The sequence below is a fragment of the Streptomyces lydicamycinicus genome, assembly GCF_000829715.2.
Taxonomy (GTDB): Bacteria; Actinomycetota; Actinomycetes; order Streptomycetales; family Streptomycetaceae; genus Streptomyces; species Streptomyces lydicamycinicus.
On the sequence record NZ_BBNO01000004.1, the window covers coordinates 282,545 to 337,913 of the forward strand.

General features: G+C 70.4%; 63 protein-coding genes and 1 pseudogene (2 of these 64 cut by a window edge). 15 read left to right on the forward strand and 49 right to left on the reverse strand.

Going from position 1 to position 55,369, the window contains the following annotated elements; genetic code table 11:
• Positions 1 to 152: the 5' portion of an NADP-dependent oxidoreductase gene (locus TU31_RS14490; protein ID WP_042154393.1), read on the reverse strand. It extends 868 nt beyond the left edge of the window; only the first 152 of its 1,020 coding nucleotides appear in the window; the start codon lies at positions 150 to 152; its stop codon lies off the left edge, out of view.
• 88 nt (positions 153 to 240) lie between these two features.
• On the opposite strand from TU31_RS14490, the gene TU31_RS14495 reads away from it, so the two are divergent.
• Positions 241 to 672 carry a MarR family winged helix-turn-helix transcriptional regulator gene (locus TU31_RS14495; protein WP_042155417.1) on the forward strand — a complete coding sequence of 144 codons (432 nt, stop codon included), beginning with the start codon at positions 241 to 243 and terminating at the stop codon, positions 670 to 672.
• 16 nt (positions 673 to 688) lie between these two features.
• Here the strand turns inward: TU31_RS14495 and TU31_RS14500 are convergent, their stop codons facing one another.
• Positions 689 to 2,377, reverse strand: coding sequence for an MFS transporter (locus TU31_RS14500; RefSeq protein WP_042154395.1), 1,689 nt, complete (start codon positions 2,375 to 2,377; stop codon positions 689 to 691).
• 170 nt (positions 2,378 to 2,547) lie between these two features.
• Here TU31_RS14500 and TU31_RS14505 point away from each other — a divergent pair, with 170 nt between their 5' ends.
• On the forward strand, positions 2,548 to 3,504 hold the full coding sequence (locus tag TU31_RS14505; RefSeq protein ID WP_042154397.1) for a TetR/AcrR family transcriptional regulator C-terminal domain-containing protein: 957 nt from the start codon (positions 2,548 to 2,550) through the stop codon (positions 3,502 to 3,504).
• On the opposite strand, the gene TU31_RS14510 is transcribed toward TU31_RS14505, so the two are convergent.
• Positions 3,497 to 4,729, reverse strand: a complete 1,233-nt coding sequence (locus TU31_RS14510) for a PucR family transcriptional regulator (protein WP_042154399.1) — start codon at positions 4,727 to 4,729, stop codon at positions 3,497 to 3,499. The genes TU31_RS14505 and TU31_RS14510 overlap by 8 nt on opposite strands.
• Before the next feature lie 42 nt (positions 4,730 to 4,771).
• Positions 4,772 to 4,918, reverse strand: coding sequence for a hypothetical protein (locus TU31_RS39155; RefSeq protein ID WP_181018604.1), 147 nt, complete (start codon positions 4,916 to 4,918; stop codon positions 4,772 to 4,774).
• 247 nt (positions 4,919 to 5,165) lie between these two features.
• On the opposite strand from TU31_RS39155, the gene pgfA reads away from it, so the two are divergent.
• The 11 genes from pgfA to TU31_RS14565 all read left to right on the forward strand — a co-directional run bounded on the left by pgfA (position 5,166) and on the right by TU31_RS14565 (position 19,615).
• The gene (gene pgfA / locus TU31_RS14515) at positions 5,166 to 6,155 is read left to right on the forward strand and encodes a cell envelope lipid trafficking protein PgfA (protein WP_042154401.1); all 990 of its coding nucleotides are present in this window, start codon (positions 5,166 to 5,168) and stop codon (positions 6,153 to 6,155) included.
• Between the two features lie 343 nt (positions 6,156 to 6,498).
• Positions 6,499 to 7,695: a glycosyltransferase family 4 protein gene (locus TU31_RS14520; protein WP_042154403.1), complete on the forward strand. Its 1,197-nt coding sequence runs from the start codon at positions 6,499 to 6,501 to the stop codon at positions 7,693 to 7,695.
• Positions 7,696 to 7,702: 7 nt separating this feature from the next.
• Entirely contained in the window at positions 7,703 to 8,428 is a 726-nt protein-coding gene (locus tag TU31_RS14525; RefSeq protein WP_042154405.1) for a class I SAM-dependent methyltransferase, read from the forward strand.
• Entirely contained in the window at positions 8,425 to 13,098 is a 4,674-nt protein-coding gene (locus TU31_RS14530; RefSeq protein ID WP_042154407.1) for an alpha-(1->3)-arabinofuranosyltransferase domain-containing protein, read from the forward strand. The genes TU31_RS14525 and TU31_RS14530 overlap by 4 nt, the downstream gene beginning before the upstream one ends.
• Before the next feature lie 602 nt (positions 13,099 to 13,700).
• Positions 13,701 to 15,113: a condensation protein gene (locus TU31_RS36870; protein ID WP_245698576.1), complete on the forward strand. Its 1,413-nt coding sequence runs from the start codon at positions 13,701 to 13,703 to the stop codon at positions 15,111 to 15,113.
• Positions 15,110 to 15,847 (forward strand): class I SAM-dependent methyltransferase, encoded by a 738-nt coding sequence (locus TU31_RS14540; protein WP_042154409.1) that lies wholly within the window; start codon positions 15,110 to 15,112, stop codon positions 15,845 to 15,847. Before TU31_RS36870 ends, TU31_RS14540 begins: the two co-directional genes overlap by 4 nt.
• A complete protein-coding gene (locus tag TU31_RS14545) occupies positions 15,825 to 16,784 on the forward strand; it encodes a DMT family transporter (RefSeq protein ID WP_042154411.1) in 960 nt (319 codons plus the stop codon). The genes TU31_RS14540 and TU31_RS14545 overlap by 23 nt, the downstream gene beginning before the upstream one ends.
• The gene (locus tag TU31_RS14550) at positions 16,771 to 16,995 is read left to right on the forward strand and encodes a Trm112 family protein (protein WP_042154414.1); all 225 of its coding nucleotides are present in this window, start codon (positions 16,771 to 16,773) and stop codon (positions 16,993 to 16,995) included. The genes TU31_RS14545 and TU31_RS14550 overlap by 14 nt, the downstream gene beginning before the upstream one ends.
• Complete coding sequence (locus TU31_RS14555; RefSeq protein ID WP_042154415.1) at positions 16,992 to 17,807, forward strand: FkbM family methyltransferase; 816 nt, start codon at positions 16,992 to 16,994, stop codon at positions 17,805 to 17,807. The genes TU31_RS14550 and TU31_RS14555 overlap by 4 nt, the downstream gene beginning before the upstream one ends.
• A complete protein-coding gene (locus tag TU31_RS14560) occupies positions 17,785 to 18,396 on the forward strand; it encodes a hypothetical protein (protein ID WP_042154416.1) in 612 nt (203 codons plus the stop codon). The genes TU31_RS14555 and TU31_RS14560 overlap by 23 nt, the downstream gene beginning before the upstream one ends.
• A gap of 187 nt (positions 18,397 to 18,583) precedes the next feature.
• Positions 18,584 to 19,615 (forward strand): rod shape-determining protein, encoded by a 1,032-nt coding sequence (locus tag TU31_RS14565; protein ID WP_042154418.1) that lies wholly within the window; start codon positions 18,584 to 18,586, stop codon positions 19,613 to 19,615.
• A gap of 155 nt (positions 19,616 to 19,770) precedes the next feature.
• Here the strand turns inward: TU31_RS14565 and TU31_RS14570 are convergent, their stop codons facing one another.
• The 3 genes from TU31_RS14570 to TU31_RS14580 form a co-directional block, all read right to left on the reverse strand.
• Positions 19,771 to 20,367, reverse strand: coding sequence for a histidine phosphatase family protein (locus TU31_RS14570; protein ID WP_042154420.1), 597 nt, complete (start codon positions 20,365 to 20,367; stop codon positions 19,771 to 19,773).
• Positions 20,364 to 20,771: a thioredoxin gene (gene trxA, locus TU31_RS14575; RefSeq protein WP_042154422.1), complete on the reverse strand. Its 408-nt coding sequence runs from the start codon at positions 20,769 to 20,771 to the stop codon at positions 20,364 to 20,366. The genes TU31_RS14570 and trxA overlap by 4 nt, the downstream gene beginning before the upstream one ends.
• A 288-nt stretch (positions 20,772 to 21,059) precedes the next feature.
• A complete protein-coding gene (locus TU31_RS14580; protein ID WP_042155420.1) occupies positions 21,060 to 21,416 on the reverse strand; it encodes a cupin domain-containing protein in 357 nt (118 codons plus the stop codon).
• 221 nt (positions 21,417 to 21,637) lie between these two features.
• Between TU31_RS14580 and TU31_RS14585 the strand changes: the two genes are divergently transcribed.
• Positions 21,638 to 22,513 (forward strand): glycosyltransferase family 2 protein, encoded by an 876-nt coding sequence (locus TU31_RS14585; RefSeq protein WP_042154424.1) that lies wholly within the window; start codon positions 21,638 to 21,640, stop codon positions 22,511 to 22,513.
• 67 nt (positions 22,514 to 22,580) lie between these two features.
• On the opposite strand, the gene TU31_RS14590 is transcribed toward TU31_RS14585, so the two are convergent.
• Positions 22,581 to 23,516, reverse strand: a complete 936-nt coding sequence (locus TU31_RS14590) for a DUF5996 family protein (protein ID WP_042155422.1) — start codon at positions 23,514 to 23,516, stop codon at positions 22,581 to 22,583.
• A gap of 843 nt (positions 23,517 to 24,359) precedes the next feature.
• Here TU31_RS14590 and TU31_RS14595 point away from each other — a divergent pair.
• Positions 24,360 to 26,408 (forward strand): PLL family lectin, encoded by a 2,049-nt coding sequence (locus TU31_RS14595; protein WP_042154426.1) that lies wholly within the window; start codon positions 24,360 to 24,362, stop codon positions 26,406 to 26,408.
• Between the two features lie 330 nt (positions 26,409 to 26,738).
• Here the strand turns inward: TU31_RS14595 and TU31_RS14600 are convergent, their stop codons facing one another.
• The 41 genes and pseudogenes from TU31_RS14600 to TU31_RS14790 all read right to left on the reverse strand — a co-directional run.
• On the reverse strand, positions 26,739 to 27,506 hold the full coding sequence (locus TU31_RS14600; protein ID WP_042154428.1) for a hypothetical protein: 768 nt from the start codon (positions 27,504 to 27,506) through the stop codon (positions 26,739 to 26,741).
• A 70-nt stretch (positions 27,507 to 27,576) separates the two neighbouring features.
• Positions 27,577 to 27,765: a DUF4314 domain-containing protein gene (locus tag TU31_RS14605; protein ID WP_042154429.1), complete on the reverse strand. Its 189-nt coding sequence runs from the start codon at positions 27,763 to 27,765 to the stop codon at positions 27,577 to 27,579.
• A gap of 89 nt (positions 27,766 to 27,854) precedes the next feature.
• Positions 27,855 to 28,913 carry an N-6 DNA methylase gene (locus TU31_RS14610; protein ID WP_052718939.1) on the reverse strand — a complete coding sequence of 353 codons (1,059 nt, stop codon included), beginning with the start codon at positions 28,911 to 28,913 and terminating at the stop codon, positions 27,855 to 27,857.
• A gap of 75 nt (positions 28,914 to 28,988) precedes the next feature.
• The gene (locus tag TU31_RS14615) at positions 28,989 to 29,600 is read right to left on the reverse strand and encodes a hypothetical protein (RefSeq protein WP_158894459.1); all 612 of its coding nucleotides are present in this window, start codon (positions 29,598 to 29,600) and stop codon (positions 28,989 to 28,991) included.
• A gap of 5 nt (positions 29,601 to 29,605) precedes the next feature.
• Positions 29,606 to 29,890 carry a hypothetical protein gene (locus TU31_RS14620; protein WP_042154433.1) on the reverse strand — a complete coding sequence of 95 codons (285 nt, stop codon included), beginning with the start codon at positions 29,888 to 29,890 and terminating at the stop codon, positions 29,606 to 29,608.
• Positions 29,891 to 29,927: 37 nt separating this feature from the next.
• Entirely contained in the window at positions 29,928 to 30,275 is a 348-nt protein-coding gene (locus TU31_RS14625) for a hypothetical protein (protein WP_042154435.1), read from the reverse strand.
• A gap of 132 nt (positions 30,276 to 30,407) precedes the next feature.
• Positions 30,408 to 30,815: a hypothetical protein gene (locus tag TU31_RS14630; RefSeq protein WP_158894462.1), complete on the reverse strand. Its 408-nt coding sequence runs from the start codon at positions 30,813 to 30,815 to the stop codon at positions 30,408 to 30,410.
• A gap of 75 nt (positions 30,816 to 30,890) precedes the next feature.
• Entirely contained in the window at positions 30,891 to 31,187 is a 297-nt protein-coding gene (locus tag TU31_RS14635; protein WP_042154439.1) for a hypothetical protein, read from the reverse strand.
• Positions 31,188 to 31,296: 109 nt separating this feature from the next.
• Positions 31,297 to 31,980 carry a hypothetical protein gene (locus TU31_RS35940; protein WP_052718940.1) on the reverse strand — a complete coding sequence of 228 codons (684 nt, stop codon included), beginning with the start codon at positions 31,978 to 31,980 and terminating at the stop codon, positions 31,297 to 31,299.
• Positions 31,977 to 32,201, reverse strand: a complete 225-nt coding sequence (locus tag TU31_RS14645; protein WP_158894464.1) for a hypothetical protein — start codon at positions 32,199 to 32,201, stop codon at positions 31,977 to 31,979. Before TU31_RS14645 ends, TU31_RS35940 begins: the two co-directional genes overlap by 4 nt.
• Entirely contained in the window at positions 32,198 to 32,542 is a 345-nt protein-coding gene (locus TU31_RS14650) for a hypothetical protein (RefSeq protein WP_042154443.1), read from the reverse strand. Before TU31_RS14650 ends, TU31_RS14645 begins: the two co-directional genes overlap by 4 nt.
• Positions 32,539 to 32,976, reverse strand: coding sequence for a hypothetical protein (locus tag TU31_RS14655; RefSeq protein WP_042154445.1), 438 nt, complete (start codon positions 32,974 to 32,976; stop codon positions 32,539 to 32,541). The genes TU31_RS14650 and TU31_RS14655 overlap by 4 nt, the downstream gene beginning before the upstream one ends.
• A complete protein-coding gene (locus TU31_RS14660) occupies positions 32,973 to 33,152 on the reverse strand; it encodes a hypothetical protein (RefSeq protein WP_042154447.1) in 180 nt (59 codons plus the stop codon). Before TU31_RS14660 ends, TU31_RS14655 begins: the two co-directional genes overlap by 4 nt.
• 70 nt (positions 33,153 to 33,222) lie before the next feature.
• Positions 33,223 to 33,540: pseudogene (locus TU31_RS14665) on the reverse strand (HU family DNA-binding protein); the annotation flags it as partial.
• A 44-nt stretch (positions 33,541 to 33,584) separates the two neighbouring features.
• Positions 33,585 to 33,971, reverse strand: coding sequence for a hypothetical protein (locus TU31_RS14670; protein ID WP_158894467.1), 387 nt, complete (start codon positions 33,969 to 33,971; stop codon positions 33,585 to 33,587).
• Between the two features lie 22 nt (positions 33,972 to 33,993).
• Entirely contained in the window at positions 33,994 to 34,446 is a 453-nt protein-coding gene (locus TU31_RS14675) for a hypothetical protein (protein ID WP_042154450.1), read from the reverse strand.
• Entirely contained in the window at positions 34,443 to 35,939 is a 1,497-nt protein-coding gene (locus TU31_RS14680; RefSeq protein WP_042154451.1) for a DNA cytosine methyltransferase, read from the reverse strand. The genes TU31_RS14675 and TU31_RS14680 overlap by 4 nt, the downstream gene beginning before the upstream one ends.
• A gap of 71 nt (positions 35,940 to 36,010) precedes the next feature.
• Entirely contained in the window at positions 36,011 to 36,493 is a 483-nt protein-coding gene (locus TU31_RS14685) for a hypothetical protein (protein WP_042154453.1), read from the reverse strand.
• A 60-nt stretch (positions 36,494 to 36,553) separates the two neighbouring features.
• Complete coding sequence (locus tag TU31_RS38585) at positions 36,554 to 36,709, reverse strand: hypothetical protein (RefSeq protein WP_158894470.1); 156 nt, start codon at positions 36,707 to 36,709, stop codon at positions 36,554 to 36,556.
• Positions 36,706 to 36,924 carry a hypothetical protein gene (locus tag TU31_RS14690; protein ID WP_042154455.1) on the reverse strand — a complete coding sequence of 73 codons (219 nt, stop codon included), beginning with the start codon at positions 36,922 to 36,924 and terminating at the stop codon, positions 36,706 to 36,708. The genes TU31_RS38585 and TU31_RS14690 overlap by 4 nt, the downstream gene beginning before the upstream one ends.
• Positions 36,924 to 37,577 (reverse strand): hypothetical protein, encoded by a 654-nt coding sequence (locus tag TU31_RS14695; RefSeq protein WP_042154457.1) that lies wholly within the window; start codon positions 37,575 to 37,577, stop codon positions 36,924 to 36,926. The genes TU31_RS14690 and TU31_RS14695 overlap by 1 nt, the downstream gene beginning before the upstream one ends.
• A gap of 80 nt (positions 37,578 to 37,657) precedes the next feature.
• Positions 37,658 to 38,086: a hypothetical protein gene (locus TU31_RS14700; protein WP_042154459.1), complete on the reverse strand. Its 429-nt coding sequence runs from the start codon at positions 38,084 to 38,086 to the stop codon at positions 37,658 to 37,660.
• A gap of 103 nt (positions 38,087 to 38,189) precedes the next feature.
• Positions 38,190 to 39,170: a helix-turn-helix domain-containing protein gene (locus TU31_RS38590; RefSeq protein ID WP_158894473.1), complete on the reverse strand. Its 981-nt coding sequence runs from the start codon at positions 39,168 to 39,170 to the stop codon at positions 38,190 to 38,192.
• Positions 39,171 to 39,260: 90 nt separating this feature from the next.
• The gene (locus TU31_RS14705) at positions 39,261 to 40,391 is read right to left on the reverse strand and encodes a PD-(D/E)XK nuclease family protein (protein ID WP_042154461.1); all 1,131 of its coding nucleotides are present in this window, start codon (positions 40,389 to 40,391) and stop codon (positions 39,261 to 39,263) included.
• Between the two features lie 31 nt (positions 40,392 to 40,422).
• Positions 40,423 to 41,514 (reverse strand): AAA family ATPase, encoded by a 1,092-nt coding sequence (locus tag TU31_RS14710; RefSeq protein WP_052718942.1) that lies wholly within the window; start codon positions 41,512 to 41,514, stop codon positions 40,423 to 40,425.
• 23 nt (positions 41,515 to 41,537) lie between these two features.
• A complete protein-coding gene (locus TU31_RS38595) occupies positions 41,538 to 41,882 on the reverse strand; it encodes a hypothetical protein (RefSeq protein ID WP_052718943.1) in 345 nt (114 codons plus the stop codon).
• 216 nt (positions 41,883 to 42,098) lie between these two features.
• Complete coding sequence (locus TU31_RS14720; RefSeq protein WP_042154463.1) at positions 42,099 to 42,686, reverse strand: hypothetical protein; 588 nt, start codon at positions 42,684 to 42,686, stop codon at positions 42,099 to 42,101.
• Positions 42,687 to 42,864: 178 nt separating this feature from the next.
• Positions 42,865 to 43,119 carry a hypothetical protein gene (locus TU31_RS14725; protein ID WP_042154464.1) on the reverse strand — a complete coding sequence of 85 codons (255 nt, stop codon included), beginning with the start codon at positions 43,117 to 43,119 and terminating at the stop codon, positions 42,865 to 42,867.
• A gap of 30 nt (positions 43,120 to 43,149) precedes the next feature.
• A complete protein-coding gene (locus TU31_RS14730; protein ID WP_052718944.1) occupies positions 43,150 to 43,992 on the reverse strand; it encodes a peptidoglycan-binding protein in 843 nt (280 codons plus the stop codon).
• A 39-nt stretch (positions 43,993 to 44,031) separates the two neighbouring features.
• Positions 44,032 to 44,352 carry a hypothetical protein gene (locus TU31_RS14735; protein WP_042154467.1) on the reverse strand — a complete coding sequence of 107 codons (321 nt, stop codon included), beginning with the start codon at positions 44,350 to 44,352 and terminating at the stop codon, positions 44,032 to 44,034.
• A gap of 38 nt (positions 44,353 to 44,390) precedes the next feature.
• On the reverse strand, positions 44,391 to 44,615 hold the full coding sequence (locus tag TU31_RS14740; RefSeq protein ID WP_042154469.1) for a hypothetical protein: 225 nt from the start codon (positions 44,613 to 44,615) through the stop codon (positions 44,391 to 44,393).
• Between the two features lie 5 nt (positions 44,616 to 44,620).
• On the reverse strand, positions 44,621 to 45,910 hold the full coding sequence (locus TU31_RS14745) for a hypothetical protein (protein WP_045867316.1): 1,290 nt from the start codon (positions 45,908 to 45,910) through the stop codon (positions 44,621 to 44,623).
• Positions 45,907 to 46,995 carry a hypothetical protein gene (locus tag TU31_RS14750; protein WP_042154473.1) on the reverse strand — a complete coding sequence of 363 codons (1,089 nt, stop codon included), beginning with the start codon at positions 46,993 to 46,995 and terminating at the stop codon, positions 45,907 to 45,909. Before TU31_RS14750 ends, TU31_RS14745 begins: the two co-directional genes overlap by 4 nt.
• On the reverse strand, positions 46,995 to 47,927 hold the full coding sequence (locus TU31_RS14755; RefSeq protein ID WP_042154475.1) for a hypothetical protein: 933 nt from the start codon (positions 47,925 to 47,927) through the stop codon (positions 46,995 to 46,997). Before TU31_RS14755 ends, TU31_RS14750 begins: the two co-directional genes overlap by 1 nt.
• Before the next feature lie 12 nt (positions 47,928 to 47,939).
• Positions 47,940 to 48,839 carry a phage distal tail protein gene (locus TU31_RS14760; protein ID WP_042154477.1) on the reverse strand — a complete coding sequence of 300 codons (900 nt, stop codon included), beginning with the start codon at positions 48,837 to 48,839 and terminating at the stop codon, positions 47,940 to 47,942.
• Positions 48,839 to 53,122, reverse strand: a complete 4,284-nt coding sequence (locus tag TU31_RS35945; RefSeq protein WP_078885788.1) for a phage tail tape measure protein — start codon at positions 53,120 to 53,122, stop codon at positions 48,839 to 48,841. The genes TU31_RS14760 and TU31_RS35945 overlap by 1 nt, the downstream gene beginning before the upstream one ends.
• A gap of 3 nt (positions 53,123 to 53,125) precedes the next feature.
• A complete protein-coding gene (locus TU31_RS14770; protein ID WP_042154478.1) occupies positions 53,126 to 53,431 on the reverse strand; it encodes a hypothetical protein in 306 nt (101 codons plus the stop codon).
• A 26-nt stretch (positions 53,432 to 53,457) separates the two neighbouring features.
• The gene (locus TU31_RS14775; RefSeq protein ID WP_042154480.1) at positions 53,458 to 54,066 is read right to left on the reverse strand and encodes a hypothetical protein; all 609 of its coding nucleotides are present in this window, start codon (positions 54,064 to 54,066) and stop codon (positions 53,458 to 53,460) included.
• Positions 54,067 to 54,079: 13 nt separating this feature from the next.
• A complete protein-coding gene (locus TU31_RS14780) occupies positions 54,080 to 54,574 on the reverse strand; it encodes a phage tail tube protein (protein WP_042154481.1) in 495 nt (164 codons plus the stop codon).
• Between the two features lie 132 nt (positions 54,575 to 54,706).
• Positions 54,707 to 55,141: a hypothetical protein gene (locus TU31_RS14785; RefSeq protein WP_158894476.1), complete on the reverse strand. Its 435-nt coding sequence runs from the start codon at positions 55,139 to 55,141 to the stop codon at positions 54,707 to 54,709.
• Positions 55,141 to 55,369, reverse strand: the 3' portion of a protein-coding gene (locus TU31_RS14790; RefSeq protein ID WP_042154483.1) for an HK97 gp10 family phage protein. The gene runs 203 nt beyond the window's last position; only the last 229 of its 432 coding nucleotides appear in the window; its start codon lies off the right edge, out of view — the gene reads right to left on this strand; its stop codon occupies positions 55,141 to 55,143. Before TU31_RS14790 ends, TU31_RS14785 begins: the two co-directional genes overlap by 1 nt.

Sequence of the window (55,369 nt, forward strand, 5' to 3'; positions counted from 1 at the left end):
TCGACGGAGAAGTGCTGGGTGCGGACCAGGATCTGGCCCTCGCCGACCTCGGGCACCGCGGCCTCGCGCAGCGCGAAGTCCTCCGGGGTGGGCCAGCCGTGGGGGCGGGCGACGAGGTGCCATTCGCGGCTGGTCGTGGGCAGTGCGGACATAAGCGCGATCCTCCTAATGCTTCAGGTACTGAAACAACCATGCTCCTCGATATTTCAGGTTGTCAAGTAAATGGGTATCCTCGTGTGCATGACCCCCCGCGCAGACCCTCTGACCGTCGAGGTCGTCGACCTCATCGGCACCGTCGTGGCCCGCTACTACGAGGAGTACGAGCACGCCGCGACCGAGCATTCGCTGACCGGCGCGCAGGCCCGGGTACTCAGCCTGCTCTCCATCGAGCCGCTGCCCATGCGCAAGGTCGCCCAGCGCCTGAAGTGCGAGCCGTCGAACATCACCGGCATCGTGGACCGGCTGGAATCCCGCGGCCTGGTCGAGCGCCGCCCCGATCCGGCCGACCGCCGCGTCAAGCTCGCCGCCCCGACCGAGGAGGGGGCGCGCCTGGCCCGGGCCCTGCGAACGTCCCTGGACTTCGCGCGCGAACCCCTCGGCCGGCTGACGGTCGCCGAGCGGACGCTGCTGAAGGAGCTGCTTCAGCGGATGCTGGGCGTGGCCCCGGAGTGAGCCGGGTGGGCGGCTGTCAGCAGCCGGCACCGGCCCGCGGCACACCGGCCGCCCCCTGCCCGGCCTCCGGCACACCGGCCACGCCCGCTCCGGCCTCCGGCGCCCCGGCCGCCCCGGCCGCCCCGACGACGACCGCTTCCCCCTCCGCTCCCGCTCTCCCCAGCCCCCGCAGCAGCCTCACGGCCAGCACTGCGGCGCAGGCCATCACCCCCGCGGCGACCAGGACGGCCGACTGGAGGCCGTCGGTGAAGGCGGACCGGGCCGCGGTCAGCAGTGCCTCGCCCGCGCGGCCCGGGAGTTCGGCGGCCACCGCGGCGGCGCCGGCCAGGGTTTCGCGGGCGGCGTCGGCGGCGGCCGCCGGGAGGCCGGCGGGCAGGGCGTCGGTCATGTCCGCGCGGTAGACCGCGCTCCCGATGCTGCCCAGGATGGCCATGCCCAGGGCGCCGCCCAGTTCGGTGCCGGACTCCAGCAGGGCCGAGGCGGAGCCGGCGCGCTCGGGCGGGGCGAGGCCGATGGCCAGTTCGTTGCCGAGGGACATCACCATCACCAGGCCCGAGGCGTAGACCGACGAGGCGACCAGGACGAACCACAGGGCCGAGCCCGGCTCCAGCCAGGACAGCCAGACGAAGCCGCCGGCCGCAATCACGAACCCCAGGGCGATGACATACGCCCGGTCCATCCGCTGGGCGAGCACGGCCGCCGTCGGTGCCATGCCGCCCACCGCGAGGGTCGGCAGCAGGTTCCACAGTGCCGCCTCCATGGGGCTCATGCCCCGTACGGTCTGGAGGTACTGGGTGAAGAAGACCGCGCAGCCGACGACGGCGAACGTCGCCAGCAGGTTCATCAGCACCGAGACGCTGAACCCGCGGTGGCGGAACAGTTCCAGGTCGAGCATCGGGTGGCGGGCGGTGCGCTGGCGGTACACGAAGGCCGCGGCGGCCAGCAGTCCGGCCGCGAGGACGAGGACGGGCCGCAGCGCCAGTCCGTCGCGGGCGATCTCCTTGACGCCGTAGACCGTGGGCAGCATCGCGAGCAGGGACAGCAGCGCGCCGGGCAGATCGAAGCGCCCGGCCGCCGGGTTCTTGAACTCCGGCAGCAGCAGCGGCCCGCAGACCAGCAGCAGCACCATCGCCGGGGCGTTGATCAGGAAGACCGAGCCCCACCAGAAGTGTTCCAGCAGCGCCCCGCTGAGCACCGGGCCGACCGCGATCCCGCCCATCACCGCCGACGACCAGAGCGCGACGGCCCGGCCGCGCTGCTTGGCGTCATGGAAGAGGTTGCGGATCAGCGCGAGAGTGGACGGCATCAGGGTCGCGCCGCCGATGCCGAGCAGCGCCCGTGCGGCGATGAGCGTCTCGGCGCTCTGCGCGTAGGCGGCGACCCCGGAGGCGAGGCCGAAGAGCAGGGCGCCGGACAGGAGCAGCTTGCGGCGGCCGATGCGGTCGCCCAGCGCGCCCATGGTGATCAGCAGGCCGGCCAGGACGAAGCCGTAGACGTCCAGGATCCACAGTTGCTGGACGCTGCTGGGCTCCAGTTCCGCGGTCAGGAACGGAACGGCGAAGTAGAGCACCGAGACGTCCATGGAGACGAGCAGGCACGGCAGCAGGAGGACGGCGAGGGCGGTCCACTCCCGGCGGCCGGCCGAGGGCGGTGACGGGGGTGACGGCTGTGACGGCGACGGGGATGTGTACGAGGTAAACGACATGCGTGACACCGTAAACAGGGCGAGCTTACGGTGCAAACATCAGGCTGCATAAGGGAATTGGAGGTGCGTCACACTAGTGCACCTGCCTCATCCAAGGCCCTGGCGGGACCGGCGCTGCTACCCTCACGGGCAGCGATACCCCCCTAGTGCACTAGTACGGAGGTCACCCCGTGGAGCAGCCGGCGCCGCCCTATCGCCGGATCGTCGACGCGATCCGGTGCCGCATCGACTCCGGCGAGCTCGCGCCGGGCGACCGGGTGCCCTCGACCCGGCGGATCACCCAGGAGTGGGGGGTGGCGATGGCGACCGCCACCAAGGTGCTCACCACGCTGCGCCAGGAGGGCGTGGTCCGCGCCGTGCCGGGCGTGGGCACGGTGGTGGCCGAGCCGCAGCCGCAGCAGGCCGCGCGCCCCGAACCCCCGCGTGAGCGGCGGCCGCGCGAGACGGACCGCGGCCTGAGCCGGGAGAGCGTCGTACGGGCCGGTCTCAAGATCGCCGACGCCGAGGGACTGCGGGCGCTGTCGATGCGCCGGGTCGCCGCCGAGTTCGGGGTGTCCTCGATGGCGCTCTACCGCCATGTGGCCAACAAGGACGAGCTGGTGGTGCTGATGGCGGACGCGGCGTTCCGCGATGTCGAGCTGCCGGACCCGGCACCGGACGGCTGGCGCGCGCGGATGGCGGCGGGCGCACGGCTGCAATGGGAGCTCTACCAGCGGCATCCGTGGCTGGCGCACTATCTGTCGATCACCCGGCCGCAGCCGATGCCGCGGGCGATGGCGCTCATCGAGTGGACCATGGCGCGGGTGACGGGCATGGACCCGGTGACGCTGATCCATATGGCCGTGACGCTGCTCAACTACGTGCGCGCCACCGCCGCCGGCTTCGAGGACGATCTGGAGGCCGAGCAGGAGACCGGGATGGACCGGAACCAGTGGATGGCGTCCATGGAGCCGGTTTTCGAGGGCATCCTCACCTCGGGCTCCTACCCCATGTACGGGGGGATCTCGGGGCACGACGACGGTGTGGTGACACTGACGTCGCTGTTCGAGTTCGGTCTGGCCAGGCTCCTGGACGGGATGGCGGCCCTGGTGGAGGGCCGGGCGGCGGACTCCGGCGGGGTCAGCTGAGGTCCCCGCGCAGCCGCCGGGCCCGTAACACCAGCTCCAGTTCGAAGCGGCGGTCCGGGTCGTCGATCTCCGCGCCCCATAACTCCCGTATCTGGCGCAGCCGGTAGCGCACGGTCTGCGGATGGACGCCGAGCCGGGCGGCGACCTCGGGGGCGCCGCCGCGGGTCTCCAGCCAGGCGAGCAGGGTCTCCGCGAGCCGCCGGCCATGAGCGGGGCCGCAGCTGTCCAGGGGGGCGAGACGGCGGCGGGTGAGGTCCCCGATCAGCTCCTCCGGTGGCAGCAGGACCAGCGCCTCGGTGTGCTCGGTGCACTGAAGCAGCTCGCCCGCGGGCAGCAGTCCGCGCTCCGTCAGATCGACCGCGGCGCCGGCCCAGCGCAGTGATTTGGCGGCGTCCAGCAGCGGTACGGCGGGGCCGATCGCGCCGGACCAGCCGGCCGCCGCACGGGCCAGCAGCTCCCGCCGTCCGGGGGCGTCCGGCTCGGGCACCACCATCCGGGGCCGTTCGCTCTCCATGTCCAGCAGGATGTCCGGGGCGACGGCGGGCGCGACCGCCTCCCGGGCCGGGCGCAGCAACACCGCGACCGCGACCCGCTCGGGCAGCGTCCAGCCGAGCGCGGCGGCGCGCTCGGCGAGGGCCGGCGGCACCCCGTCCGCCGTTCCCGCGCCGCGCCGCCGTCTTGCCGGGCCGGTGAACAGCTGCTCCATCAGGCGCCGTTGCAGCCGCAGCCGTTCACCGGCCTGGCGGGCGGCGGCCTCGGCGTAGCCGCGTACGGATTCGGCGACCAGCCCGTCCAGATACTCGTAGCCGGACTCGGCGAGCTCGTACATCGCGGGCGCCGGAATCGCGACCTGCTGGCCGATCTCGGCGAGCCGCCGCCAGGCCAGCCGGACGCCCAGCCGGTAGACGGCCTGGAGGACGTCCAGGCTGCGGCCCTGGAGGCCCTCGCCGCGGCCGAACTCCTGGAAGACCCGCGGGTGCACATGCGGCCGGTCCGGGCCGGCCGTCAGATGCGCGACGAAGTGCTCCAGGGACTGGCGGATGCCCACCAGCGCGCGGGGCTCCCCGAACTCATCGGGAACCAGCGGGAGTTGGGGGTAGGCATGGCGGATCTCCCGGAGGATGTCCTGGGCGAGGGTGGGCACCTCCTCCAGTGCCCGGGCGGCGAACTGCCGTACCTGGTAGGGCGGCACCTCCCGCCAGGCCGAGCGGACGGCCGTCACCATGACCCGGACCTCCTCAGCACGCCCGCCTCCCCGGCCCGCCCGCTACTCGCCGCTCCGGTCGAAGGTCACCAGCGGCACATTCGGCTGCTCAGGGGTGGCGTCCAGGGCGGCGACGATACCGAGCGCGACGCCGACGGCGAGGGCGGCGGCGGTGAGCGCGGTCAGTGCGGCGGCGAGCGTACGGTGCATGGCGCGGCGAGCCCTTCGTCGATGCCGGAGCCCGTCGGCGGTCTCCGTCGAGGTTGGCGCGGCACCCGGCACGGCGGCCCGGTGTCGCGTCCCACAGCGCGGCACCACCGGAGTCGTGGTGCCTGCCGAGTGTGGAAGGGCATTGACGCCCTGTCAAGAGTTCCCTTACGTTCCCGGCCCATGGCGCCCCGCGGCGCCCGCACGTGCACCAGAGCGTGATTCCCCCACCGCTTCCAGGAGTGCCCGTATGCCCGTATCCGGCAAGCCCGACGCCTCCCCCACCACGGCCACCGCCGCCCCGCCCCTGTCGCTCGCCGTCCTCGGTCTCGGCGTCTTTCTGCTGGTCCTGGCGCCCCTGCTGGCCTGGTACGTCACGCCACGGGCCAAGGTCACGCCGATCGACGTCGACGTCACCACCGTCTTCACCGGCAACGGCAGTTACTTCGACACCGCCGCGCTGAAGACCAGGGACCGCCGGCGGATCACCATCACCCGGCACGTCCTGGGCGATGTCGCGGCGAGCGAGAAGAGCGGGCGGGCCGTCTGGGACGTCTCCACGACGGTCGACACCCCGCAGACGCTGGCCCTGAAGGACCCGCGCCGGGCGTTCCAGTGGACCACCGAGCGCTGGGTCACCGACCGGCACAGCAACGCGCCGGTGCACTGCTGCGCGGAGGCCCCGACCCGTTTCGACGGCGATGCCTACCTCAAGTTCCCGTTCGATGTACGGAAGACGGGCTATCGCTGGTGGGACAACACCCTGGGCGCCGCCGTCCCGCTCCGCTTCGCCGGTACGCGGGCGGTCCAGGGCTTCCGGGGCTACCGCTTCACCGGGACCGTGCCGCCCACCCGGACCGGCAGCCGGCAGGTCCCCGGACGGCTCGTCGGACGGCCGGAGCAGGGTCAGATCCAGGCCGAGGAGTGGTACGCCAACCCCGGTGTCGAGCTGGTCGTCGAGCCGCGCACCGGCCGGATCATGGATGCCGTGATCTCGCCGGTGAAGACGCTGCGCGCACCCGGCGCCCGGCGTACCGCGGTGACGCTGCTGCGCGGCGAGCGGTTGCGGTTCACGCCCGCGACGCAGCGGGCGCAGGTGCGGCTGGCGAAGGCGGACCGCGACAAGCTGGTACTGGTCGGCCGGACGCTGCCGGTCACGACCGCGGCGGCGGGCGCGGTGCTCGTGCCGGCCGGGGTGGTGTGGGTGGTGCGCGGGCGGCGGGCAACCGGCCGGTCCTGAGCGAAGTGATGAACCGTCAGGCCGCATCGGGGCGGTTTTTGTCACCCCGGTGAGTAGCCGCGGGTAACGGGGCGGGCGAAAACTGTCCACCCCACACGCGGACGACCGACCTCCCGGTCGGCGCACCTCCGCCGGCACCGCAGCGCACGCCCGCTTCCCCGCAGCACAGCGCCACTTCCCCGCACTACAGAGCCACTTCACCGCAGCACAGCACCGCGAACCCGAGTGTCCCCCGCCCGCACGGTGCGACCTGGCACCGCATGAGGCAGCACGGCCCGCACGACTCAGTACGCAGTACGTCCCCCACCGCCGGTACCGCACCCTGAGACGAGTTGGATCGCAGATGCCCCCGTACGTACGCCCGTCCCCGCCCCCCGCAGCGCCCGCCCCCTCGGCGTCCGGCCCACCCGGCCCGGGGGCGCCGCCGCTGCCACGCCGGATCGTCTTCCTCGCCCGCCGCGATCTGGGCAACCCCGCCGCGGGCGGCTCCGAGCTGCTGGTGGACCGGATCGCCGAGGGGCTCAGCGCCCACGGGCACCAGGTCACCCTGCTGTGCGGCGGGCCGACACCCCCCGAGCTCCCGGACCCGGTCGATCCGGGCGGTGCCCCCGCCCGCGGCTACCGGGTGGTGTCCGCGGGCGGCGACGCCGGTCATTTCCTGCGCGTACCCCGCCAGTTGGCGCGCCGGGTCGGGCCCTGCGATCTGCTCGTCGAGGTCTGCAACGGCATGCCGTACCTGGCGCCGCTGTGGCACCGCGGTCCCACGCTGTGCCTGGTCAACCATGTCCATACGGACCTGTGGCGGCTGCGCTGCCCGGGGCCCGCCGCCCGGCTCGGCCGCCGCCTGGAGCACTGGGCGCTGGCCGGTGCGCACCGCCGCGATCTGATGGTGGCGGTCTCCGGCTCGACCGCGTCCGCGCTGCGCGGCCTCGGTGTCGACGCGGGGCGGATTCGCCTGGTGTACAACGGCGTGGCGGAGCCCGGCCCGCTGACCCCCAAGGCGCCGGAGCCGCTGTTCCTGGCCATGGGGCGGCTCGTCGAGTACAAGCGCATCGATCTGCTGCTGCGGCTGTGGGAGCGGGTCCGGCCGGTGACCGGCGGCCGGCTGGTGATCGTCGGCGACGGCCCGGAGCGCGCCCGGCTGGCCGCCCTGGCCGGGCCTGGCGTCACCTTCACCGGCCATGTCTCCGAAGAGCGCAAGCATCAACTCCTGTGCTCCGCATGGCTGTTGCTGCATCCCTCGCTCGTCGAGGGCTGGGGGCTCGTGGTGATGGAGGCCGCCGCCCGCCGCACCCCGGCCGTCGGCTTCGACATCCCGGGCCTGCGGGACTCCGTCGAGGACGGCACGACAGGGCTGCTGGCCCGCGGTGAGAGCGCGTTCGCCGCGCACTGGTGCACCCTCGCGCTCAGCGCCCGGCGCCGCGACGCCCTGGGCCGCGCCGCCGAACGCCGCGCCGCCCGCTTCCGGTGGAGCCATACGGTGCAGAGCTTCCGGGCGGTCGCCGCGGAGGCCGCCCTCGACCCGCTCCCCAGGCGGTGACGGCCCGGTGCGCGATCCCTCGCTGCGCAGGTCCGCCGCCCTGTTCCGGGCCTTTCTGCGGGAGCGGACCGACCCCGGGCACTGCTACCGGCTGCTCGCCCGGGACGCCGCCGACCAGATCGAACGGTATGCCCCGCTGCGGGGCGCTGTGGTCGCCGATGTCGGCGGCGGCAGCGGCTACTTCACCGCGGAGTTCCGCCGCCGCGGCGCCCGGAGCTGGCTCTTCGAGCCCGATACGGCGGAGCTGACCGCGCACGGCCCGCCGCCCGAGGGCGCGGTGCTCGCCGACGGCTATCTGCTGCCGCTCGCCGACGGCGCCGTCGACATCTGCTTCTCCTCCAACGTCCTGGAGCACGTCGCCGACCCGCAGACCTTCCTGAGCGAGCTGATCCGGGTCACCCGCCCCGGCGGGCTGATCTACGTCGCCTTCACCAACTGGTTCTCCCCCTGGGGCGGCCATGAGACCGCGCCCTGGCACTACTTGGGCGCCGAGCGGGCCCGCGCCCGCTACCGGCGGCGCACCGGCCGAGCGGCCAAGCACACCCTGGGCGTCAACCTGTTCGCGGTGCACATCGGTCGCACCCTGCGCCAGGTCCGGGCCCGTGACGACATCGCCGTGGTCACCGCCCGCTCCCGCTATGCGCCGTTCCTCGCCGAGGCCCTCCCCCGCCTCCCGGGCGTCCGGGAGGTCGCCACCTGGAACCTCCTCCTCATCCTCCGGCGGTTGCCATGACCCAGACCCTGAGGCCGTTCCCGTCCCCCGGATCGCCCGACGCCGGGGGGCGGCCGACGCCCGCCCCCGCGCCGCCGCCCGGTCAACCACGGCGCAGACGTTGGCTGTTCGCGTTCTGGGCGCTCGCGCTGGCCGGCTTCCTGGCGCCCTCGCCGGGGAAGATGACGTTCGAGACCAAGCTGGGTGTGACGACCGACCCGTGGCGGTTCCTCGCCGACCTCGGGCAGTTATGGCACGACCGGGCGGGCCTCGGCGGTATCGCCGACCAGTACGTCGGCTATGCCTTCCCCACACTCCCCTACTACGGCCTGGCCGATCTCGCGCATGTCCCGGTGTGGCTGGCCGAGCGGCTGTGGATGTCGCTGATCGTCACGGCGGCGTTCTGGGGTGCGCTGCGGCTGGCCGAACGGCTCCGTGTCGGCACCCCGCCGGCCCGGCTCCTGGCCGCCGCCTGTTACGCCCTGTGGCCGACCTTCACCCTCGTCATCGGCTCCACCTCCGCCGCCGCGCTGCCCGGCGCACTGCTCCCCTGGGTGCTGCTGCCGCTGACCAACTCGCGGGTCAGCGCCCGTATCGCGGCCACCCGTTCGGCGCTGCTGATCCCCTTCATGGGCGGGGTCAACGCGGCCTCGACGCTGGCCGCGCTGCTGCCCGCCGGCCTGTATCTGCTCTCCCGTACGGGGCCGCGCCGGCCGAAGCTGCTCGCCTGGTGGCTGCCCGGTGTCGTCCTGGCCACCGCCTGGTGGGTGGTGCCGCTGCTGCTGCTCGGTCTGCACGGCGAGAACTTCATGCCGTACATCGAGCAGGCCGACACCACCACCGGCACCATGTCCGCCACCGAACTGCTGCGCGGCGCCGGAAACTGGGTCGGCTACCTCCACTTCGGCGAACCCTGGCTGCCGGCCGGCTGGACCCTGACGGCCCGGCCCTACGCGGTGCTCGGCTCGGCGCTGGCCGCGGCGCTCGGCCTGGCCGGGCTGGCCCGCCGGGATCTGCCCGAGCGCCGCTGGCTGCTGCTGACCGTGCCGGCCGTGGCGCTGATCGCGCTGGCCGGATACGGCGGTGCGCTGGGCGGGCCGCTGCACGGGCTGTGGCAGGACTGGCTCAACGGCTGGCTGCGCCCGTTCCGCAACATCTACAAATTCACCCCGGGCCTGGCCCTGGCGCTCACCCTGGGCCTGGCACATCTGCTCGCGGTCGCCACCGAACGCCGCGGCACCCGCCGGCTCCCCGCCCGCCGACGCCTCCCGCTGGTGACGGCGCTCCTCGTGCTGCCCGCCCTCGCGCTGCCCTTCCTCACCGGCACCGTCCTCCAGCCCGGCGCCTTCACCGAGCTGCCCGCCTCCTGGGAACGGGCCGCTGCCTGGCTCCACAAGCACTCCCCGCACAGCCGCGCGCTGGTCGTCCCCGCGACCGCGCACGGCATCTACACCTGGGGCTCCCCCATCGACGAGCCGCTCGATGTCCTCGCCACCTCCCCCTGGGCCCAGCGCGACTTCGTCCCGTTCGGCACCCCGGGCGCCCGCCGCACCCTGGACGCCGTCGAACAGGCCCTGCTGACCGGCGCCCAGGTCCCGGGCCTGCGCGACTACTTGGGCCGGGCGGGCCTGCACGACGTGGTCGTACGCAACGATCTCGACCCGGACCAGATCGGCTACGTCCCGCCGCAGACCGTCACACGCACCCTTGAGGCCTCCGGCTACCGCAAGGCCGCCGCCTTCGGTCCGCTGACCACCGGCGGCCGGATCCCCGCCGGGGCACCCCTACAGGTCCAGGGCCTCTATCCGCGGCAGCGCGCCGTCGAGATCTACCGGCCGCAGCACACCCCCCGGCCCGGCCCGGTCACCACCCGGGCCGTCGCGGACACCGCTCAGCTCAGCGGCGGCCCCGAAGCCCTCCTCCAGCTGTCCGCCGACCCCGCCCTGCGCCACCGCGCCACCGTCCTGACCGGCGACCGCCACCCCGGCCTCGGCACCCCGCCGCTCCAGCTGACCGCCGACGGCCTGCGCCGCGCCGACACCCGCTTCGGGCTGGTCAACAGCAACACCTCGTACACCTACACCGCCGACGAGCGGAACCATCCCGACAGCGTCCAGGACCCCGGCCGCCCGCCCCGGCAGATCCTGCCGACCACCGGCCCCGGCCACCAGACCACCGCCGTGCTCCGCGGCGCGGCCTCGGTCACCGCCTCCAGCAGCGGCAACTGGCTCTTCCACCTGCCGCAGTACGACCCGGTCCACGCGTTCGACGGCGACCCGGACACCGCCTGGGCGGAAGGCAGCGCCGGGAACCCCGTAGGCCAGTGGGTACGGATCGCCTTCCCCCGGCCCGTCACCCTCCCGTCCGCGCTGTCCCTGACCCCGCTGCCCGGGGACGGGCTCCGTGCCGCCCCGACCTCCGTAAGGGTGCAGACCGACCGCGGCACCACGGAGGACACCCTGCGCCCCGACGGGACGCCGCAGCGGGTCAAGGCCCCGGCCGGCCGGGCGACCTGGCTGAAGGTGACCATCCTCGGGTCGCAGACCCCACGTGCCGGGCTCTCCGGCGCCGGCTTCCGGGAGATCTCCGTCCCCGGCGTCCAGGTCACCCGGCTGCTGCAACTCCCCACCGACGCCGAGCGTTCCGGCGCGCCCGCCGAGGTCGTCTCGCTGCACCGCGGCAGCGACCCGGGCGGCCTCTCCCCGGTCTCCGCCGAGGCCGGGCTGCACCGCCAGTTCCGCACCGGCCCGGCCGCCGGGTACCGCGTCTCCGGCCAGGCGCTGGCTGTTCCCGGCCCCGAACTCGACCGGCTCCTGGACCGCATCGCACCGGAACAACGGGACCGGATCACCGCCACCGCCGACTCCACCGCCTTCGGCTTCGGCCCGTCGCTCAGCCCCCGCAACCTCGTCGACGGCGATCTGACCACCGCCTGGATCGCCGGTGACCGGCCCACCGTGCATCTGCGCTGGCCCGGCCGGAAGAAGATCGACCGGATCGTGCTGGCCGCGGCCGGCGGTCTCGCCACCCGGCCGGAGCAGATCCTGATCAACTCGCCGGACGGGGCGGCCACCGCGGGCGTCGACGAGAACGGCCAGGCCCGCTTCGACCCGATCACCACCGACCGCCTCGACATCACCATCAGCAAGGTCAAACCGCTGACCCTGCACAACCCGGTCGCCGGCCAGGCGCTCCAGCTCCCGGTCGGCCTCAGCGAGATCCACCTCCCCGCCCTCGACGCCTACCGCACCCCGCGGCCCGCCGCCGACGCCCGCTTCTCGGTCGGCTGCGGCCAGGGCCCGATGCTCGCCGTCGACGGCGTCCTGCACGCCACCGAGGCCACCGGGTACGTCCGCGACCTCACCGAACGCCGCCCCGTCGAGGTGCGGTTGTGCGCCGGCCCGGCCCGTGACGGCCGCCTGGAGCTGCCGTCCGGACGCCACCGGGTGGAGGCGGGCGGCCAGGGGCCGCTGGCGCTGACGGATGTGACGCTGCGGCGGGGCACGACGGGGGATGCGGGCGCCGTGGACGTGGCAGCGGGGCGGGAAGCCGGCGCCTCGGGCGATGGGGCGCGGCGGGATGCCGCCGATGCGGGCGTCGGGGCGGGGCGGGAAGCGGGCGCCGCGGACGACGGGCCGGCGCGGGAATCCGCCGCCCCGGTGCGAAAGGCCGCCGCCGAGGACTGGTCGGGGGACCGCCGCAGCGTCGCGGTCGGCGCCGGCCGGGCCGTCTACCTCCAGATGCACGAGAACGCCAACGACGGGTGGCAGGCCACACTCCACGGCCGACGGCTGGCCCCGCTCCGGGTCGACGGCTGGCAACAGGCCTTCCTCGTCCCGGCCGGCGCCGGCGGCACCGTCGAGCTCTCCTACACCCCGGCGGTCGCCTACGACCTGGGCCTGGCCGGCGGCGCCCTAGGGGTAGCGCTCCTGCTCCTCTCCGCCCTCGTCCGCCGCAGTCCCCGCACCCCGCCGCTTCCGGCACCGCCGCCACCCGCCCCCTCCTGGGTGCTGGGAGTGGTGACGCTGACCGCGGTTCTGGCCCTGGCATCCGGCCCCTACGCCCTGATCGTGCCGGCCCTGGCTCTCCTGGCGTACTTCCGGCCACACCTCCTGGTCCCCCTGGCCCTGGCGGCGATGGTGAGCGCCGGAGCCGTCGCGGCCCTCGGCGCGGGGGAGCCCCACGCCGCCGGCGAGGGCGCGTTCAGCGCCACTGCGCAGGCCCTGGCGCTCTTGGCGTTGGCTGCGGCGGTGGTCACCGTACGGGGGCGGGCGTCGCGGGGGCGGGTCTTGGTGGAGGGGACGGGGGCCGGGGCGGGTGGAACGGACGGGGCGTCGGACGGGCCGTCGGCTGGCCCGCCCGGACCAGCCGGATCGCCTGGACCAGATGAACCCTCCGGGCCATCCGGACTGTCCGGAACGTCCGGGCCATCCGGTCGCGTTGATCCACCCGGTCTGCGAACGCCGCCGCCGCTTCCGCGACGGGTGCGGGATGCGGGCGGGAGCACGGTCGCTGCTGGACGGCCGATCGTGGCGCGGGGGCGGGCGCCAGGCGCCGGGCCGAACTGGGCCGAGCCGCACCGATCCCGGCCGAGCGGTCCCGTACGGCCGGCCGGCAGCGGGCCCGTACCGCCGATCGACAGCGGGTCCGTACCGCCGACCGACCACAGCGGGGAGGACACCACCCGATGACCGCACTGCAACCGGCCCGGCACGAACCAGCCGACGGACGTGGCGAACCAGCAGAGGGACGTGGCGAATCGCCCGACGGCCAGGGCGCGCCAACTGGAGGCCGGGGCACACCGCCCGACAGCCAGCGCGCGCCAACTGGAGGCCGACGCACACCGCCCGACAGCCAGGGCAAAGCCGCCGACGCCCCGGTCGCACCCTCTGTCGGCCCGGGCGTCCCACCCGACGCCCCGGGCGCCCCGCTCAACGGCCCGGTCGCCCCGCTCAACGGCCGGGGCACCTCGCCCAACAGCCCGGGAGCCCCGCCCGACGGCCGGGGCGAGCTCTCCCCCGCCCCCTCCCCCTCTCCCCCTTCGGGGGAGGGGGCGGGGGGTGGGTTCGGGGGTGGGGGGGAGCAGAGCCGCGGCAGCGCCGTAACCCGCCTCCCTCGCGGCAGCGCCATAACCCGCCTCCCGTTCCCCGTCGTTGACGAGATCTCCCGGCACTGTCTGGACGACGGCGAGCCGGAGACCGTACACATCGAGGTGCACCTCCCCGGCCGGGTCGACCCCGTCCGGCTGCGCACCGCGTTCCACCGGGCGCTCGCCCGCCATCCGCGCATCCTGATGCGGCAGGCGCCGGTCCGCTGGTGGCACCGCCGCTACCGCTGGCAGCTCACCGCCACCCCGGACGTGGACCCGGTCGACTTCCCACCGCCCGGCCCCGGTGCGCTGGCCCGCGCCCGGCAGCGCGCGCTCGACCAGTGCCCGCCGCTGGACGCCTCGCCTCCCATACGGCTGGAGGCGATCGAAGGGGCGACGGCAGGCGGCACCGTGCTGCTGCTCACCCTCCACCACACCGCGCTGGACGGGCCGGCCTGTCTGCGGGTGCTGGCCACCGCCGCCGAGCTCTACGGCGGCGCCGACAACTCCCCCGCACCCGCACCCGTACGCGCCCCCGGTCCCCGTCCGGGACCACCGCCCGCCGACCGGCCACCGTCCCCCGGCCCCCGTCTCGCCCGCCCGGCACGGATCGCCCCCGCCCCCGCCCCCGACCCGGCCCCGAGCCCGGCCCCGCCCCCGGCTCCCGGCAGCGCTCCCCAGCCCAGCAGGCCCAACCAACCCAGCCGGCCCGGCCAACCCAGCCAACCCTGGCCACCCAACCAACCCAGCCAGCCCGGCCACCCCGACCAACCCTGGCCACCCAACCAACCCGGCCACCCCGGCCAACCCGACCAACCAGGCCGCCCCATCCGCCCCACCCACCCCGGCAACGGCATGCTCCTGACCGAACTGCCAATCCCGGCCCGCCCCCCACGCGCTCCCGCCCAGCCGGCGCCCTACACCGTCAACGACCAACTCCTGGTCGCCACCTGGCTGATGGTCGCCCGCTGGAACCGGCTGCACGCCCCGGCCCACCCGCACGCCACGGCGGCCCCGGCCGCCGCCCCCATCGTCGTCACCATGCCCGTCGACGACCGGCCGCGCGATGCCGGGATGCCCATCGGCAACGGCACCCGGCTGGTGTCGGTCGGCTTCGGCCCCGAGGAGCGCCGGGACGCCGGGCCGCTCACCGCCGATCCGCCCGACCCGGACGCGGTGGCCCGGCTGCTGCGCCGCACCGCCGCCCGCACCCGCGCCCTCAAGGCCGCCGCACCGGGACCTCAACTCGGTCTCTACGCCACGATGTTGACTGCCCCCGTCCTCCCCGTCGGGCTGCGCGGCGCGGTCACCCGTACGCTGCGCCGCGCCGCCGCGCCGTGGACCTCCACCACCCTCCTGTCCAACATCGGCCGGATCCCCTACCCGCTGGACTTCGGGGACGCCGGCCGGCCGACCGCGGTGTGGTTCTCCGCCCCGGCCCGGATGCCACGCGGGCTCACCGTGACCACCGTCTCCGTGGCCGGCCGGATCCAGCTGGCGCTGCGCTGGTCCCCGGCCCTCCTGGACGACGCGGCCGGCGCCCGGCTCGGCGACCTGTTCCGCTCCTCCCTCGCCGCCACCGCCTGGACCCCGCCCCCGGCCGGAGCGGCCCGATGACCCGGCCCCCCGCCACGCTGCGGGACTTCTACGAGAACCCCGCTGTGCCGGTCGCGTCCGGCGCCGCCCGCAGCCGGCGGCAGGCCCGGCTGCTGGCGCGTGCCCTGGGGCCCGTACGCACCGGGGCGCCGCCCGCCACCATCCTGGACATCGGCTGCGGCGACGGTTCGGCGGCGGCCGTCGCGGCGGAGGTGCTCACCGGTCACCGTCTGGTCGGCGTCGACTGGTCGCAGGACGCCCTGCGCCGCGCCCGGACCCGGATCCCCTGGGCGGTGCGCGGCGAACTCACCGACGGGGGCCTGCCGTTCGCGACCGGTTCCGCCGACGCGGTCCTCTTCAGCGAGGTCATCGAGCATCTCGTCGACCCCGATGCCGCCCTGGACGAGCTGCGCCGGGTGCTGCGCCCCGGCGGTCATCTGATGCTCTCCACCCCGAACCTCGCCGCCTGGTACAACCGCGGGCTGCTGCTCGCCGGGGTCCAGCCCGTCTTCTCGGAGGTGAGCATGCGCGGGATCCACGGCCGGCCCGGCACCCAGGTCGTCGGCCATCTCCGGCTCTGCACGGCCCGTGCCCTGCGCGGCTTCCTCACGGCGTCCGGTTTCGAGGCCGTACGGATCGCCGGTGCGCCGTATCACGATGTGCCGCGGCCACTGCGCCCCCTCGACCGCGCCGCGTGCCGGGTCCCGTCGCTGGCCTCGATCCTGCTCGCCCATGCCCGGCGGGCAGGGGGGTAGCGCGGTGCCGTGGTGGGGCGTGGCGTCCGCGCTGCTCGCCAACGTCCTGTACAGCACCGGTTTCGTGCTGGAGAAGCGCGCCCTGGCCGGGCTGCCCGCGCTGAGCACCCGGCAGCCCGTACGGGTCGTCGGCCGGCTGCTGTCCAGCCCGCTGTGGCTGGCCGGCTCGCTCGCCCTGGCCGCCGGTTTCGCCGCCCAGCTCGCCGTCTACCGCACCCTGCCGCTGGCCGCCGCGCAGGGCCTGTTCGTCTCGGGCCTGGTCCTCTTGCTGCTGCTGTCCTCGGTGGTGCTGGGCGAGCGGACCAGCGGCCGGGAGCGGCAGGGCATCGTGGCGATCCTGGTCGCGCTGGCACTGGTCATCGCCTCCCTCCAGGGCGAGGACGCCCGGGCCGTCGCCCGCACCGCACCGCCCGGCACCCTGCTGCTGATCGCGGTGCCGTCACTGGCCGCCGGGCTGCTGCTGTACCGCTCGGCGGAACGGCGTGCCCGGCGCCGCCACCGGCTGCCGACGGCGGGTGTCCCCTACGGGGTGGCCGTCGGCCTGCTCTACGGGGTCAGCTCGCTGGCCATCAAGGGCGTCTCCGGTCTGCTGGCTCCCCACGACCTCCCGGCCGTCGCGGGCCGGCTGCTCCGCTCGCCCTACCCGTACCTTCTGCTGGTCACCGGAGCCGCCGGTCTGGTGCTGTCCCAGACCGCCCTGCAACGCTGCCGGGCGTCCGTGATCGTCCCCGTCTGCACCACCGTCACCTGTGTGTTCACCGTCGTCTGCGGCACCGTGGCGTTCGGTGAGCCGCTGCCCGCCGATCCGCTGCGGCGCGCGCTGCGGCTGGGCGGCACGGCCGTCGCCGTGGCGGTCCTGCTCGCGCTGCCCCGCCATGACCCGCCCGTCCCCGAACCCGCCACCGGAACCCCGGAGTCGCTCGATGAAGCCCGATGACCCACTGCTGAAGATCCTGGTCTGCCCGCTCGACAAGGGCCCGCTGTCGCTGCTCGCCCCCGGTGACGCCCTCTACAACCCCCGGCTGCGCCGCCGCTATCCGATCCTCGACGGTATCCCGCAGCTCCTGCCCTCCTCCGGCGAACAGCTCAGCGACGCCGAGCACACCCGCGCGCTGCGCCGGCTCGCGGACCGGGAACCGGGGTCGTGACGCTCGCCGCGCGGCTGGCGCCCCGGCTGCCGGGCCGGCTGGTGTCGGCGCTGGTCGCCGGGGTCTATCCGCGGTTCGAACCGGAGCTGCGGCGGCTCGCCGACTTCTGTCCGCCCGGTGGCACGGCCGTGGACGTCGGCGGGTGGTACGGCCCGTGGACCCGGCGGCTGGCCCGGCGCGCCGACCGGGTGGTCACCCTTGAACCGGTCCCTCACCTGGCCCGACTGCTCTCCTCGGTCACTCCCCCGCATGTCGAGGTGGTGTCCGCCGCGGCCACCGACCACACGGGCCGCGCCACCCTCTGGCTGCCCCCGGGCGGCCGCGGCGACCGCGGGGTCTCCTCGCTCGTACGCCGGGAGCTGCACTCCGCCGCCCTCGACGTGCCCTGTCTCCCGCTGGACGCGCTGGGGCTGGCGTCCGTCACCCTCATCAAGATCGACGCGGAGGGCGCGGAGCTGGCGGTGCTGCGCGGCGCCGCGCACACCGTCGAGCGTCAACTTCCGGCACTGTTCGTCGAGTTGGAGACCCGTATCCAGCCGCTCGGGCCCGTACTGGACTGGACGTCCGCCCACGGCTACCGCGGCTGGGTGCTGCCGCACGACCGCTGGCTGCCGCTGGCCGATTTCGATCTGCCCGGCCATCAGTCCCGCATCTGCCAGGTCGCCGAGCACGGGCTGCTGCGCCGCTCCCTCGCCCCGCACCGCCGCTACGTCAACTCCGTGCTCTTCCTCCCCGACGGCGAGCGCCCCGGGCGGCCGGTGGCCCGCGCCGTCCACCACCATGTCCCTCATGGACCCCACCACGGACAATGACCCGCCCGGCGGCTCCGGCGCCCCCTCCGGGCTGCCCGGACCGGTCGCCTTCCAGGTCGTCCTGCTGCGCCGGATGGCCGATCACCACCCCGGCCTGGTCGAGGAGGCGCTGCGCACCCTGGGCGTCTCCCGCGCCGAGATGCGCGAGGCCAACCGCCGCTGGCAGGCGCGGATGCACGCCCCGCGCGCGCCCGGCGGCAGCCGGCCGTATCGTGCGCTGCTCGGCGCCCCCGAGACCGTCACGCCCCGCCGCATCGGCGATCTGCGCTGCGAGGCCCTGACCTGGCCGGTGCCGCTCTGGCCCGATCTGCAGTTCGAGATCCTCATCGGCGCCCGGGACGCCGTCTGGAACGCCTGGCTCGTCCGGGCACCCGGCGCCACCGCCCCTGACCTGCGCAGCACCACGGATCTACGGCCCTGGTCCTGCACCGTCGACGAGGTCGCCCGCGCCTTCGCCCCGGCCCGCCCCATGGAGGGCAGCGCCCCCACCCGCTGGCGGCTGGCGTGCACCGCGCCCGGCCCCGACGGCACCCCGCAGGACATCGTCCCCGAATTCACCTGGGGGCTGTACCAGCGACTGGCGGGCTGAGAGCCCACCGCACCGGCCTCTCCCCGCCCCGTCACCCCTTCGCCGCAACCACCCCGCCCCCGTCCCCCGAGCGGACCTTTCCAGCAGGCGGCGGCCTCGGCACGACCGGAGGATGGCGCACGAGCGGTCCCTGCGAACCGGCCGCGCGACCTCTCGTCCATACCGGCCCATCGGGGAGGAATCACCCATGACCATCAGCCTCGCCCAATTGCGGCGCTGTTCGGCCGCCATCGACATCGGCGCGGCCCGGACCAGGGTGTATGTGAAGAACCAGGGGCTGGTCGTCGACGAACCGACCGTCGCCGCCATCAACACCCGCAGCGGGGCGCTGCTGGCCGTCGGCGCCCAGGCCGAGGTGATGGACGGCCGCACCCCCGACTACATCCGGGTGGTGCGCCCGGTCTCCAACGGCACCATCGTCGATATCGACATGGCCCAGCGGCTGCTGCGGACCCTGGTCGGCGACAAGCTGCGCAAGTCCTGGCGGCGCCGGCCCGCGATGCGGGGCGCGGTCTGTCTTCCGTACGGCAGCGAGCCGCTGGCCCAGCGGGCCGCCGTGGAGACGCTCACCGGGCTGGGGGCGCGGCGGGTGGAGCTGGTCGACACCCTGGTCGCCGCGGCGGTGGGTTGCGGGCTTCCGGTGGAGCAGCCCGAGGCCACCATGATCGTGGTGTGCGGCGCCGGAACGACGCAGGTCGCGGTGCTCTCCCTCGGCTCGATCGTGGCCGCGGAGACCGTGCCGGTGGGCGGCAACGCCATCGACCACGCGGTCGTCCAGCATCTGCGGCTGCACCACGAGCTGATGCTGGCGGGCCAGGCCGTACGCCCGCTTCAGCTGCTCCTCTCCGGTGGCGACGGGGTCACCCCCGGCTCCACCGAGGTGCACGGCCGGGACGTGATCAGCGGGATGGCGCGCTCCGTGCATGTCGACACCGAGCGGGTACGGGACGCCATCACCACCCCGCTGACCTCGATCCTCGACGGCATCGGGGCCGTGCTGCGCCGCTGCCCGCCGGATCTGGTGGCCGACCTCGGCGAGCGCGGCATCGTGCTCGCGGGCGGCAGCGCCCTGATCCCCGGCCTGGAGCCGATGATCCACCAGGCCACGAACATGCCGGTACACACCGCGGACCACCCCGACACCTGTGCCGTCATGGGGCTCGGCGCCATGATCGAGGGCAAGGTGCAGCCGTTGCATCTCGATCCGATGGATCCGTAGCCGGCCGACGGCCGCATCCGCACGGGCTCCGGCTGAGCGACTCCGAGCTCACGGAGCACGGCTGACGGCCCACGCCGCACGGCTCACGGCCCAGGGCCCACGGCCCACGGCCCACAGCAGACTCACCGGCCAAGGGCCCCGCCCCCCGCCCCTGGTTACAGACTCCGGGCGTTCCAGGCGAGAACCGCGGGCCGGTCGTGTTCGGTCCCCAGGACGCCGACCGCCCCGGTCTCGAAGGTGAAGAGGCCCCCGGCGGCGGGCGGCAGCCCGAGCCTGCGGGCGGCCAGCACCCGCAGGAAGTGCGCATGCGCGACCAGCGCCACATCGCCGTCGTCGGCGGCGAGCCGGTGCGCGATCCGTGCCAGCACCCGGTCGGCGCGCGCCCCGACCTGCTCGGGCGACTCGCCCGGATGCTCCGCGGGCCCCTCGGCGACACCGTCGGAGAACAGATACCAGCCGGGCCGGTCGCGGTGGATCTCGGCGGTGGCGATGCCCTCATAGCCGCCGTAGTCCCATTCCCGCAGGTCGGCGTCGATCTGCGGACGGGCGAGGCCCGCCAGCTCGGCGGTGCGCAGCGCCCGCTGCATCGGGCTGGCGTACACCGGCCCGATCTTCCGGTCCGACAGCAGCGGCCGCAGTGCGCGGGCCTGCTCCTCACCGGTGGCGGTCAGCGGCAGATCGGTCCAGCTGGTGTGCCGGCCGTCCCTGCTCCACTCGGTCTCGCCGTGCCGGACCAGAAGAAGGTCGCTCACGAGCTCTGCGCCTGCTGACCCTGTTCGCCCTGCGCCTGCTCGGCCTGCTGGGCCTCGGTGACCGACGCCCGGACCTCGTCCATGTCCAGCGCGCGGGCCTGGCCGATGACGTCCTCCAGGGCCTCCGCGGGCAGCGCGCCGGGCTGGGCGAAGACGGCGATGTTCTCCCGGACGATCATCACGGTCGGGATGGACTGGATCTGGAGGGCCTGCGCCAGCTCGGGCTGCGCCTCCGTGTCGACCTTGGCGAAGACCAGGTCGTCATGCGTCTCGGAGGACTTCTCGAAGACCGGGCCGAACTGCTTGCACGGCCCGCACCACTCGGCCCAGAAGTCGATCAGGACGAAATCGTTGCCGGAGACGATTTCGTCGAAGTTTTCCTTGGTGAGCTCAATGGTGCTCATGCCTGTTTCCCTGCTTCCGGTCTGTCGACGCTTGTCACACGGTCTCCGGCTGCGGCAACGGGATCAACCCGCGACGTATTCCGCACGCCGGACCGTCCCGCACCCCTGCCCACCGAGCGCGTTCCTAGACATCCGGATCCACGTGGCGAACCACACGCCACCCGGCCGGCCGACGCGGCAACCGGCCACCGCGCCCCGGCCTCGCTCCGTACCCGGTCAGACAGCGGCTCCGCCCCGCGCGGTCACTCCCTGCCTCCGCCTGCCCGTCGTCCTAGGGGTAGACACCTCCTAGCCCTTCGCGTAGTCCTTCGCCATCTGGCCCGCGAAGTCGTACACGATGCACTGCTCGTCCCCGACCACCCAGGCGTCGTGTCCGGGCGGGCAGACGAAGACATCGCCGGGTCCCACTTCGGACTCCGCGCCGTCGTTCATCCTGATGCGCATCCGGCCCTGCACCACGAAGCAGTTGTGGTGAACCTCGCAGCTGTCGGTCCCGGCTATCGGGCGTACCGACTCCGACCAGCGCCAGCCGGGCTCGAAGGTGGCCACGGCGAAGTCCAGTCCGGTGAGGTGCAGGGCTTCGAGGTGACCCCGGGGAAAGTCGCGCCGTTCATCCGGCTTGTCGACCGTCTTGACTTCCATCATGAGGGCTTCCTCCATCCGCCCCCCTGGGCAACCGTGCAAACCCCCGGTCCTTCCATGGTGCGCCGGTCCGGCACACCCGGCATCCGCGGGCTCCCGGCCCCCGGCGAGGGCGTTCCCCAGCGTTCAACGGCCGGATGTCGCCGGGGAAGCGCCGTGGCACGCAGTCGCCGTCCCCGGCGGTTAGCATCCCGACAAGACCGCCGAGAACGGAGCAAACTTCTGTGCGTCATCTGCGCGTAGGCGTCGCCATCTTGACCATGGGAAACCGTCCCGCCGAACTGCGGGCGCTGCTGGATTCGGTCGCCAAGCAGGACCTCCGGCCGGCCCACATCGTGGTCATCGGAAACGGCTCCCCGCTCCCCCCGCTGCCGCACGGCGCCGTCGGTGTCGAGCTGAGCGAGAACCTGGGGGTCTCCGGGGGCCGCAATGTCGCCCTGGACGAGCTGCGCAAGCTCGGGGATGTCGACGTGGTGGTCGACCTGGACGACGACGGCCTGCTGATCAGCCCGGACGTCTTCAGCCGGCTGGCGGAACTGCACACGCGTGAACCGGAGTTGGGGATCGTCAGCTTCCGCATCGCCGACGAGCGGGGCCGCACCCAGCGCCGCCACGTCCCCCGCCTGCGGGCCAACGACCCGGCACGCGGCGGTCTGGTCACCACCTTCCTCGGCGGCGGGCACTCCCTGTCCGTACCGATGCTGGACCGGATCGGCGGCTGGCCCGAGGACTTCTTCTACGCCCATGAGGAAACCGACCTGGCCTGGCGGGCCCTGGACGACGGCTGGCGCATCCGCTACGCCCCGGAGCTCGTGCTCCAGCACCCGTACACCTCACCGACCCGGCACGCCGTCTACCACCGCATGGTCGCCAGAAACCGCGTCTGGCTCGCCAAGCGGCACCTCCCCGCGGTCCTGGTGCCCCTCTACCTCGGCGTATGGGCCGCCCTGACGGCCGTCCGCAGCCCCTCGGTGGCGGGCCTGCGCGCCTGGGCCGCCGGTTTCGCCGAGGGAGTGCGCACCCCCTGCGGCCGACGCCGCCCCCTGCGCTGGCGCACCGTATGGCGCATGACCCGCCTGGGCCGCCCGCCGGTGATCTGAGGCCGCTCCTACGACCGGGTACGGACCTGGTCCACAGGCGGCCGGGAACGGCAGCGGCCGTCCGGCCCTACAGCTGCGGATCCGTCACCCCGCCCGCACAGCTGAGCCGTTCGACATCCCACCCGGCCCGCCCGGCCCCGGCACGGTAGGCACTCTCGTAGAAGCCGAGCACGGCCGCACGGGGATCCGCCGCGGCACGGGCGTCGTCGTACCGCAGCACGGCCAGCTGACTCTCCCCCCGGGCGACCCACCGCGCCGCCTCCGGCCGCAGCGGCTCATCGGCCAGGCCCGCGGGCTCCGGAGCGGTATAGGAGTAGAACGCCGGCTCGGGGAAGCTGTCGTCCCCGAACCAGAAGCCGAAGCTGATCACCTCCCTGGAGTACGCCTCCCGGGTCACCGGGTCGGTCTGCCGCGGCTGCTCGACCCGGCGATCGGAGAACCGGGTGTGCGCGATGTCGAAGGTGTGCCAGAAGTGGTGCACCGGGCTGACCTTCCCCTCATAGCCCGCGGCGAATTCCTCCAGCACCGAGGCCACCTGGCTGAGCACCTGCCAGTAGCGCTGGGCGTGCCGTGGCTCGTAGGCCGCGTGCTCGGTGTCCTCGGCGAACGGCCGGTCGGCGTCGGGCAGGTCGAACGGATGGGGGACGGCGAGCCGCACCCGGATCCCCAGCCCGGCCAGCGTGTCCATAAGGGTGTCGTGGAAGGCCGCCACGGACCGGCCGACCAGCGGGAACGAGACCGTCCGGCCGTCCAGCACCGAAACGACCAGCCGGTGTCCCACGAAGTCGAAGTCGATCGTGAAGATCGGATTGCCGTCGAGCTGCCCCATCGGCCGGGTGGTGATGCCCCGCCCGGTGAGATGGAACGGGACGTTCCACCAGTGATTGCGCCGCGCGCTGGCAGCGAGCCGGACCTTCCCGACCACCTGCGCAAAGCGATGGACCGTCTCTTTGGTCTCCCGCCACTCGGCATACGGAACCGGCGGAAACAGCTCCCTCGTCATCGCCTTCCCCTTCCGCACCGCACTCCTGACGGCCGGACGGCCGCGGATGACCATGATGAGCACGGGGGGACGCATACGGCACGTTGGTCCGGAAGGCGCAGAAGGGCCGCCACATGCGCGTGGCGGCCCTGCTGTCTGTCCTCTCCCAGGTAGAAAGGATCTTCGCCCTGGGCGCTGCGGTGGGGCGGGTGGGACTCGAACCCACGGCCGACGGATTATGAGTCCTTTGGGGATCTTGGCGGCCCTTGCCTGTCCATGCTCGTTCAGTACGTTTTTGCTGGTCAGACGGGGTAAGCCATGTCGGCGCCTGCTGATCTTCGTCGGTCTGTTCCTATCCTTGTGTCCCGACTGCGTCCCGAATACGTCCCGGATGGACAAGGTCACAGGGCCTTCCGGCGGGTCGCGCCAGCCGGGAGAGGGGACCCGGACCAGCGACCGACGGATTTCCTTTCCAACGCGTAGAGGCTCCACCCCTGAGCCGGGGCGGAGCCTCTGTGGCCGTTCATGCAGGCCAGACGTCGTCCGGTCACCCTATTCGGCTGACCCCTCCTTAGAACTCCTAACGAGATGATCAGCTGTCTGGATGAGGTCCGGGTCCGTGATTCGCCTGGGAGGTGCGGCACGGGAGCCGGGACTCCTGATTGTGTTGTTTGGCGGTCAGGAGCGCCGTTCACGGGAGGGGCTGCACCGTTCCGGGCTTCGTCCGCTATGGGGGCTCAGGTCGATTATGAGCCGAATTAAGACAGCGATGTCCGGAATGGCACTATCGCGGGGCTCACGGACTCGGCACGCTTGCTCGCGTAGTGTGATCAGTCGGTCACCTTCCGTGGAGGAATTGAATCGATGTCCCAGACAATCCCGCTCGCCTCCCAGTCCGAACGCGTCGAACGGCTGCGAGCCCAGCTCGCAGGTGAGACCGCACCCGCATCTGACGCCACCGCTGACGACGCAACGCTCAGCCCACGGGCCAGGCGCGCGGCCCGTACCGCACGCGGCCTGGCGCTCTCCCCGGCCGCCAACCTGCTCTACGGTATGACGCTTCGCGCCGCTGCCCGCAGCGAGCAGAACGAGAAGCTCACCGACCTGGAGGAGCAGCTCGTCGGGCTGCTGCGGACCACCGGTTCCTCGGATGGGGAGATCGCCGAGTTCGGCCGGGTCTTTCAGAAGCAGGCCACGGCCCGGGGTGCCTCCGCGCTGTTCACCGCGTCGGTCACCGAACGTCCGCTGAGCGAGGGGTACTCCTTCGACGACCTGGCCGCCGAACTGCCGGCCCTCGCTCCGGAGATCACCGCCCAGCCGAACTTCCGCACGGTACGGGTGGACACTCTGACCCCCGGCCAGCCGCTGGACACCCCCGAAGCCGCAGAGGCCCGCGGCGAGTACGGCGGCGGGGTGATCGTTTTCCTCGCCGAGAACAACCTCGCCTCTTCCCGGGCCACCAACCCCACCCCGTTGGACCTGCGCATCGAGTACAACAAGTTCCATTGCCAGAAGCGCACCGGCGACACGGTCGCTGGCCCCTCCGACGAGATCTACTGGGTTTCCGGGTCCGGCTCGGACGTGTCCAAGACGAACTACAAGTCGGGCGAGTTCGGCGACATGGACGACGACGACTGGGGGTACTGGAATCCGGGCACCGCGCACTTCTTCAACGGGAAGATCAAGAACACCCTCACCGGCAACATCCAGTGCTGGGAAGCGGACGACAGCACCGGCGGTTTCCTCGACGAACTGCGCCGGGCGGCGCGTGAGATCTCCGACTGGGCCTTCAACACCTCCGAGAGGCTGGAGGACCAGAACGAGGAGTACAACGGCTCCTCCGCCTTCCTCTCCCTGATCGGCCTGGTCGCGCGGCTGGTCGACGCCCTCCTGGGCTGGTTCCGCAATGACGACGACCTGATCGAGGACATCACCGTGGCGTACAGCGCGGCCGCGCTGTACGCCCTGAGTCATCGGCCCATCGACAACAACGGCATCCTCTTCCGGGGCAGCAATGGCAGGTACGTCCTGTACCTGAAGGTAGTCATGCCCCAGGGACCCGCCTTCAGCCTCCGCCAGCACACCCTGACCGGCTCCACCTGGAGCGGGACCACCACCCCGCCCGGACTGTCCAGCGGGTCCCCGGCCGCGCTGGAAAGCCACGACAGCAGGCTCCACGCCCTCTTCCTGGCCCCCGGCTCCACCGCCATCATGCACGCCACCCTCAGCGGCACCTCCTGGAGCACCCCGCAACCCTTCGGACACGGCGCCGCCAGCTTCCACACTCCCGCTCTGGCCTCGGACGGCACCAAAATCCACGCAGTCCACGTCGGAGGTGACGGCGCACTGCACCACAACTGGTGGAACGGATCGAGCTGGACCTCCCCCACCAAGATCCGTGACTTCAACGCCGGCTACGCCCCAGCACTCGCCCACCACGACGGAAAGCTCTGGCTCATCCACGCAAGCCCCAACGGAAACCTGTACTACAACACCTACGAGAACGGGACGTGGAGCACCGCCACAGCCATGCGCTTCATGGCAAGCAACACCTACCGTCCCGCGCTTGCCAAGTACGCGCCCAGCGCGGCGTCGTACAACGGCGCCCTCCACGTCATCTACCAAACAGCCAGCGGATACCTCACGCCCGGCGTCTACCGGTTCGCCCTCCAAGGCGGAGGATGGACCCACCAGGGCACCGACGCAGCGTGGCGCCTCCGCTCCGCCCCGGCCATCGAAGCCTTCGACAACAAGCTGTACTGCGTCCACCCCGGCCTGGACGGCCAGCTCCGCTCCGCCCATTTCGACGGTTCCCGGTGGAGCAGCCCCACTGTCATCTCCTTCGCGAAGAGCGTCGACGAGCCCGCTCTCGCCACCCACGCGGGCAAGCTCCACCTGATGTACCGCGGCTGACCCACCTACGGCCCGAGCGCCCTCCTACCGGCGCTCGGGCCGCACGCCAAGTCGGACACAGAGCAGGAACTGACGTCCTCGAATACGCCCGATCGCTGAGGCTCTCCCAATACCGCAGGGCACGGCTTCCGAGCCACTCGGCAGAGGACAGTAGGTGACGACGACGGCACGAGCAGGCGGCTCATTGCCTTTGGTTACGGTTCCGAGCGGAGTGATTGCAGGCGTCGCCAGCAGATAAGTGCGCATCCGAGGGCGATGGCTCCGGTGTCGTTGCTCATGGCACTCCGAGAGGGGCGCGGCGCGGCCGCGCCCCTTGTCGAGTCGTACGGGTCAATTGCTGCTGGCCTTGGGACGCCGCTTGGACGTGCGCTTGCGGGGGCGCCGGTTCGGGGCTGCTTCGGGCTGGGTGTCGCCCCCGGCCGGAGCGTCCCCGCGTTGGGATTCGTCGGCGGGGGTGGGTGCGTCGTCCGAGTGGTCTTCACCCGCCGGTTCTTGCGACTGCGGACTTCGTTCTGTCGCGGGGTCGACCTCGGGCTCGGTCTCCGGCTCCGGCTCGGCAACAGCCTCGGGCCCCGGCTCGGGCGCAGGCGCGGGCTCGGCAGTGGCCACGGGCTGAGCTTCGTCGGTGGCGGCCGGCAGGGCGCCGCGCTCGGCGGTGACGGCCGCAAGGGCGTTGTCGAAGAGGTCTATCCACGGCCGGTGACCGACGTAGCGGGGCTTGTATTCGAAGGCCGGGAGGAGGTGGTCTTCGAGGGTGCGCAGGATTATGACGGCGGGGTCTTCCTCGTCGTCGGTGACGAGGGTTGTCGCCTTGTTGTAGCGGTGCCCTTCGGGGAGGCGGGCGGCGATGTGCGCCTCGTGAGCGGCAAGTTCGGCCGGGGTGGCGTCGTCCAGCAGCGTGGGCGCGGCGTTGCCGGTGATCCAGAGTTGGACGGTGGCTCCGCCGAAGATGGGGCGGAAGCTGATGGCCCGGCCGTCGCTGGAGATGAGGTGGGCCGCGCCGTCGGCGGGTGCTTCGGGGTCGAGAATCCAGTCTCCTCCGAGGCTCTGGGCAAGGGTGGCCGCCGTTTCTCGGACTGCGGCGTCGGTGATGAGCATGGGCGTGTCTCCAAGAGGTCTGCTGGTGTGACGTCAGGGCCCGCCCCGGCGCGGGGCGGGCCCGACGGGGCTATGCGGGGCGCACCTCGTCGCCGTCGTCCAGGAGCATCGAGAGGGTGGAGCCGTTGTCCCAGTCGACGGAGAGCTGGGCGAGGTTGGCGTCGTACCGCCGGACGGTCCCCTGGTCTCCTTCGGTGAGGTCGGTGTGTGGGTCGGTGGTGTGGACGAGCGCGATGCGGTCGCCTCGTTTGTAGGTCATCGGGAACCCCTTTCCGTTGGTTCTATTCTATATGCATTCAGGGTAGGGGCAAGATCACCTGCGAGAGATTTGGGTGGCGTCCGTCCTGCTCAGGCGGCTATGTCGCGCACCAGCGCCTCGACCTTCTGTAGCGCCGCGAGGAAGACGGCCTGCGAGTGCAGCTCGTCGCGCCGCTCGAAGGAGTCGCGCGCCTGCTGCGCGGCCTTCGCGGTCAGGTTGCCGTCGTGCAGGGTGTCACCACAGGCAATCAGGACGCTTGGGCCGAGGTCCCAGATGATCGCGTTGACGGCGGCTCCGGCAGCAGCGAGTTCGTCGATGTCGGTCAGCGACCATCCGAAGTCGTGCGGGTCGATGTTCTTCTCCCGCATGACCTGTGCAGCCGCACGGTACATCCCGCCAGTTCCGCCGGCGGGCTCATCGAACTTCATCCCCGGCTTGAGCGGCGCGTCATCGAGCATCATCCGCGCCATGAGCTCTGCGACGTCCGGAGGCGTATGCACTTCCGCGAGGGCATCGTGGGCACCCTTCGAGCGCATGATGGCCAGCAGCGCACCCATCACGTCGGTGGCGGAGCGGTAGTACGCGTCGTCGCTGCTGGTCAAGTGGAGCAGCCCTCTGGTCAGAGCGGCCTCGACCACCGCCCTGATGGCACCGGCACGCTTCGGGCCGGGCTCCTCGTCGTCAACCCACTTGTGCAGTGGGGTGGCTCGGTCGATCAAGTCCGGGCGCATGATCCACCAGCGCGCCCAGCATTCGCGGAACGCCGACAGGAGTTGGCCGTCGTCAAGGCTGAGCCACCAGTCGGCGGCGAGGTAGGCGGCAGGGCCGCGCATGGGCCACAGAGCGAGCGTGGCCACTACGCCCATCGGGACTTCGATGCCAGGCCCGCCCTGGGCGTGGTGCCAGGCGTAGCTGACGGCCTCGGCGATATCGAACGCTGTCTCGTGCGGGCCCCTGTGCGAGGGGCGGTAGTGGCCCAGATTGCGCTTGACTGGGGCGAGCGCGGGACGGGGCTGGGCGGAGATAGTCACGGGGGCGGGCGCCGGCGGCAGGTCGGTCAACAACCTGCGGGGCGGCGGCGCAAGGATGGTTGGGGCGGATGACTCGTCGGACTCGTTGGCGTCGGCGAAGAGGTCGAGTTGGCTCATGTTGCTTCTCCTGCTGGAAGGTCTGGGGGGCACCCCGTGTCGGCCCGCCCGGCGCGGGCCGACACGGAGGTGAGCTCAGCGGGCCGCGCGCTGGATGCGCTGGAGCACGGCGGCGGCGTCGTCGGTGAGACCGGCTGCGCTGAGGGCGGTGTGCCGGAGAAGTTCGGTCAGGTCCTCGGCGGCGATCTGGGCGAGGATGTCGGTGAGGCTGAGGTGCCGTTGGCGGGCTGTGCGATAGGGGTAGCCGGCGGCCAGCGTGAGCACGATGCCGGGTATGAACTGGTCGGTCTGCTCGTCGCTGAGACCGAGCCCCCGGCCGATGCGGTGGACCGCGTCGGGGTTACCGAGGAGGGCGGTCGCCGGTACGGCCTTGTGGGCGAGCCTGGCGGCCGATACCTCTCGCTGCACGTACGCCTCCCAGTTCAGGCGGGCATCGACCTCTCGGCCGTCGGCCATGAGGGCGCTGGATGAGAGGGTGGCCGCGAAGCGTGGGGTCGTGACGGCCACGTCGAGGTATTCGGCCGGCGTGCGTCCGGCGCGGGCGACGGCGGGGTGGTGAGCCTCGGCATGGAAGTGCTCAAGGGTGGCGAGCAGCGCGCTCTCGGCGGCAGCGGGGTGCACGCCGAGGCGGTTGGCCACGTCCCAGCACAGGATCTGCATCGAGTTGAGGTGCACGTAGTTCTCCAAGTGGTCTATTTGATCGGCCGGTTGAGGGTGGCGAGGTGGGCGTCGGCGGCCGCGAGGCGCTGGGGGTCGGAGAGGAACGCCTCGACCCAGGCACGTCCGACGATGTCTCCTGCGGTGTCCGCGTCGGGGGCGGCGATGACGTACGCGCCGAGGCCGTCGGCTTCGAGTTGGGCGCATCGCTCGTCGAAGGCCGCGTCGTCGCCGGGAGGCGGTTCGACGGCGACGATCTCGAACCGGATGACGGTTTCTCGGTAGATGACCCACCACTGCTGCTCGGTTGACGTGCTCACGTGGCTCCTTTGGCCTGGGAGGTGTCGGCGGCGCGGGTCATGCCTGTCGGGTGGGCGGCGGGTAGTGGGCGAGGACGTCATCGACGTGCTGGGCGATGTGGTCCATGAGGGTGCGGATCTGCGTCCTGTCGCCGCCGAGGTACAGGGCCAGGTCGAGGACCTGGGGGGCGGCGGTGTAGTGGAGGAGCTGCAGGTACTGCTCGACGGACAGCGTCACGAGGGCGTCCGGGCGCAGCGCCCAGGAGGCGATGGCGGCGTTGTCGGCGAGGTGAACGGCGGCTTTGAGGGTGGCGTCGTCGGGGGCGCGGGTGAGCAGGACCAGGAGGATGGCGCCGAGGTGGTGCTCGGGGGTGTCGATGACGGGTATCGAGTTGCGGGGTGGCACGGGTGTCTCCATTCGGGGGTGAGATGCTTCTTTTCTATGTGCATTCAGGGCCCGGTGCGGCCCGAATTCGGGCGATAGGGGGCTAGCCCCGAGGGAAGTCCACGACCGGAGCCGTGGCGTTGGTTGTGGTGATCACCGAAGCGGTCCAATCGTGCGCGGGGCGAGTCCCCGGGGGTTGGAAGGCAGCGGGATGGCGATGTCGCGAGGGTCCGGCAGTGGATGGACGTAGAAGTAGCCGGGCCGATGGGTGCGAAGGTTGGCCAGCCGACCAAGGAGGGACACGTCGCCGGTGAGGTTGTCCCACGCGGCACCCGGCTCCTTGAGCAGGTCGAACTGAAGGAGGAGGCGCCCGTCGTCGCCGTGCAGGCGCCACAGGGCGTACTCGCCGGGGGTGTCGGTCTGGGTCGCGATGATCGTTTTGATGCGCGGCTCGATCCCGGCTGCGGTCACGCATAGGCGCCGCAGTACGGCGCGTGCGAGGTCGCGGGTGGCCAGGCATACCTGACGGTCTGCGAGTGGGCAGGGGTCAACGGGGTTCACGGATAGGCTCCTTGGTGTAGCTGCGCCCGGCGACCGGGGGTGGTTACCACTGGCCGCCGGGCGGGCTCATGCGGACTACCAGGCGCGCAGGTCGTCCTGGAGGTGCAGGAGGACGAGGAGAGTTGAGGCGACTTCCAGGCCGTCGCCGCGGCCTCCGGTAAAGAAGGGCAGCAGGCGAATGACCACATCGAGCAGGCCCTCCGGCAACTGGGCGACCCACGCCTCGAAGGCCATGTCGGTGCGGGAGGACTTCCATGCGGCGCGAAAGATGACGTGGATGCGTTCCGACATGTAGACGGTCTCGACGCGGCTCAGATCGGTATCCAGCTCGTGCAGCCGAGCCGCGATGCCCTTTGGGTCGATCAGCTTCATGGACGCTCCTCGGTTCACGGGAGGCCTCCCCCCCTACTCTTGGTTCTATTCTATATGCAATCGGGTGGGGGGCAAGATTTTCACGCACAGAATCTCGCCCCGACGCCACTTATTTCCGCAGGTCAGCGGCCTGCGAATGCGTGAGATCGCGGATGTGGAGGACCAGACGTGACCCACTGACCACGTGCCCAAGCCGCATGTCCGGACCGACGACGCGCGTGTGGTCGTCGTCGTCCAGGACGCCCTGGTCCACGAGCCCGTCGACGCACGCCTTGAAGCTCGGGTACCAGTTGGCCGGGTCTCTCCTTTGCTGGTCGTCGGGGTGCAGAACGCCGATGATGTGTGCCCGCTCCAGATGCGGCACGCCTCGCGAGGCGGCCCAGGCCGCACGCCGCAGCACCTTGGTGATCTCTGCGCGCCGGTGGTGGTGCAACCGCTGGTTGGAATTGAGGAGCAGCATCCGCGGGGGCATGGCCACCCTGAACTGACGCCCTGGCATCCCGTCGAACCAGTCCGCCATCTCGGCCGCGGGCTTCTGGAGCTGTGGTGTCGCCGGCGGCGTGGCCTCGGCCGGTGCCGCCTCGGGCGCATAGCCGCTCTTTCGCCTGCTGCCCGTTCCAGTGAGAGCCGTCGGGTGCAGGCTGGAGGCGAGGATGAGGCGCTGGCGGGCGCCGGTGGCGGCGTCGGCCACCACGGCGCGCATGTCCCCTTCCTTGTACCGCACGATGCGGATGCGCGCCGTGTCCTGCGGGTGGCAGGCCGCGAAGATGCGGCCGATTCGGATGTGGTTCATGGGCGTTCCCGGTTCACCAGTGCGGCCACGGCACGGGCGATGAGGGCGGCTGGCCAGAAAACGATGACAATCGCGAGGTACAGAGCGACTGCGACCGGCTGCAGTTGGGCCGCGAGGCGCAGGAGCGGTTCCTCTTCGAGCAGGGTCGAGATGAAGGCAGTCAAGAAGATGCCTCCGGCGATCCAGCCGAGCAGGAGCAATACAGCGAGCAGTCCAGTCACGGTTTGGTCTCCCGGTCCGGCTGAACGAGCACGGTTTTCAGCACACCGGCTCGGGCGAGGCGGAGCGCGAGCGAGGCCGCGCGCCCTCTCGGGTGGACGGCGAACCCCGCGCAGATGGCCGGGGCTTCGGTGCCGAGCGTGTCGTGGCAGACGATGTGACCTTCGTCGGCGACGGCCTTCTTGACCATGCTCGCGACTCGCCCGGGATCGAGGTTCATGAGGTTGCCCGGCCGGAAGATGCATGTGGCGCAGCGGTCCGCGCAGACCCGCACGCTCCATGTGGCCGGGTCGGCAACGTCGTGGCGCAGCCCGTCAGCTGAGTACGTGGCGGAGGTGTTCACCGGCCGGCTCCCGGCGTGGCCGCGAGCACGGCTTCCCCAGTCGCCGCGAGGAGCGTGTGCATGCACGCGGGCCACAACTCGGGGTCCTTGGAGGTGAAGGCTGCCTGGTAGAGGGCCAGGGCCGTGTCGGTGTCGTTATTGAGAAAGGCGGCGATGAAGCGCGCGGCGAATAGGTGGTGGGGCGGGACGGTGTCCTCCGGGCGGGAACCATCGAGGGTCCGGATGCCCCAGAAGGACGTGTGTGTCTGCTGGCCGTGCATCTTCGTCAGGGCGGCCTTGGCCACCGTGGCGATGCCGCAGGCGACGCCGTACATCATGGAGGGCGTCTGTGTCTGGGCCAGCTCGGCGAGGATCTGCACGGACTCCTCGTGACGGCCCTCCACCCAGTGGCTGACGGCTTCCCAGACCCGGTCCGATATCTCCTCGTGCGTCACTGCGCTGCTCCGTTCTTCGGCTCGGGGTGATCGGTGGTGGCCAGGTGGTGGAGTGCGGCGGCCAAGGCGCCCGGGGACTGCGGCTGGTGGCCGTGGTAACGCAGCGCCGGCGTGATCACGGCGCAGTGAGCGTCGGCCTTCGGGGCCGCATACGGGTATTGGTGCAGGGTGGGCACTGGGCTCTCCGGGATCAGACGCCGCCCCGGCGGTGGCCGGGGCGGCGTCGGCAGGTCAGGTGCGGGGCGTCTTGGGCGCCTTCTTGATGGCGCTGCCGTGTTGCGGGAGCGCCTTGGTGCCGTCGACCAGGGCCTTGAACGACGCTCCGGGCCGGAAGCGGACCGCGCGGGTGGCCTGCACCTGCACTCTTTCGCCGGTCTGCGGGTTGCGAGCGAACCGCGCCGGGCGCTCCACAGGCGCGATGGAGCCGAACCCGGTCACGCGGACGCTCTTGCCGTCGGCGACAGCGCGCACGATGGAGTCGAAGACCGCTTCGACCGCCTCGGCTGCGGCGGCGCGAGAGCCGAGCTTGGTGGCGACGTCCTCTATGAGGAGGTTCTTATTCATGGCTTTCCTTGCTGTGAGTTGGGAGATGGGTCGGTGGCCGGACGTCAGGCCGCGGGTTCCTTGAGGGCGAGCGCCCAGTGGTTGGCGGCCGGAGGCACCTGGGCGACGGCCCGGGGCACGTAGGCGACGGCCTCGACGGGGATGTCCGCGTAGTCGCCGTAGGTGCGGCGGCACAGGTTGCCTTGGGGAGTCGGCGTCGGGTCGGTGTGCGAGTCGGGATCACTGCTGCCGATCAGGTGCGCCCACCGTTCGTAGACACCGTCCTCGGGCTTGTACATGAGCAGCCGAACCCCGGCGCTGTACTCCCCGTTGTCGTGGTGAATGGGGGCGAACTCGATGCGGGGTGCGGGCAGATCGGGGTTGAGCTGGGCAATGAGCGCCACGGCCGCAACAGGGCCGAGGAGTTCGCGCATCGATCGGTCTTCAAGCACGGGGTGTCTCTCCTTCGATGGATCAGGCGACGTTGGGGAGTTCGAGCTGCTGCGCGTCGTCCTCGGCGTCCAGCGGGTTGGGGCCGGGCTGGTAGAAGGGCTCGCACCGGGGGCACTGCTGCTCGACAGCTCGTCGGTGGGCCCGGGACCCGGCGGCGGTGCCGCACGACTTGCGGATCACCGGAGGCGGAAGCTCGGAAGGGTCGGCGTCCGGGAGGGCGTGGACGATCACGCCGTTGAGCCAGATCCGGCCGCCGCACACGCCGTCGAACTCGTTCTTGGCCGGGACGACCTGTTTGATGCAGGCGGCCCGGAACGGGCAGCCGCCGCAGACGTACAGGACGGGTTCGCAGATGGCGACCAGGTCCTTACCTGTCTTCCAGCGGCTGTCGGCTACGGCGAAGTCGGGATCGCCCCAGCACGGGGCGTGGCCGGTGACGTGGGTACCGGGCAGTGCACTGCGAGATCCGGTCACAGGACGGGCTCCAATCGCTGGCCTATCCACCTGGCGACGTTCACGGAAACCGCGTTGCCTGCCTGCATGGTCTGTTCAGCCTGGTTGCCGTAGACCACGTACTTCGCAGGGAACCGCTGCCCTTCGAGCTGTTCGCGAGGCTTGAGCATCCGGAAGTAGCAGTCGTCGATGCTCGGGGCGCTGCGCACGAGGGCGGCCGAGTCGCGGGTGGAAAGGGTGTGGACGGGTTCGGCGGCCGTCTTCACCGCGGCCTTGCGGTACGGCACGACGAGGGTGTTCCGTGCCCGCTCGGGCACTCGGCTGGCGTGGGTGACCAGGCCGTGGTGATTGCCCTGGGCAGTGACTCCGCTGAGCGGGTGGCTCGCGGGGCTGGCCGTGGCGTTGTTGCGGTACTCGACGATGAACGGGTCCACCGTCACTAGGGCTTCACTTTCGCGCGTGGTGCGGGTCCGCAGCGGCACGTCGACGGGGACGGCGTCGGTGTTCCATGAGCCGCCGGTCGGCACCAGGAGCGCGTCACCCTGTTTGGCCGTCCGTGTGGGAAGCGGCCGGTCCTCGACCGCGTAAGCCCTGTCTCCGCCGTCCTTGCCGTGGGTGAGCGTGATCGAGCTGGGGCGGTAGGGAAACTTGAGGAGGCCCGCGCGGATACGGTCCATCGTCGTGTCCACGAGGGGCTTCTTGCGGTCGCCGATCCGGGTCCCGAGGTCGTCCCAGTTGATGATGTCGCTGGCCGGGCGGACGTATGGCTCGACCATGGCGTGTCGGCAGCGGGTGTTGGGGCAGCGGTAGATGTAGTCGCGCCGGTACTTCCCGATGCGTACGCCTTCGACGTTCCAGGTCTGAATGGCGTGCACGTCCTCGCCGCAGTCCACGCACGGCGCGAGCGGCCTGGGCTCCAGGTCTGGCTTGCGCATGACCTTGAGGGTGAAGACCACGTACATCCGGTCGCGCCACTGAGGGGCGCGCAGGTTGACGTCGTCGCCGATGTGCGCGCTGCTGACGCACACGATCTGGTACTGGTAGCCGAGCAGTTCCATGGCTTCGAGCCACTTCGGGAACAAGATCCAGTCGAGGCCGAACTCGACGACGTTCTCGACGACGATCGCCTTGAATCGTTTGGCCTCGGCGGCGCGTACGACGCACCAGCCGGTGACGCGGGTCCGTTCGAAGGCGTCCTTGGTGAGGGCCTCCCACTCCTCGCCCTCCTCGAGCAAGTCGAGCAGGTCGATCTGGTTGGTCTCGCGGCGCCGCCCGCCGGCCGGACTGATCTCGGTGCAGATGACCGATGCCCACAGGACATCGGCGTTGGGCAGGTAGCGCATCGGGAAACCCGAGATGTCGATGCACGCGTGATCGGCATTGCGGTGATTGGCAGCGTGCGTGTCGATAGCGAGCTGCCAGTGGTTGATGCCGAGGATCAGTTCGTGACCGGCTTCGACAAGCCCGGTGCTGCTGCCGCCCGCGCCACACAGCAGGTCGATGACTGTGGCCATGGTGGTGTGCTTCTCCAAGAGGTTTACGGAGCCCGGCCCCGCGTGGTGGCGGGGCCGGGCGGCAGCCGGGATCAGTGGGTGCGCAGGCCGCCGTGTGCTCTGGCGCGGCGCAGGAAGGCGATCCAGCGCCTCCACGTCGGGTCACCAACGGGCATCTCGGCGATCTCCACCTGCGGGTGGGCCTCGTAGGTGGCCAGTGCGGCGCTGATCTCGGCGACGGTGACGAGGAAGCCGTCGCTCCAGGCGAGCTTGTACGCCGGGATCCCGGTGGGATCGGGCTCGGCGGCGTCCGTGACTGCCTGGTACGCGGCCCGGTATTCGGCGATGCGGGTCGCAGTGGCCTGGTCGGGCTTGGCGCCGGGTTGAAAGTCCTCACGCTTCAACCCGTAGGCGGCAAGCGTCGGGTAGGACGGGATGGGAAGGTCCACGAGCATCCCGAAATTGCTCATCGCGTCGAGTGTGCGTGGCATGGCGGTAATCGCGAACCGGAAATAGTTTTCGTCACCTTCGGCGGGCTTGCCGTCAGGGGTCTGGATGTAGATGTCGTATCCCACGGGGTTTCTCCAAGAGGTCTGCGGCTGCCCGGCCCGGCGTCAGGCCGGGCCGGGCAGCGTTCAGCGGTGGGCGGCGTGTCGGTGGTGCTGTTCGCCGCAGGTGGTGCATCGCGGGAGCCGGTTACGGGCCTCCCAGCGCAGTTCGTCGACGACGATCACGGCGAGGCCGGCAGCGGCGCCGAGGGCGAGCGCGAGCAACGCGTACATGGCGGTCATCGCGTCACCGGCTCGTCGCGCGCCGGGCAGGGCTGCATGAGCTGCATGCAGGCGACCAGCACGGCGTGGGCGTCGTTGGTCTTGAGTGCGTTGTCCAGCGCGGCCTGGACCTGGGCTCGCTCGTCGGCGTTCTGCACGTGGGCGATCACGCAGTTGCACGGGCGATTGATGGTCTCCTCGGCCGTACGCGGCTGGCCCGCTTCCGTGCCGGGCATCAGGCGGTGACCTGACCGACGTGGGCGAGGTAGACGGTGGCGACCTCGCAGTTCTTCTCCCAGACCGTGAGCGGCCAGTCAGTTCCGCCCTGCTCGTGAATGCACCGCCAACCGTTCTGCATCAGGTCGTGGGTGGCGTAGCCGTACTCCTTGACCGCCGCGTGGCGGTCATCGAAGGGGCCCTGGATGAGCTTGCTGATGGGCTTGTGCTTCTTCGTCACTCCGTCGATCTGGACGGACATGAGGTCGATGAGCCGGGGAGCGAGGTGCCGCTCGGTGACGAAGGCGGTGATGGCCTGGACGAGGGGGACGACGTTGTTGCCGTGCTGCGAGTGCTCGCCGTCCTCGGTGGAGTTGTAGACCATCTCGTCGATGGTCGGGTTGTCCTCGTGGCCGCGCCTGACGTGCCAGCCCTCGACCTTGTTGGGGTCGAGGGGCAGTTCCTCGACCGAGGAGATCCACAGGTGCGATCCGTCGGTGAGTTGTGCGGTGATGCCGAACATGCCGCCGGAGATTTCGACGTCGGTGACGAGCGGGATGCGACGGAGCGCGGTGATGACCGGCTCGTAGGCGTTCCACAGCTTGCGCCACAGCGGGTCGTCGGTGTTGTCGTGCACGGGCATCGGGGCCATCTGCGCGAGGTCGTTGCTCACGTGGTTCTCTCCAAGAGGTCTTGTGCCGCTCAACAGTACAGAGTTGGGATCTATTTGGAAACGGATTGAAACGACTGCAGCTAGCAGCCGGAGGGCCGCCGGCGCTCCCCCCGGGCCCCTCGGGCAACGGCGGTCAGGACCGCGAGTTCGTCGGCGCGCCCCTTGGCCGCGTCGGCGATGTGCTGCGCCTGGTGGGCGAGGCTGCGCGCCTGCATGAGGGCGTGGTGGCTGTCGCGGGGGTCGAGGTGGATCTCCGCGCCGCCGAGCTCGTCGAGGAGTTCACCGACGATCTCGTCCCGCACATGCTCGGCATGACCGAGACCGTCGAGGGCGCGCTCACGCTCAGCCTGATCCTTGAGGTCGGCGATCTGGATGAGCATGTCCCCGATCCCCTCGGGGTCTTCGCGGTAGAGGTCGGCGAGGGTGCAGATCTGCTCGTGAGCGGCGGCGCTGCCGTCGAGCACGAGCGCGCCCTTGTGTTCGCGGCGAAGGGTGGGCAGGTAGCTCATGTCGTCCTTCCGGTTCGAGGGAGCCCTTCCCCCTCTTTCCGGTTCTATTCTATATGCAATACCAGGGATGTCCAGATTCCTGGCGGAATATTCGTTCGGGCGCCTAAGTTTTTTTCTGCCTGCGGGCCTTGGACTGAAGCACCGCCTCACGCGCAGCCCTGCGGGCGGCCTCCACCGACTCCGGGCGCTCCTCGACCTGTTGGCGGCGACCGGCCGCATCCTCGTGCCACTCATCCCAGAAACGACCGTGCGCCTGGTGCTCCGCCGCCTTGGCTTCATCCCGCTCCCTCTCACGTCCTGCGCGCGGGTTGGTACCGCACCCACGGCAGGAGGCAGCAGGGCGCCCACGATGCCTTGCACAGCCCTTCTGTGGCTCCTCGCGATCCGGCGTCGGGGGGCCTGTCGGAGCGGGCGCGGGCTCCCCTACGGCGTCAGCCGTGGGGGTAGGGGGGAAAGGAAGGACAGAGGAAGAACCAGGAAAGGAAGGGGTTTCACCGCTGGAACCCAGTGGGTTCCCCCCGTGAAACTCATCGGGTTCCACCGGTGGAACCCGACCCTCTGGCCCCTCCGGGTTCCCCCCGTGGAACCCTGCCTCTTCCTCTGGGTTCCCCCCGTGGAACCCTGCTCCCACCTGCGGCTTTGCGGCCTTCTGCCGCCGTTCAGCCTCACGGGCTTCGACGTCCTGATACGTCATCGCGGGCTTGGCCGGAGCCGAACGCACCACCCCGGAGCGGGCTTTGCGGGGGTTCTTGGGGGCGGCCTTGCGCGACTCCGCAGCCGCCTTGAGTTCCGGCGTGGTCGGCGTGGGCGGTACGCCGAGCGGGAAGACCCGGTAGACCGCAGCGCGGCCCGCCTTACCGGTCTCGACACGTTCGACGAGCCCCTTGGCTATCAGCTCCGTGACGATGGTGATGGCGCGCTTGTCGGTCACGCCGACCCAGGCGGCAAGGCGAGTCAGGCCGGGCCGCGCGAGGCGCGTCTCATCGTCGGCGCTGTCCGCGATCTTCATGAGGGCGAGTTTCTGGCTCTGGCTAAGCACGTCGGGCGGCAAATACGCCGCGGCGATCATCAGTTGGATGGACACGGTTCCCCTTGGGCGGTACGAGCACGGCGGCAGGACGGGGCGCCCCGCCCGTCGTTCACGGGCGGGGCTGAGAGGTCATGGGTTCCGGGGTCAGGCCGGCCCGACGTTGATGACCGGAGCCGTCTTCTTGCCGGTCTTCCGCCGTGGGACGGGCAACCCCGCCGCCTTGAGGTTCTTGACCATGCGATCCGCGTCCGGCTTCATCGGCACCGGGATGCCGGCGACCTCGTGGAGGTCGACCATCGCCTCGACGTCGTCCTTCTCCTCGTCGTTCCCGCCGCGCCAGGAAAGCCTGTTGGGTCCGTAGATTCCGGCCGGGGACTGGTCCAGCTTCTTGCGTGCGAACTTCTTAATCCGGTCGCCCTCGCTGGCGAGTTCGTGTCCCTTCACGTAGTCGATGAGCGCCTGCTCGCGGTCGGCGTCGTTGTGAATGAGTGCCGTCTGCTCGGGCACGCCCGGAGCTGTCCCCGGCCAGCACAGGGAACGGAACGGGCAGTAGTCGCAGATGGCGTCCAGGCCCGGCCCGTTGAAGTCGCGCGGCATCTCTTCGGGGTCGCTGGTCTCGCGCACGCGCTCCACCCACCACTGGGCCTCGGCAGCCCGCTGGGGGTCGAAGTCGATCTCCTGGATGTGCTCCGCGCCGCTGTCGCGGTTGATGAAGCGGAAGCGGATGCGGCCGATGTCCAGTGGCCCCAGGCGGGATAGGTATCGCTGGCCGGGTACGTCCTCGAACCCCTCCTCGTGCAGCGCGCCCGCGTAGAGGTGGACCTGCCGCAGCTCGGCGGCCGTGGCGCCGTAGCGGAGGACTCGGTCCCACATGTACGTGGACTTCGTCTTCACGTCCTCCACGGTGAGCACGTCGGCGGGTATCGCCGGTCTGTGCCGGGCAGGCAGGCGAGCGGCTGTCGTCGCGTCGAGCTGGACGACATCGACGTGCCCCCGGATCAGGTCGTCCTGGACACTCCGCTCAACCAGCCATCCGTACTCCGTGCGCGCCGACTCCAGCAGGCCGTAGTGGATGAACGTGCCGAGGATCGCGGCGCGCTTGTCGGCGTGATCGGTCGGAGTCACGCCGTGCAGGATGTACGCGGCGCGTCGGCCGCACACGGTGTCGGATGCCCCGAGCTGGGTCTGAAGAGAGCGGGGGCGGCGGGCGTCGACGTCGTGAGCGGCACCCCAGATGGAGGGCGCGACACCGTCAACGGTGGTGGCTACAGACATGGGAGTTCTCCAAGATGTGAGTGCGGGCCGGTCACTGCTCGGCGTCCGCGTCCTGCTCGGCGGCCTTCCGCTTGGCGGCGGCGCGGAGCTTGTCGGCGTCGGTCAGTGGGCCCTCGCCCATCTCCGAGCGCGGGTTGTCCAGTTCGGCCGCCCTTTGCTCAGCGGCGGCCCGGACAGTGGCGATCTCCTCCCGGCTGAGGCGGTTGGCCGGGTCCGGGACGGAGCGCCACAGCGCGCCGAGAGCTTCCTTGTCCTTCAGCTCGGCGATGCGGGTAAGCCACGGCTGTACCAGGTCGCCGGCGAGCGCGGGCATGATGCGCGGCTGGGATTCGACGGAGCAGCCGAGCTTGTTGAAGACCAGGTCCTCGATGCTGAAGTCCCGCAGGGTCAGCGGCTTCTTCTGCTCCACGCGCATCCGCAGCGACCGGACCTTGATGATCTGCGGGTCAGCGTTGCGCTTCATCCGCACCCAGCAGGTCGAGTCGAAGCCCAGGTCCTTCTGGGCCGCCACCTTCCACTCGCTCTTGTTCTGGATCGGCTGACCGTTGTCGTCCGTCGCGCTGACCTGCTTACCGCGGGCCAGGACAATGGAGATGCCGGGCAGGGTGCGTAGCAGGTAGATGATCCTGTTCCACCGCTCCAGGGCGTCGTTCCACAAGTTCCGGCCGATGTCGTAGGCGGCGTCCGGGTCCTCCTGGAGCAGCGCGCGGTTCTTCCGCGTGCGGCGGCCCCGCTCGTACGTCCAGTTGGTCAGCATCCGCCAGAAGGCCGAGCCGGAGTCGATGGCCAGAACGACCGGAGGTTCCCCGGCTGCCGCAGCGCGCCGGGCTTCGGCGTGCACGGCCTCGACCTGTTCGAGGATGTCCCGGTAGGTTCCGTCGTGCTCGATGATCAGATAGTTCGCGCCTTCGATGGCGGCGTATTCGTCGGCCGATCCCTCGTCGAGGTCGATCCAGTACATCTGGCCGATGCGGTCACTGCTGGAGAACTGGGCGGCCGAGTAAGTCTTGCCAGCGCCTTCCTCGCCCTCGATGAGGAGAAGGGGCCACGGGACGATACCGGTCGGCTTGCGGGTCTTGAGCTTGATGGCAGGCGGCTTTGCGGCGCCCGCTGGTGCGTTCACGATCTGGCTCCAAGAGGTCGTGGTCAGTCCGTGCGCAGAGCGCGGACTTCGAAGAGCGGGGACCACTCCGGGTGTTCGGCCAGCAGAAGCCGGACGTACCGGGAGCGGTAGTCGTTGTTCAGCGCGAACTCGTCGCCTCGGGTCGCCGCGCCGTACTGGTAGCGCAGGAGCTCGAAGAGCATCCCGATGCCGATGCGGCCGAACCCCTTCTCCGCGCAGTCGGCGGTCATCCGGGCCAGCGCCCTGAGAACCCAGGGGTTGAGCGCGTGGAACGCCTCGAACCGCTGCTGGATGGTCAGGTCGCCGACGTCGGCGGGGTGGCGAACGGGCTGGACGGTGCCGAACAACGGCGGCTGTTCGATCAGCAAGGCTCTCCCCTCAGAGATAGCACTCACACTCTGGAGTGTTGGAATCTATCTCCGGATAGGAGGAATGTCGATCGACAACGCCATCGACCCCCGCCGGGCGGCCCCCTGGAAACCTGCATCTCCACCCCCAAGAAGATAGAAGCGCACCCCCTTGGTGCGCTTCTATTCTATATGCAACTAGGGGTGAGATCAAGAACAAGTCGCCCTGATCTGCGGTTACTTGGCGGGTTGGCGCGCGGCCTTGCCGCGCGGCACGATCTTGGCCCCGGGACCGTCGTAGGTGCCGTCGCGCAGCGCAGCCAGGACCTGTTCGTCGACCGCCCAGTCCACCCCGCGCGCTCCGGCCTGAAGCGCGGGCACGTCTTCCGCCACCGGCTCAAGGAGCCAGATCGGCGATCCAGACAGGGTGTAGTCGGCAGGACGGAAGCGGCCCGTGCCGACCGCCTTCCTCAGCAGCGCGCCGGACGGCAACCGAAACAGCGCCACCAGCTCAGCCTGGCCCACCAGCGGCGGAAGCTGGCCGACCTCCCCGACCCAGTACCCCGGGTCCTGCTCCTTGATCAGTCGCGCAAGCTCGACCTCATTGAGGTGCTTCGTGCGCGGGGTGGTCTGACCGAAGCCCTTCACGAACTGAAGAAGCCAGTAGGGCGACCCACTGATGATCTTGGCATACCGATAGTCGAGCGTGTGGTCACGGCTGATCCACTGACTGACCTGGAGCCTCTTCACGTCATACAGCGCGGCGAACTCGGCCCCGCCGGCCAGGTACGGCTTCCTCGCCGCTGGCCTCTGATCCCCTGCCACTCCATCGCCTCCCGCTCACGGCACGTCTGCATATAGATTGTAACCAGCGTGGAAGCGGAACCCGTATCCCCCCGGAGACCCGGTAGTGTGGGTGCTTCCAAGAGGTCGAAGGCCCCCGTCGAGAGACGGGGGCCTTCTTCCTGCTTATCGTGGGCTGCTCGGCGTCACGCCGATCTGGTCAGGTCCTCGGCAGGGGGAGCTGCGAGCCCTCATACTTCGGCGGCCGGGCGTAGCCGAGCAGCCAGCCGAAGCGGGGCGACAGGTGCTCCTCGGCGAAGCGGAAGACCCCGTAGTAGACGAAGATTGCGACGGGGGTGAGGACGCCGGTGACGGCGGTCGTGTCCAGGTCGAGGCCATGCCGCAGGGCCACCGCGACGAGCCAGCCGACCGCGGCCGGCACTCCGGTGCGCAAGAGAGACGCGTACAGGTTCATGATGGTTGGCTCCTTGATGGGGATGGAAGGTCAGCCGAAGAGGCGGGCCCAGGTCTGGGGGCCGGCGAAGCCGTCGGCATCGGAACCGCTCCACCCCTGAGCTCGCTGGAAGTCGGCGACGTTCAGACGGTCGGCCTCGCCCCAGTCCCGGGAAGGGCCAACGCGGTAGTGCTTGCCGAACCCGCGGCGGACGAGCTGCTGGCCAAGCAGCAGGATCGACGCGTTCGACTTGCCTGGCCCGAAGGCGCTGCGACCAGGGAAAGGCGGCGCCGGCTTTGATGCATGCCCCGAGCTGGGCCACTTCGGCATGGGCCCGGGGTCGTTGTGCTCGTTCTCGGGCACCTGACCATGCGCGTAGTGGCCGCCGCGGGCCTCCCAGATGCGCTCGCTGCGGTTCGCACTCCAGGTCGGGCTGCCCATCGGCCAGGCGTCGGGAACGCCCCAGCTCCGAGCCCAGGCAATGATCTTGTCGAGGCCCTTCGCCGGGGTGTCGCGAACGGCCGCGTACGACCGCCCGTTCACCCGGCAGTAGGGGAAGAACAGCGTCTCGACCTGGAGGCAGACTCGGCCCGTGCGGTTGGTCCTGGTACCGCCGGCGGAGTCAACGACCGACTTCGACCGGCTGTTGGCCGGGTAGAACTGGGCAGTCCGCCCAGTGAACGGATCCCACAACAGGTGGGGGGCGCAGCTGCTGCCCCCTCCCGTGAAGTACCGGACGAGCTGATCGAAGGGGACGAGATCAGCGGGCTTCTTCGCCGAGGCGTTCTTGTCCCAGGTGATGTGCCAGATCACGCGGGGTGCGTACTGGGTGTCGGTCGGTGCGGTGTCTCCGAGCGGATGACGCTCGGCACCAGGCAGCCAGAGATCCGGCATGAGGCGCGTCCTGCTTCTCCCCCGCGCCTTTAAGTGAATTTACAGTCCGAGCAAGCTGACGGAGATGGCGACGACCACACCAACAATCACCGGCGCGACGAGAGCGGTGAGCGCCAAACGTCGTGCGCTGCGCGTCGCTTCGCGTTCCGCCTCCCAGGTTCGGCCCATGGTCGCGAGCTCGTCCTGGATGGCCTTGATCCGAAGCTCATCGGTGCGTCGATCGGCTTCGTACTGGATCTTCGTAACCATCTCGGCGAGGCGCGCGCCGAGCTCGGCGAAGTCCGAGCGCAGGTCGTCGCGCAGCTGCTGCATGGCTCGCAGCAGCTCCCACGGAGTGGGGTCCTGGTTCGGCGCGGTCACGTGGCTCCTCCGTCAAGGGCCCCACGCCGTAGTTCAGTCTAGGACGCCCTGGTAGGACCCGAGATCTGCTGGCCGTCGCTGTCGCCGAGCAGGGTCTCGATGGGTTGCCCGCACTGCCCGCACTGGCCGCGGTAGATCGGCGGCTCCGGATTCTCGTAGTAGAGCCCCGTGAAGGGGATGTTCTCCGCCGGGCATCCCGGAGTGCGGCAGATCGCGGTCAGTTCGACTGACGGCCACTCGGCGACGTCGCTGGGGTAGGTCATGCCGTTCAGCTCCCGATGATGAGGTACCACACGTTGGTGCTGACGTTGTTGGTGCGGTTCACCCACACGGTCAGTCCGCTCGCGCTGACGTTGGAGGCGCTGCATTCCGCGACGGTGCCGGGCGCGACGGAGTAGGCGGTCACGAAGGCCCGGTGGACGCTTCCGGCGACGTTCAGCCCGCTGACGGTGATGGAGGTGGGGGTGTTCGGAGTGGGCGTGATCGTCACGATGCCGGTGACGATGTTCGGGGCCTTCAGCACCCCGTCAGTGAAGGTCATCTGCCGTGTGCCGCTGTTGACGGTGATTCCGGAGCCCTTGACGATGATTGAGTGGGCTCCTCCCCCAGCCTTGCTGCCACGAGATCCGTAGAGGGTGATCGCTGAGTCGGCGTTCGGACCGCCGTTCTGCACCGTGGCGTGGGCGTAGCCGTCAGTCTGGTCCGACGGTTCGAGCTTGACCGACCCCTGGCCGTCCATGGCCGGGGACCGGAGCGTGATGTCGGCACGCGATCCGCCGACGAGGGGTGAGTCCACGGTGATCTGTGGCTGAAGCCAGCTGCCCATGTCGAGGACTCCTGATCTGACGCGTCCTGGCGCGATCTCGGCTCTGGACCCGGAGTACATCTCCAACGCGGGCTGGCCATCAGAAGACGCCGGGTTCAGCACAAGCCGCGGCCCAGCCGTCGCCGTCTGCACCACGGCACCCGTAACCGTCTTGCCGTTCACCGCGTCCGCGTCGAGGTGTTCCGCCCGCACCGAGCCGGCCGCGATATCCCCTCCATCCGCCAGCCGGGGAGCGGCTACCGCTGCTGTCGACGCGCCGCCCGGTATCCCTGAGGTGTTGACCGCGAGGAGCCTGACCCAGACAGCGTCGTGCCCGTCTATCCCCACCGTCGCGGATGCCCCGGATCCGGCTTCGATGGTCGCTACAGGGTTGCGGACGTCAGGTGCCGCGGTGGCGCTCGGCAGGATGTGGACCTGTACCCGCGCCAGGTCGAGCGGCGCGAAGGCCGCGTCCGTGAAGCCCCCGTCCCAGGTGACCTTGATAGCTGACAGGCCCGCTTCGACGAGCGGTGCGCTGGGCGTGGGCGGCGGTGGGCCGTTCACCGCGGTGACGCCGGTCGTGCCGTCCGGTTGCACACCCACGATTCCCGTCAGCGCGCCGTCTCGGTCGTGGACCTCGATCGCACCGTCCTCAATGGAGGAGTAGGCGAGCCGCGCAGTGCGGGTGGTCCGGGCGAGCTGCCGTTCGAGTGCGGCCACCCGGGCGGCAAGACGTGCTACCTCATTGCTCATGCTCCGCCTCCGTAGGTGAATCGGTCTGCTCGGCGGAGTTGGATCACGGCCTGCTCGCTTTCTCCGGAGCCGGGGTGGATCTGGTAGGAGACGATTCGGGACCACATGTCGTAGTCGGCCCACTCGTCGTGCACGCGCACTCTGACGTCGTCACCGATCTGCCACGCTCCGATAGGCGCGGTCGGGTGGTCACGGACGACGATCTCGGTCACCTCGCCTGTCACCTGCCGCGCGATGCGTTCGGTGCGTGCCCTGGCGGTGAGCCGGTCCTCGCCCTTCTCGGAGGCCACCTCAAGAACGTGCTCCAGGCGCAGGCGGCCGTTTCGAACGGCGTCGATCGCTCGCCGTCGGTTGCGTCCCTCGCCGGCGCCGAGGCCGATCACCACCTGGGCGGCCTCGTCGGCGTCGTACTCCACTGAAACGGGCTTGATGATGTTGACACCGGATGTGAAGGCGAGGTCCGTACGGCGTGTGCCGAGCCGCGGCCATCCGATTCGGATGCGGTGCTGTGGTTTCTCACCAGACCACGCCAGGGTCTCTGTCCATTCGGGCCCGCCCTCAACCTGCACCATGTCGTCAACGACATCGCCAAGCACCGGCGCCTCCCACCAGTCGACGCTGTACCGGTCGGCGGGAGTTCCGACGGTCACCTTCGACGTGGTGTCGTCCACGACGATCCCCAGGTCGCCGTCCGGCTGTTCTTGCAGATAGCGCCACACGTCCCGGATGACGTTGCAAGGGTCCTCGTTGACATATGGCCCACGCCCACCGAGGTTGCCGTGCAGGTCGTGGCGCCGGGCAGCGTAGGAGCCGGGGCCGGCGGCCTCTACCTGGAGTTGGGAGCCCTCGGGGCTGGCACGCCAGACCAATCCACCCCACATCAGACGCCCGTCACGCTCGACGTACAGCCAGGTGTCTCCGGCGTCGACCTGCTCTCGCACGAGAGTCGCAAGCCGTGGTTCGACGGAGCCGGTGAACGTTCCCGCTGCCGACAGCGAGGGGCCGAATTCAACGTCTGTCATGGGCAGATCCCAGGCCAGCACGTCGCCGGTCAAGGCGCGGGCTGTGATGTACCGGTAGGCCATCAGCGAAGGCCCTCACTGAACTCCACGTCCAGGATGATGGACGTGCCGGTGTCGACACTCAGGTTCCCCGTTTCCTGCTTGTACATGAACGTCTGCAGGTAGAGCTTCTGCGTCGTTCCGCGCTGGCTCGCCGAGATGCTGATGTTGTCGGCGATGACGACCGTCTGCCGCCGGACCGAGGTTCCCTGGTTGTCATCGATGAGGGTGTCCTCACCGAAGTCGCTGCCCAGGACAGTCTGCATCTTGGCCCAGATGCTGTTGTCGTACATGCGCAGCCCGGCGATCGTGACAACAACCTTCGCGGACGTGGCCCACACGGGGATCGACACCTGCCAGGAAGCGGCGGTCGGCCAGGTGTGCCACTTTCCGTCCTGGTACTTCAGCTCAGACAGCGACGATGGAAAGGAGGTGTACAGCTTGCGGTCCCTGCGCGGGTTCGCTATTCGCCTCAGGTCCGTGATCATGCTGTCGGTGATGGTGGCCGTGTTCGCCGGAATGTTGACCCGGGCCAGCGGGATGGCCGAATAGCCTGAGGGCACCACCGTCTGTGTGGAAGACACGCCGGGCACCACTTCGTAGTGACCGATCGCGTCCTTCGCCGGGTCGAGGGTGCCCTCGTATTCGGGGTCCTCCACTCTGAGGATCAGCAGGTCGTTCCGGGCGCTGCTGCCGGTGGCTGCTATCGGGACGGTGCTGTCGCCCACGTTGAACAGGGTGTAAGAACCCTGGGACTTTGAGGTAGCGCCGGTGATGATCGCCGCTCCGTCGCCCACCCGGACTCCAGAGCTCGGCGTGACCAGTTGCCTCACCTTCAGGTCGTCGCCCTCGATGACGCCTTCGGAGGCACGGGCGAGGTTGCGGGCCATCATGCGCATCACCCGCGCCGAATGGGTGGCGCCGTTCACCATCAGGGGCGGCTGGATGAGAGCCATGTCGTGCGTCTCCTAAAGAGCGGTGTAGGCGTCGCGCCAGGCGACGATCAAGCGGGTGGAGTTGGTGTAGTCACTGCCGGTCCACGTGATTTCGCAGCGGCCGGCAGGCAGCCGGAACAGGTCCAGGCGTGAGGAGCGGGTGAGTGCGAACGAAGCGTTCGCACCGTCGTGGAGCACCCACCGCGTCCCAGGGCGCGTCTCGATGCGCAGCGACTCCCCAGCCTTGATCGAGTAATCGAGTGCGATCGTGCGGCCCGTCTGCTCGCAGACGATGCGGGGGTTGCTCACCGGGCCCTGGATCTCCAGTGCCGGCCAGGCCGGTAGGTCACCGTCGTTGAACGCCCATCCGGTGCGCAGCTCGGGGTCCACGACGCCTGTGGTGATCGGTGCGACGAGCGGAGCCTTGAAGCCCATAAGGGTCGTGGAGATCGACAGCGGGAGGGAAAGCGTCTGCTCCGGCTCGCCGTGCCAGCGCGGATCGGTCGCGGCGAACTCCAACGTCACCGGGATCCACCCGAAGTTGACCTTGCTCATGCTGGCCGTCTCCACCCTGCGCACACGCCCGTACAGGCGACGTGCGCTGTCTCGGCCCGGCCAGCGCATCCGCAGCACGGCCAAGTCTCCGGCGTCCTGGCGAATGGACGGGCTGGACGCGGCCCGATGCAGCGCGGCCAGAGCATCTGTGGCGGCGGCCGGGTCTCCAGGGGCGGTGATACCTACTTCGAGCGTCACCACGCGCGGCTGGTAGTAGTCCGCGCCCGGGAACGCGCCGTCATCGCCGGGCAGCTCAACGTCCTGGGTGCGCAGTTCGGGGGTGCCGAGCCCGCTGACCTCCGAGATCCGGTACGGCGTTCCGGGCCCCATGAGGACGCCGGCGAAGTCCACTTGCCAGTCCTTGGCGAGGGAGTCCATCAGATCCGCCCTCCCCGCTGGGCATTGCGGAGTCTGCGGTTGATCTCAGCCGCGACCGTGCGCGCGGAGCCCTCGGTGGCGGTCCCGTTCACAGTGATCGGCATTGAGCCGACCAGCGCCGCGGGCCGTTCGTCTCGCACTACGACCACCTGCACCCCCTGGGCGGGGCGTGCGTCGACCAGGCGGGTGGGCCCGCTCACTCCGCTGGGCGTGAGCCGGTAGCCGAAGCGCCCGGCCACGTCGCGCAGGACGGCAGTCGCCGATCCCCGCTGCGCGGCACCGAGCGGGATGAACGCCTCGCCGCGCGTCTCCGGTTCGGCGAACTTGATCAGTCCGCCGGATGTGGCGTAGAGACCAGGCGTGAGAATGCCGCCGGTCGCGTACGACAGTCCCTTGTTTGCGCGGGTCAAGTCACTGAGGAACTTGGCACCTTTCAAGCCGAGCGCGCTCTTCAGCCGGGAAAGGCCCAGATTTGCGATCTCGATGATGTGGTCCTCATCGAGTCCCGTGGCCTCGGCTACCGCATGCAGCCCGGTCGTCTTGCTCTTGACCGCGCCGATGATGGCCACCAGGTCCGGCAGGCCATCACCGGGCACGGTCTTCATCGCGCCGCGGGCGGCGTCGTTTGCCGCCTTCGCCTTCTTCCTGTCCTTCACCGCCTGGACAGCGAGATCGGCGGCGTCCTGGTCGCCCTGCTCAGCCAGGTGCTTGGCCAGGTCGCCGAAGCCGCCGACTGCCAGCTTCGCGAGGTTCTGCTCGAAGACGCTTTGGTCCTTGACGGCTTGGCGGAGCTGCCCGGTGTACTCACCGAGGCTCGCCTTGGACACGGTCGCCAGATCGCGAAGGTCCTTCGCCATGGACCGCAGGTACTTCGAGCTGCCGGTCGCCATCTTGTGGGTGAGCGAGACACCTTCCTCACCCATCTCCGCCAGGGCAGCTGCGACGTCCTGTCCGGCTCGGCGCGCCACGGTGTCCAGGTCGTGCCGCCACCGCTTGGCCGTCGAGACCGAGGAGTGGAGCTTCTTGGCGAAAAGGGTGAGGCTGAAGCGCCCCTTCTTGTCCTGCGAATCGCCTGCGATCCCGGACAGGGAGTACAACGTCGGCAGCCGGTACGCGAATCCCGACAGGCCGCCGTCGGCGTGGTAGCTGACTTCGCCTCCGAATCGGCGGGCGACCTCTTCGAGGATGCGCTTGGACCTGGCCCGCTTGGCGCCAGCCAGGGGTATATAAGCCTCGCCATGCGTTTCCGGCTCAGCCCATACACGCCACGCTCCCCCTGGCGCTATCTGTGCTGTGTGTTCCTCACGGTGCCGGACCCCTCCCTGGGCGTAGAACTCAAGCAGCCCTCCGTCGGCCTGCCTCTTGGGGGCCTGGATCAAGTCGGGCACACCATTGGCATCTCGGTCCCACGAGCTGCCCTGGATCTTCGCGTAGAAGGGGATGGTGACCGCGGCCGGCTTGTTGACGCTAACCGTGATCGTCTTTGTGCCGGGTATTCGCCCCACGGAGGCGCCGATGCCATCGAGCTGCGATTGCACCGCGGCCATGTCGCCGGACAGCAGGGCGCTCGTGAGCGCGGTCGCCGCTTCCGTTCCCTTCGTCTGCGACACCGCGACGATCAGGCTGAGCATCCCGGACCACTCGCTGTTCGACTGAGCGCCGGCCTTCTTGAACGCGCCAACGACTCCGGCCAGGTCGGGTGCCTTGATCGGCATGTCGGCGCCGTACAGGTAGCTCAGCTGGCTGCGGATCTGCTCGACGTCGCCCTTCAGGAATGACTGCGCCAGCGAAGTCGAGGCTTCCTTGCCGTACCGGGCGGACACATCTGCCAGGAGCTTCATGCCCTGTTCGAGCTGTGCAGAGGCGGCCTTGGGGAGCCGCTTGGCGGCGGCCGACATATCGGCGACGGCCATGTCCCTCATGACCCGTGCGAGCTTGCCGGGGTCGTTCGTGGCCGCAGCATTCGCCCAGGCGCGCGCGACCTTCTTTCCGTACTTCGCCGAGATCGCGGGCAGCTGCTCCAGGCCGGCGCGGAAGGCGGGGGTGGAGCGGGCCGACGACTCGCGGATGATTGATTCGAGCTCGTCGGCGACCTTGCCCTTGCCCTTCTCAAGCTGATTCACAAGCTCGTCGAGGATCGGGGCGGAGTCCGGGCCCAGTTTCACGAAGTGGTCGGCAAGATCCAGTCGTCCTTCGGCCGCCAGCAGGCCCAGGTTCTTCTGGAAGTCGCGCTGCGCCTTGAGCTGTTTGCGCAGCTCTTCGACGTAGTCGGCGAGCGATGCCTTGGAGGCGTCAGCGGAGCGTCCGGCCTTCCGGTTGGCTTCGGCGACTCGGTCCTGGGCGGCCTTCCATGCCTTCGCCGGGTCGACGATCGAGGCGAGGGCCTTGCCCATCGCTTCCATCTCGTCGGTGTACTGGGGCGCCCCGTTCTTGTCTGTCGGCAGGGACTGGGTGATGTCCCAGGCCCCGATGGCGTCACGCCGGTTTGCTTTGATCTTGTTGTTGACGATGGCCATGTTGGCGGCAAGCTCGTTCTCTTTCTTGACCGCGTCTGACCAGATCTTGTGCTGCTTGTCGAGGACCTTCTTGGCCCGGTCGAAGCTGACGTCGTAGGTGTAGACGCCGCCACCCATCTCCCACGAGGCGTCCTTGCCTCGTTGCAGCTCCTCTCGAAGGCTCCGGAGCTTTTCGCCGCCGGAGGTGATGGCGTCGATTGCTGTCGTCACGTCGACGCCGGCGTCCTTGAGTTTCTTGACGTCATCGCTGTTGGTGAGCTGTTCGGTGAGGGTCCGTAGTCCTGCTCCGTGCTCGCCCTCATCTCGCTCCTTGCGGAGCGCGTCGACCAGTTCCTCTGTCGCCGCCTTGGCCTTCTGCTTGCTGGCCGAGTACGCCGCGTAGATGCCGATGCCGACTGCCAGCAGAGCGGTGAGCCCCGCGACGGCGATCCCGGCGCCGCTGAGGACGGCCGGCAGCGCCGCTCCGCCTGCGCGCGCCGCAGCAAGCTCTGTCCGGAACACGGTGAGCTGCGCGCCGAACTTCAAGAACGCGGCCTTCCCCAGCAACGCGGCGGCCGAGACCGCGATCAAGATGCCCATCAGCGACTTCACCGGTCCAGGCAGGTCGTTGATCGCGCCGGCCAGCACGTTCAGGTACTCCCCGACGCCCTGCAGAGCAGGCAGCAGCACCCGCGCCATGTCGATGCCGAGGGCCTGCGCCTGGTTCTGGAACTGCGACCACTGGCCGGCGGTGGTGTCCATTTGGATCGCGTACGCCTTCTGGGTCGCCCCCGCTCGCTCGACCTCTTGGCTGATGCCCTGGTAGGTGGCGGCGTAGTTCTTGCCGTCCGCCGCGGAGAGCGCCAGCGCGGCACGCACTGCGCGAATGTCGGTCAGGAGAGGAACCAGCTTTTCGGCACTGCCGCCAGTAGCAGTACGGATCTTCTGCATGACGACGTACAGGCCGTCCTGCTTGAGGGCAGCTGCCGCCGACTCGTAGCCGAAGCCCTTGATCATCGCTGTCAGGTCTTGGGTGGGCTTCATCATGCGGGTGATCAGCATGTTCAGCGCGGTCACGCTCTCCGCCGCCGGGATGCCCGACAGGGTCACCGCCGCAAGTGCTGCGCTGATGTCCTCGAACTTGATGTCCGCCGCGGCGGCCATCGGCACCACGTCGCCGAGCTGCTGAGCCAGCTCCTCGAAGCTCACGACGCCGTAGTTGACCGTCTGGAACATCGTGTCCATGACGTCGCTGGCCTGCGAAGCGTCCATGCCGTACGCCTTCATGACGCCGAGCAGGGCGCGGGCGGACGTCTCGGTCGTGGTCAGGCCGGCCGCAGCTCCGCGAGCCGCCACACGAAGGATCGTCATTGCGTCCGCGCCGTCGAAACCGGTTGAGACGACCTGGTACAGGCCCTCGGCCAGTTGGTCGGCGGACTGCGGGAGCTGGGTGCTGAGCTCGACGATCTGGTCGGTGAAGCGGCTGACGTTGGTGGAGTTGATCTCCTTCGAGATCGTCATCACGTTCGCCATGTGCTTCTCAAGCTCGATGGCGCTGCGCACGCCCATGACGAATGCTCCGCCAAGGGCGGCGCCCATGACGGTGAACCCGGTAGCCATCGCCCGGCGGGTCCGATCCGACCTTGCAGCGAGCTGGTTGAGATCACCGTCGAGTCGCCGGACCTGTCCGCCGAACGCTGTCACCTGGCCTGCGGCAGTCCGCAGGCCCCCGACCAGACCGGATACACCGGCCTGGACCTGGACGTAGAGGGTGTAGGCCCCAGCCACTGGCTATGCCTTCTTTCTGGGCCGTAGCCCGACCTTCACCCCACGCCCCTCCGGACCCTCCGGGACCTGCTCCTGCTCCATGGCGATCAGCTCGCAGCCGACGCACCGGTGCGTCTCGGTGACGTACGCGAAGCGGTCGCCACCCGCCTGCTCGTCCCACTCCTCCGGCCTGGTCCCGCACGAGTCGCACACCGTTCGCGAGTAGGCGAGGTAGGCAATGGCCTTTGCACGGTCGAGCGCCGACCAACGCCCGTCTCCCGCCCCGGTGAACTGGCTGTGCGGGATCCCGTACGAGGCGCAGACCTCCATCTCTGCGCGGAAGCCTGGGTCGGAGGTCAGCCTTTTCCCAGGTCCGCCCTCAGCGTCTGATTGACCAGCAGGGCGCTGGTGAAAAGGGCTTTCGCCTCAGAGTCCGGCCATGCGTCGAGGAGTTCTTGCGCCTCCTGCTCGCTCATCCCGGGGACCTCTGCCCCTGACTGGTCCCGCTCGATGTGGCACGAAGCGATGAGGGCAGCCGGGTAGGTCTCGACGTTGTACTCCATGCCCTGATCCGCCTGCGCCTCCGTCGGCGGGTGATCACGCAGGAGCTGTTCCCAGGCAGGCCGCGGCAGAGCGCGGAAGGTCAGGACGACCGTCGCGTCTTCCAGGACACGTTCGGCGGCGTCGAGTCGAAGCTGCGCGGCGACCACGTCCGGGCGGGCGAGCATCCACTCCTCGCGGTCGGCCTCGGCGATGCCCTGCTCGACGGACTCAGCGCGGGCGGTGGTGCGGGCTTTCGCCAGCTCCAGGGCGGCGTCGGTGGCGTTCTTCTTCGCCTCGTCGTCGTCGCAAAGCCGCAGGCTGCGCTCTGGCAGCTTGCGTGCCTTGAGCCGGGCCATCTTGGCGGACCAGTGGGCGTCCCGGGCGACTGCGGCGGCGGGCGGTTCGGTGATAACGGTGGTCATGCGGCACCCCCGGTCAGACGGTCTTCGCCGGCACGGCGGCGTCGAGGACCGGTTCGTCGGTGATGCCGAAGGTGACCTTGAACTTGGCGGGCTCGCTGGCCGTGGAGTACGACGGGCTGCGGCTGCCGACGCGGACGGGGAACACGTCCATCGACTTGGACTGCGGCACATCTCCCTTGCGCAGGATGACGATGAAGCCAATGACGCCCTTGGAGAGCAGGGTCTCGATGGTGTCGCTGACCTTGTCCTCGTAGAAGGTCAGCGAGCTGTTGTCGGCCTTGTCCTCACCGGGAATGGTGGTGGCGAACGTCGACCCCATGTCCGGGGTGTCGATGGGGGTGTTCTCCAGCGACCAGCCTTCGACGTCGGAGATGGTGTCCGACAGGTTGGTGGCGTTGGCGGGCGCCAGCTCGGCGCGCGTGGGGATGTTGTCGTCGGAGGCGATCTTCTGCAGGAAGTAGAAGAGGGTGGTGCCTCGGCGCATGAAACGCTGCTGCGTGGTGGACACGCGACTCTCACTCTCCGGGGACGCTGACGGCTCCGGAATGCGGCAGGCCCGTCCCCAACAGATCAAGCTGGGAGTCGGCCCGTACCGAGTAGTCGGGCGTCCGCGATGGGCCTCCGCGGTGAGGTGAGTCGGTTAGCTACTGAGGGTGGTGACCTCGATGGCGAACCGCTGAACGTAACTGTATACGCCGCTGGCGACAGCCACGCCTTCTTCTTTGTCCAGCTCACGGGACATGACCGCGTAGCCGGTGGCAACGATCGGGTAGGTGTAGCCGAGCGGAGTGCGAGCCAGCATGCCCGATCGGACCTTGTCAGCCATCCACTCGGCCTGCTCGGCCGTCGTCGCAACTGACGTGATCTGGTAGACGATTCGGGCGTCTGCGCTTGCGTCGCCGAAGGGCGGGCCGTCGCTCGTGGAGCCGACGGGATACAGCACGCAGTACGGCGTCGCGGCTCCCGTCGGCAGGCTGCTTGCTGTGGGTGCCGTTCCGTATCCACAGGATCGTCCCGTCGCGGTGCCGAGCATCGTCTGAACAGCGAGGCTGAGCACCCGTCCGGATACGGCCATCAGTCACCCACCGCCGCTCCGACAGCTGCCAGGAACGCGGGCCGGATCTGCTCGACGGCCGGTCCCACATGGGGAAACGGCGGCTGGTTGTAGATCCGCCCGAGACTGTCTGCTCCGACGAAGCCGTACTCCAGGCGCCGGCTCTGCGGCTTGTTGGTGCCGACGATCGCCTCAACGTTCAGGCCGCTGGTGCTGAACTCGTGGGTCCATGAGCGACGGTAGTCGCCT

Bases quoted from the DNA above. Each gene is read 5' to 3' on its own strand.
- TU31_RS14560 (WP_042154416.1), top strand. From the start codon at position 17,785: ATGGACCCCACCACGGACAATGACCCGCCCGGCGGCTCCGGCGCCCCC.
- TU31_RS14545 (WP_042154411.1), top strand. From the start codon at position 15,825: ATGCCCGGCGGGCAGGGGGGTAGCGCGGTGCCGTGGTGGGGCGTGGCG.
- TU31_RS14500 (WP_042154395.1), bottom strand. From the start codon at position 2,377: ATGTCGTTTACCTCGTACACATCCCCGTCGCCGTCACAGCCGTCACCC.
- TU31_RS14785 (WP_158894476.1), bottom strand. From the start codon at position 55,141: ATGGCCGTATCCGGACGGGTGCTCAGCCTCGCTGTTCAGACGATGCTC.
- TU31_RS36870 (WP_245698576.1), top strand. From the start codon at position 13,701: ATGCGGCAGGCGCCGGTCCGCTGGTGGCACCGCCGCTACCGCTGGCAG.
- TU31_RS14725 (WP_042154464.1), bottom strand. From the start codon at position 43,119: ATGAACCTGTACGCGTCTCTCTTGCGCACCGGAGTGCCGGCCGCGGTC.
- TU31_RS14705 (WP_042154461.1), bottom strand. From the start codon at position 40,391: ATGTCTGTAGCCACCACCGTTGACGGTGTCGCGCCCTCCATCTGGGGT.
- TU31_RS14565 (WP_042154418.1), top strand. From the start codon at position 18,584: ATGACCATCAGCCTCGCCCAATTGCGGCGCTGTTCGGCCGCCATCGAC.
- TU31_RS14755 (WP_042154475.1), bottom strand. From the start codon at position 47,927: ATGGCTCTCATCCAGCCGCCCCTGATGGTGAACGGCGCCACCCATTCG.
- pgfA (WP_042154401.1), top strand. From the start codon at position 5,166: ATGCCCGTATCCGGCAAGCCCGACGCCTCCCCCACCACGGCCACCGCC.
- trxA (WP_042154422.1), bottom strand. From the start codon at position 20,771: ATGAGCACCATTGAGCTCACCAAGGAAAACTTCGACGAAATCGTCTCC.
- TU31_RS14750 (WP_042154473.1), bottom strand. From the start codon at position 46,995: ATGGCCTACCGGTACATCACAGCCCGCGCCTTGACCGGCGACGTGCTG.
- TU31_RS14530 (WP_042154407.1), top strand. From the start codon at position 8,425: ATGACCCAGACCCTGAGGCCGTTCCCGTCCCCCGGATCGCCCGACGCC.
- TU31_RS14690 (WP_042154455.1), bottom strand. From the start codon at position 36,924: ATGCCCGGCACGGAAGCGGGCCAGCCGCGTACGGCCGAGGAGACCATC.
- TU31_RS14580 (WP_042155420.1), bottom strand. From the start codon at position 21,416: ATGATGGAAGTCAAGACGGTCGACAAGCCGGATGAACGGCGCGACTTT.
- TU31_RS14550 (WP_042154414.1), top strand. From the start codon at position 16,771: ATGAAGCCCGATGACCCACTGCTGAAGATCCTGGTCTGCCCGCTCGAC.
- TU31_RS14520 (WP_042154403.1), top strand. From the start codon at position 6,499: ATGCCCCCGTACGTACGCCCGTCCCCGCCCCCCGCAGCGCCCGCCCCC.
- TU31_RS14760 (WP_042154477.1), bottom strand. From the start codon at position 48,839: ATGGACTCCCTCGCCAAGGACTGGCAAGTGGACTTCGCCGGCGTCCTC.
- TU31_RS35940 (WP_052718940.1), bottom strand. From the start codon at position 31,980: ATGAACCACATCCGAATCGGCCGCATCTTCGCGGCCTGCCACCCGCAG.
- TU31_RS14605 (WP_042154429.1), bottom strand. From the start codon at position 27,765: ATGACCTACAAACGAGGCGACCGCATCGCGCTCGTCCACACCACCGAC.
- TU31_RS14745 (WP_045867316.1), bottom strand. From the start codon at position 45,910: ATGAGCAATGAGGTAGCACGTCTTGCCGCCCGGGTGGCCGCACTCGAA.
- TU31_RS14775 (WP_042154480.1), bottom strand. From the start codon at position 54,066: ATGACCACCGTTATCACCGAACCGCCCGCCGCCGCAGTCGCCCGGGAC.
- TU31_RS14730 (WP_052718944.1), bottom strand. From the start codon at position 43,992: ATGCCGGATCTCTGGCTGCCTGGTGCCGAGCGTCATCCGCTCGGAGAC.
- TU31_RS14590 (WP_042155422.1), bottom strand. From the start codon at position 23,516: ATGACGAGGGAGCTGTTTCCGCCGGTTCCGTATGCCGAGTGGCGGGAG.
- TU31_RS14495 (WP_042155417.1), top strand. From the start codon at position 241: ATGACCCCCCGCGCAGACCCTCTGACCGTCGAGGTCGTCGACCTCATC.
- TU31_RS14700 (WP_042154459.1), bottom strand. From the start codon at position 38,086: ATGAGCTACCTGCCCACCCTTCGCCGCGAACACAAGGGCGCGCTCGTG.
- TU31_RS39155 (WP_181018604.1), bottom strand. From the start codon at position 4,918: ATGCACCGTACGCTCGCCGCCGCACTGACCGCGCTCACCGCCGCCGCC.
- TU31_RS14610 (WP_052718939.1), bottom strand. From the start codon at position 28,913: ATGAGCCAACTCGACCTCTTCGCCGACGCCAACGAGTCCGACGAGTCA.
- TU31_RS14680 (WP_042154451.1), bottom strand. From the start codon at position 35,939: ATGGCCACAGTCATCGACCTGCTGTGTGGCGCGGGCGGCAGCAGCACC.
- TU31_RS14510 (WP_042154399.1), bottom strand. From the start codon at position 4,729: ATGGTGACGGCCGTCCGCTCGGCCTGGCGGGAGGTGCCGCCCTACCAG.
- TU31_RS14595 (WP_042154426.1), top strand. From the start codon at position 24,360: ATGTCCCAGACAATCCCGCTCGCCTCCCAGTCCGAACGCGTCGAACGG.
- TU31_RS14600 (WP_042154428.1), bottom strand. From the start codon at position 27,506: ATGCTCATCACCGACGCCGCAGTCCGAGAAACGGCGGCCACCCTTGCC.
- TU31_RS14770 (WP_042154478.1), bottom strand. From the start codon at position 53,431: ATGGAGGTCTGCGCCTCGTACGGGATCCCGCACAGCCAGTTCACCGGG.
- TU31_RS38585 (WP_158894470.1), bottom strand. From the start codon at position 36,709: ATGACCGCCATGTACGCGTTGCTCGCGCTCGCCCTCGGCGCCGCTGCC.
- TU31_RS14635 (WP_042154439.1), bottom strand. From the start codon at position 31,187: ATGAAGCTGATCGACCCAAAGGGCATCGCGGCTCGGCTGCACGAGCTG.
- TU31_RS14540 (WP_042154409.1), top strand. From the start codon at position 15,110: ATGACCCGGCCCCCCGCCACGCTGCGGGACTTCTACGAGAACCCCGCT.
- TU31_RS14740 (WP_042154469.1), bottom strand. From the start codon at position 44,615: ATGACCTACCCCAGCGACGTCGCCGAGTGGCCGTCAGTCGAACTGACC.